General features: G+C 59.2%; 53 protein-coding genes and 2 pseudogenes (1 of these 55 only partly in view). 26 read left to right on the top strand and 29 right to left on the bottom strand.

The features are described 5' to 3' along the window. Positions 1-52: 52 nt before the first annotated feature. A complete protein-coding gene (locus KUF73_RS04200; protein WP_218436769.1) occupies positions 53-442 on the top strand; it encodes a tautomerase family protein in 390 nt (129 codons plus the stop codon). A 70-nt stretch (positions 443-512) separates the two neighbouring features. Here KUF73_RS04200 and KUF73_RS04195 read toward each other — a convergent pair whose 3' ends face one another. From KUF73_RS04195 to KUF73_RS04170, 6 genes are all read right to left on the bottom strand, one after another. Beyond that, positions 513-1,382 (bottom strand): enoyl-CoA hydratase, encoded by an 870-nt coding sequence (locus tag KUF73_RS04195; RefSeq protein WP_218436768.1) that lies wholly within the window; start codon positions 1,380-1,382, stop codon positions 513-515. 37 nt (positions 1,383-1,419) lie between these two features. After that, positions 1,420-2,673 (bottom strand): CaiB/BaiF CoA-transferase family protein, encoded by a 1,254-nt coding sequence (locus tag KUF73_RS04190; protein WP_218436767.1) that lies wholly within the window; start codon positions 2,671-2,673, stop codon positions 1,420-1,422. A 24-nt stretch (positions 2,674-2,697) separates the two neighbouring features. Then, complete coding sequence (locus tag KUF73_RS04185; RefSeq protein ID WP_218436766.1) at positions 2,698-4,365, bottom strand: GMC family oxidoreductase; 1,668 nt, start codon at positions 4,363-4,365, stop codon at positions 2,698-2,700. A gap of 83 nt (positions 4,366-4,448) precedes the next feature. Beyond that, positions 4,449-5,084: a TetR/AcrR family transcriptional regulator gene (locus KUF73_RS04180; RefSeq protein WP_218436765.1), complete on the bottom strand. Its 636-nt coding sequence runs from the start codon at positions 5,082-5,084 to the stop codon at positions 4,449-4,451. A gap of 78 nt (positions 5,085-5,162) precedes the next feature. Then, positions 5,163-6,686, bottom strand: coding sequence for a CoA-acylating methylmalonate-semialdehyde dehydrogenase (locus KUF73_RS04175; RefSeq protein ID WP_218436764.1), 1,524 nt, complete (start codon positions 6,684-6,686; stop codon positions 5,163-5,165). A gap of 232 nt (positions 6,687-6,918) precedes the next feature. Continuing rightward, on the bottom strand, positions 6,919-7,407 hold the full coding sequence (locus KUF73_RS04170) for an Lrp/AsnC family transcriptional regulator (protein WP_218436763.1): 489 nt from the start codon (positions 7,405-7,407) through the stop codon (positions 6,919-6,921). 130 nt (positions 7,408-7,537) lie between these two features. Between KUF73_RS04170 and KUF73_RS04165 the strand changes: the two genes are divergently transcribed. The 8 genes from KUF73_RS04165 (at position 7,538) to KUF73_RS04130 (ending at position 14,498) form a co-directional block, all read left to right on the top strand. Further along, positions 7,538-8,986 (top strand): L-lactate permease, encoded by a 1,449-nt coding sequence (locus KUF73_RS04165; RefSeq protein ID WP_218436762.1) that lies wholly within the window; start codon positions 7,538-7,540, stop codon positions 8,984-8,986. Between the two features lie 147 nt (positions 8,987-9,133). Then, on the top strand, positions 9,134-9,724 hold the full coding sequence (locus KUF73_RS04160; protein ID WP_218436761.1) for an amino acid synthesis family protein: 591 nt from the start codon (positions 9,134-9,136) through the stop codon (positions 9,722-9,724). A gap of 45 nt (positions 9,725-9,769) precedes the next feature. Next, positions 9,770-10,603 carry an alpha/beta fold hydrolase gene (locus KUF73_RS04155; RefSeq protein WP_218436760.1) on the top strand — a complete coding sequence of 278 codons (834 nt, stop codon included), beginning with the start codon at positions 9,770-9,772 and terminating at the stop codon, positions 10,601-10,603. Then, entirely contained in the window at positions 10,600-12,081 is a 1,482-nt protein-coding gene (locus KUF73_RS04150; protein WP_218436759.1) for an aldehyde dehydrogenase, read from the top strand. The genes KUF73_RS04155 and KUF73_RS04150 overlap by 4 nt, the downstream gene beginning before the upstream one ends. 12 nt (positions 12,082-12,093) lie before the next feature. Next, on the top strand, positions 12,094-12,579 hold the full coding sequence (locus KUF73_RS04145) for a flavin reductase family protein (RefSeq protein WP_218436758.1): 486 nt from the start codon (positions 12,094-12,096) through the stop codon (positions 12,577-12,579). Between the two features lie 136 nt (positions 12,580-12,715). Continuing rightward, a complete protein-coding gene (locus KUF73_RS04140) occupies positions 12,716-13,105 on the top strand; it encodes a carboxymuconolactone decarboxylase family protein (protein WP_218436757.1) in 390 nt (129 codons plus the stop codon). Positions 13,106-13,179: 74 nt separating this feature from the next. Further along, a complete protein-coding gene (locus KUF73_RS04135; protein WP_218436756.1) occupies positions 13,180-13,932 on the top strand; it encodes a GntR family transcriptional regulator in 753 nt (250 codons plus the stop codon). Positions 13,933-13,934: 2 nt separating this feature from the next. Then, positions 13,935-14,498 (top strand): NUDIX hydrolase, encoded by a 564-nt coding sequence (locus KUF73_RS04130; protein WP_218436755.1) that lies wholly within the window; start codon positions 13,935-13,937, stop codon positions 14,496-14,498. Positions 14,499-14,579: 81 nt separating this feature from the next. Here KUF73_RS04130 and KUF73_RS04125 read toward each other — a convergent pair whose 3' ends face one another. Continuing rightward, entirely contained in the window at positions 14,580-14,876 is a 297-nt protein-coding gene (locus tag KUF73_RS04125) for a DUF1330 domain-containing protein (protein ID WP_218436754.1), read from the bottom strand. Positions 14,877-14,947: 71 nt separating this feature from the next. Between KUF73_RS04125 and ribBA the strand changes: the two genes are divergently transcribed. The 5 genes from ribBA to KUF73_RS04100 all read left to right on the top strand — a co-directional run bounded on the left by ribBA (position 14,948) and on the right by KUF73_RS04100 (position 20,313). Then, positions 14,948-16,057, top strand: a complete 1,110-nt coding sequence (ribBA, locus tag KUF73_RS04120) for a bifunctional 3,4-dihydroxy-2-butanone-4-phosphate synthase/GTP cyclohydrolase II (protein WP_218436753.1) — start codon at positions 14,948-14,950, stop codon at positions 16,055-16,057. Positions 16,058-16,371: 314 nt separating this feature from the next. Continuing rightward, positions 16,372-17,397 carry an ABC transporter substrate-binding protein gene (locus KUF73_RS04115; protein ID WP_218436752.1) on the top strand — a complete coding sequence of 342 codons (1,026 nt, stop codon included), beginning with the start codon at positions 16,372-16,374 and terminating at the stop codon, positions 17,395-17,397. After that, positions 17,394-18,326, top strand: a complete 933-nt coding sequence (locus KUF73_RS04110) for an ABC transporter permease (protein ID WP_218436751.1) — start codon at positions 17,394-17,396, stop codon at positions 18,324-18,326. The genes KUF73_RS04115 and KUF73_RS04110 overlap by 4 nt, the downstream gene beginning before the upstream one ends. A 6-nt stretch (positions 18,327-18,332) precedes the next feature. Beyond that, on the top strand, positions 18,333-19,142 hold the full coding sequence (locus KUF73_RS04105) for an ABC transporter permease (protein WP_218436750.1): 810 nt from the start codon (positions 18,333-18,335) through the stop codon (positions 19,140-19,142). Positions 19,143-19,158: 16 nt separating this feature from the next. Continuing rightward, a complete protein-coding gene (locus tag KUF73_RS04100) occupies positions 19,159-20,313 on the top strand; it encodes an ABC transporter ATP-binding protein (RefSeq protein ID WP_218436749.1) in 1,155 nt (384 codons plus the stop codon). Positions 20,314-21,013: 700 nt separating this feature from the next. Here KUF73_RS04100 and KUF73_RS04095 read toward each other — a convergent pair. Then, on the bottom strand, positions 21,014-22,420 hold the full coding sequence (locus tag KUF73_RS04095; protein ID WP_218436748.1) for a cytosine permease: 1,407 nt from the start codon (positions 22,418-22,420) through the stop codon (positions 21,014-21,016). Between the two features lie 321 nt (positions 22,421-22,741). Between KUF73_RS04095 and KUF73_RS04090 the strand changes: the two genes are divergently transcribed. Then, a complete protein-coding gene (locus tag KUF73_RS04090; protein ID WP_218436747.1) occupies positions 22,742-23,227 on the top strand; it encodes a flavin reductase family protein in 486 nt (161 codons plus the stop codon). A gap of 89 nt (positions 23,228-23,316) precedes the next feature. Here KUF73_RS04090 and KUF73_RS31615 read toward each other — a convergent pair. Together KUF73_RS31615 and KUF73_RS31610 are read right to left on the bottom strand one after the other, a co-directional pair. Further along, positions 23,317-23,913 (bottom strand): annotated as a pseudogene (locus KUF73_RS31615) (methyl-accepting chemotaxis protein); the annotation flags it as partial. Positions 23,914-24,174: 261 nt separating this feature from the next. Then, positions 24,175-25,107 (bottom strand): annotated as a pseudogene (locus tag KUF73_RS31610) (sensor histidine kinase); the annotation flags it as partial. A gap of 369 nt (positions 25,108-25,476) precedes the next feature. Between KUF73_RS31610 and KUF73_RS04080 the strand changes: the two are divergent. From KUF73_RS04080 to KUF73_RS04055, 6 genes are all read left to right on the top strand, one after another. Further along, positions 25,477-26,520: an LLM class flavin-dependent oxidoreductase gene (locus KUF73_RS04080; protein ID WP_218436745.1), complete on the top strand. Its 1,044-nt coding sequence runs from the start codon at positions 25,477-25,479 to the stop codon at positions 26,518-26,520. 33 nt (positions 26,521-26,553) lie between these two features. After that, positions 26,554-26,835: a hypothetical protein gene (locus tag KUF73_RS04075; RefSeq protein WP_218436855.1), complete on the top strand. Its 282-nt coding sequence runs from the start codon at positions 26,554-26,556 to the stop codon at positions 26,833-26,835. Between the two features lie 90 nt (positions 26,836-26,925). Further along, the gene (locus KUF73_RS04070; RefSeq protein ID WP_218436744.1) at positions 26,926-27,603 is read left to right on the top strand and encodes an isochorismatase family cysteine hydrolase; all 678 of its coding nucleotides are present in this window, start codon (positions 26,926-26,928) and stop codon (positions 27,601-27,603) included. Positions 27,604-27,608: 5 nt separating this feature from the next. Then, the gene (locus tag KUF73_RS04065) at positions 27,609-28,964 is read left to right on the top strand and encodes a cytosine permease (RefSeq protein WP_218436743.1); all 1,356 of its coding nucleotides are present in this window, start codon (positions 27,609-27,611) and stop codon (positions 28,962-28,964) included. A gap of 190 nt (positions 28,965-29,154) precedes the next feature. Beyond that, the gene (locus tag KUF73_RS04060; RefSeq protein ID WP_218436742.1) at positions 29,155-30,342 is read left to right on the top strand and encodes a GGDEF domain-containing protein; all 1,188 of its coding nucleotides are present in this window, start codon (positions 29,155-29,157) and stop codon (positions 30,340-30,342) included. 153 nt (positions 30,343-30,495) lie between these two features. Continuing rightward, a complete protein-coding gene (locus KUF73_RS04055; RefSeq protein ID WP_218436847.1) occupies positions 30,496-30,735 on the top strand; it encodes a hypothetical protein in 240 nt (79 codons plus the stop codon). Between the two features lie 124 nt (positions 30,736-30,859). On the opposite strand, the gene KUF73_RS04050 is transcribed toward KUF73_RS04055, so the two are convergent. After that, positions 30,860-32,599 carry a thiamine pyrophosphate-requiring protein gene (locus KUF73_RS04050; RefSeq protein WP_256345385.1) on the bottom strand — a complete coding sequence of 580 codons (1,740 nt, stop codon included), beginning with the start codon at positions 32,597-32,599 and terminating at the stop codon, positions 30,860-30,862. On the opposite strand from KUF73_RS04050, the gene KUF73_RS31295 reads away from it, so the two are divergent. Next, on the top strand, positions 32,501-32,869 hold the full coding sequence (locus KUF73_RS31295) for a hypothetical protein (RefSeq protein WP_256345386.1): 369 nt from the start codon (positions 32,501-32,503) through the stop codon (positions 32,867-32,869). The genes KUF73_RS04050 and KUF73_RS31295 overlap by 99 nt on opposite strands. 144 nt (positions 32,870-33,013) lie before the next feature. Further along, on the top strand, positions 33,014-33,286 hold the full coding sequence (locus KUF73_RS04045; protein ID WP_218436740.1) for a hypothetical protein: 273 nt from the start codon (positions 33,014-33,016) through the stop codon (positions 33,284-33,286). Here KUF73_RS04045 and KUF73_RS04040 read toward each other — a convergent pair. Then, positions 33,222-34,052 (bottom strand): DUF72 domain-containing protein, encoded by an 831-nt coding sequence (locus KUF73_RS04040; RefSeq protein WP_218436846.1) that lies wholly within the window; start codon positions 34,050-34,052, stop codon positions 33,222-33,224. The two genes, KUF73_RS04045 and KUF73_RS04040, sit on opposite strands and share 65 nt — an antisense overlap. A 242-nt stretch (positions 34,053-34,294) precedes the next feature. On the opposite strand from KUF73_RS04040, the gene KUF73_RS04035 reads away from it, so the two are divergent. Continuing rightward, a complete protein-coding gene (locus KUF73_RS04035) occupies positions 34,295-34,945 on the top strand; it encodes a glycosyltransferase family 2 protein (RefSeq protein ID WP_218436739.1) in 651 nt (216 codons plus the stop codon). Here the strand turns inward: KUF73_RS04035 and KUF73_RS04030 are convergent. Genes KUF73_RS04030 through KUF73_RS04020 form a run of 3 tightly spaced genes read right to left on the bottom strand, consistent with a single transcriptional unit; the run spans position 34,934 to position 37,337 of the window. Then, positions 34,934-35,542 carry a class I SAM-dependent methyltransferase gene (locus KUF73_RS04030; protein WP_218436738.1) on the bottom strand — a complete coding sequence of 203 codons (609 nt, stop codon included), beginning with the start codon at positions 35,540-35,542 and terminating at the stop codon, positions 34,934-34,936. The genes KUF73_RS04035 and KUF73_RS04030 overlap by 12 nt on opposite strands. Beyond that, the gene (locus tag KUF73_RS04025; protein WP_218436737.1) at positions 35,539-36,312 is read right to left on the bottom strand and encodes a PIG-L deacetylase family protein; all 774 of its coding nucleotides are present in this window, start codon (positions 36,310-36,312) and stop codon (positions 35,539-35,541) included. The genes KUF73_RS04030 and KUF73_RS04025 overlap by 4 nt, the downstream gene beginning before the upstream one ends. Continuing rightward, positions 36,309-37,337 carry an acyl-CoA dehydrogenase gene (locus KUF73_RS04020; RefSeq protein WP_218436736.1) on the bottom strand — a complete coding sequence of 343 codons (1,029 nt, stop codon included), beginning with the start codon at positions 37,335-37,337 and terminating at the stop codon, positions 36,309-36,311. The genes KUF73_RS04025 and KUF73_RS04020 overlap by 4 nt, the downstream gene beginning before the upstream one ends. Positions 37,338-37,566: 229 nt before the next feature. On the opposite strand from KUF73_RS04020, the gene KUF73_RS04015 reads away from it, so the two are divergent. Then, a complete protein-coding gene (locus KUF73_RS04015) occupies positions 37,567-38,088 on the top strand; it encodes a cupin (RefSeq protein ID WP_218436735.1) in 522 nt (173 codons plus the stop codon). A gap of 37 nt (positions 38,089-38,125) precedes the next feature. On the opposite strand, the gene KUF73_RS04010 is transcribed toward KUF73_RS04015, so the two are convergent. From KUF73_RS04010 to KUF73_RS03985, 6 genes are all read right to left on the bottom strand, one after another. Then, on the bottom strand, positions 38,126-38,998 hold the full coding sequence (locus KUF73_RS04010) for a DNA/RNA non-specific endonuclease (protein ID WP_218436734.1): 873 nt from the start codon (positions 38,996-38,998) through the stop codon (positions 38,126-38,128). A 396-nt stretch (positions 38,999-39,394) separates the two neighbouring features. Continuing rightward, positions 39,395-39,862 (bottom strand): peptide-methionine (S)-S-oxide reductase MsrA, encoded by a 468-nt coding sequence (gene msrA / locus KUF73_RS04005; RefSeq protein ID WP_218436733.1) that lies wholly within the window; start codon positions 39,860-39,862, stop codon positions 39,395-39,397. Then, positions 39,859-40,779 carry a homocysteine S-methyltransferase family protein gene (locus KUF73_RS04000; protein WP_218436732.1) on the bottom strand — a complete coding sequence of 307 codons (921 nt, stop codon included), beginning with the start codon at positions 40,777-40,779 and terminating at the stop codon, positions 39,859-39,861. The genes msrA and KUF73_RS04000 overlap by 4 nt, the downstream gene beginning before the upstream one ends. Beyond that, positions 40,776-41,825 (bottom strand): glycine betaine ABC transporter substrate-binding protein, encoded by a 1,050-nt coding sequence (locus tag KUF73_RS03995; RefSeq protein WP_218436731.1) that lies wholly within the window; start codon positions 41,823-41,825, stop codon positions 40,776-40,778. The genes KUF73_RS04000 and KUF73_RS03995 overlap by 4 nt, the downstream gene beginning before the upstream one ends. 8 nt (positions 41,826-41,833) lie before the next feature. Next, positions 41,834-43,903: an ATP-binding cassette domain-containing protein gene (locus KUF73_RS03990; RefSeq protein ID WP_256345384.1), complete on the bottom strand. Its 2,070-nt coding sequence runs from the start codon at positions 43,901-43,903 to the stop codon at positions 41,834-41,836. A gap of 341 nt (positions 43,904-44,244) precedes the next feature. Next, positions 44,245-45,180 (bottom strand): LysR substrate-binding domain-containing protein, encoded by a 936-nt coding sequence (locus KUF73_RS03985; protein ID WP_218436729.1) that lies wholly within the window; start codon positions 45,178-45,180, stop codon positions 44,245-44,247. 91 nt (positions 45,181-45,271) lie between these two features. Between KUF73_RS03985 and KUF73_RS03980 the strand changes: the two genes are divergently transcribed. Continuing rightward, positions 45,272-46,216 carry a DMT family transporter gene (locus tag KUF73_RS03980; RefSeq protein ID WP_218436728.1) on the top strand — a complete coding sequence of 315 codons (945 nt, stop codon included), beginning with the start codon at positions 45,272-45,274 and terminating at the stop codon, positions 46,214-46,216. A 50-nt stretch (positions 46,217-46,266) separates the two neighbouring features. Here the strand turns inward: KUF73_RS03980 and KUF73_RS03975 are convergent, their stop codons facing one another. From KUF73_RS03975 to KUF73_RS03940, 8 genes are all read right to left on the bottom strand, one after another. Then, on the bottom strand, positions 46,267-46,746 hold the full coding sequence (locus tag KUF73_RS03975) for an SDR family oxidoreductase (RefSeq protein ID WP_256345383.1): 480 nt from the start codon (positions 46,744-46,746) through the stop codon (positions 46,267-46,269). 273 nt (positions 46,747-47,019) lie between these two features. Next, positions 47,020-48,162 (bottom strand): acyl-CoA dehydrogenase family protein, encoded by a 1,143-nt coding sequence (locus tag KUF73_RS03970; RefSeq protein WP_218436727.1) that lies wholly within the window; start codon positions 48,160-48,162, stop codon positions 47,020-47,022. Positions 48,163-48,172: 10 nt separating this feature from the next. Next, positions 48,173-49,366, bottom strand: a complete 1,194-nt coding sequence (locus tag KUF73_RS03965; protein ID WP_218436726.1) for an acyl-CoA dehydrogenase family protein — start codon at positions 49,364-49,366, stop codon at positions 48,173-48,175. Between the two features lie 170 nt (positions 49,367-49,536). Beyond that, entirely contained in the window at positions 49,537-50,622 is a 1,086-nt protein-coding gene (locus tag KUF73_RS03960; RefSeq protein WP_218436725.1) for a Zn-dependent alcohol dehydrogenase, read from the bottom strand. A 29-nt stretch (positions 50,623-50,651) separates the two neighbouring features. Continuing rightward, positions 50,652-52,004: a coniferyl aldehyde dehydrogenase gene (locus tag KUF73_RS03955; protein WP_218436724.1), complete on the bottom strand. Its 1,353-nt coding sequence runs from the start codon at positions 52,002-52,004 to the stop codon at positions 50,652-50,654. Between the two features lie 132 nt (positions 52,005-52,136). Next, complete coding sequence (locus KUF73_RS31535; RefSeq protein WP_218436723.1) at positions 52,137-54,335, bottom strand: LuxR C-terminal-related transcriptional regulator; 2,199 nt, start codon at positions 54,333-54,335, stop codon at positions 52,137-52,139. 135 nt (positions 54,336-54,470) lie between these two features. After that, positions 54,471-55,838 (bottom strand): DUF1329 domain-containing protein, encoded by a 1,368-nt coding sequence (locus KUF73_RS03945; RefSeq protein WP_218436722.1) that lies wholly within the window; start codon positions 55,836-55,838, stop codon positions 54,471-54,473. Between the two features lie 26 nt (positions 55,839-55,864). After that, positions 55,865-56,531, bottom strand: partial view of a DUF1302 domain-containing protein gene (locus tag KUF73_RS03940; protein WP_218436721.1) — the final stretch only. Its footprint extends 1,166 nt past the window's final position; 667 of the gene's 1,833 nt are visible here — the last part of the coding sequence; its start codon lies beyond the right edge, outside the window; the stop codon is at positions 55,865-55,867.

Below are 56,531 nucleotides of genomic sequence, written 5' to 3'. Positions count from 1 at the left end.
GGGCACCAGGACCTGCGAAGCAGGCATTCCATCCAGAACCGAGATTACCCACATGCCTCTGATGAAATTCGATGTTGTAGAAGGTCGTGATGACGCGCAGCTCAAAGCATTACTGGATGCTGCGCATCGTGCGATGGTTGCAGCTTTTGAAGTGCCCGAACGCGATCGCTATCAGATCGTCAATGAACACCGCGCCAGCCGTATGATCGTCGAAGATACCGGGCTGGATATCCCGAGAACGAACGACGTGATCATTGTCAGCGTCACCAGCAGGCCGCGCAGTGAAGCCTCGAAGATCAAATTCTACGAACTGCTCACCCATGAGCTGCAGACCCATTGCAATATCCAGCCGAGCGACGTGATGGTTTCCATTGTGATCAACAACGATGCCGACTGGAGTTTCGGCAACGGACGGGCACAGTTTCTGACGGGCGAGCTCTAACCCTCACACAGGCGTTACAGGGGAGCAGATTCAATCATTGCTCCCCTGCCCTACCTCGAAAATCCCTTCATTAACGATGCCGAAAAACCGGCGCTCGCTTGGCCAGAAACGCCTGCATGCCTTCCTTCTGTCCATCAGTCGCAAATGCGGCCTGGAACAATCTGCGCTCGTGCAGCATGCCTTCGCTCAGGCTAACTTCCAGTGCGCGATTGACCGCTTCTTTGGCCATTCGGACGGCGGGCGCATTGTAGCCGGCGATGGTGTGTGCGGCTTCCAGCGCGGTTTGCAGCAGATCAGCCGAAGGCACGACTCGCGCAACCAGCCCGGCAGCTTTGGCTTCGGTGGCATTGATGGTGCGACCGGTGAGGATCATGTCCATCGCCAGCGCCTTGCCAACCGATCGGGTCAGGCGCTGCGAGCCGCCGATTCCGGGCAGGATACCCAGCTTGATTTCCGGCTGGCCGAACTGCGCGTCTTCCGAGGCAATAATAAAGTCGCACATCATCGCCAGTTCGCAACCGCCACCCAGTGCATAGCCGCTGACGGCCGCGATGATCGGTTTGCTGACCGTGTGCACTTGCGACCAGGCAGCAAAGACGTCGTGTTGCTGCAGTTCGACGAAGGTCTTCTCGGCCATTTCTTCAATGTCCGCACCGGCGGCAAATGCCCGGGGGCTGCCGGCGATGACGATGGCGCCGATGTTGTCGTCGGCATCGAAGCTGTGCAGCGCCGCGACCACTTCGCGGGACATGGCCACGCTCAGTGCATTGAGGCTCTTGGGTCTGTGCAACGTGATCAGCCCGACGCGTTCGCGTCGTTCGACCAGGATCGATTCGTAGCGAGGCAACGATGCGCCTGGGCTCTGTGTCTCGTTGCTGGACTTGATGTTGGTGGTCGTGGCTTTTTTGTCTGGAGTAACTGGAGCGGTTGCGGCTGTCATGGAGGATTCTCCTGGGGAAGTAAGTAGGCTGGAAAAGTCAGGCGATGGTCTGGATAGCGTCGTGCAGCAGCGATTCGTCGAAGGCACCCGTGGCCGGTGCATAGTCTCCGGTGGGTGACATCAGCTGCGAGAGGATGCGTTCGCGATGCTCATCCAGGCCTGGGGCACGCACCGGCGTGGTGACATCGATGTCGGCGTAGGCATTGAGCTTGATCGGGTTGCCGGCAGTGCGGAAAGCGCGCCCACCCTCGCCCTGCACCTGGATGATCATGTTGCGTGCCGCCAGTTGCGGATGCTCGAACAGTTTGTCGATGGTGTTGATCGGCGAGCACGGCACACCGGCTTCGTTGAGCCGGTCGATCCAGTGCGCTATCGGGGCGGTCAACGTGATCGCCTGGATCGCCTGGATCAACGCCGGGCGATTGCGGCAACGCTGGGCATTGCTGAGGAACTGCGGCTCCAGCGCCATTTGCGGGCTGCCCAGCGCGTCGGCCATCAGCATGAACAACTGGTCATTACCTGCCGCGATGATGAAGCGTCCGTCTTGTGCGTCATACGCTTCAAACGGCGAGAGCGAGGGATGGGCGTCGCCGGTGCGTGTTGGCACCTTCCCTTCTACGTCGTACGTCGCCAACGCGGTTTCCATGAGTGCCGCCTGGCAGTCCAGCATCGCGATATCCACCCGCGAGCCCTGCGCGTCCCGAGTTCGCTTGTACAGCGACGAGAGGATGCCGATCACTGCAAACAGCCCGGCACTGAGATCACCAAAACTGGTGCCGACGCGCGCCGGCGGTGCATCGGGCCAGCCGGTCAGGCTCATGATGCCGCCCATGGCCTGGACCACCATGTCGTAGCCCGGCAGATCACTCATGGGGCCGGTCTGGCCGAACCCTGAAATGGAGGCATAAACCAGGTGCGGATGAGTCTGCGCAAGCCGCTCGGCACCGTAGCCCAGGCGGTCCATCACGCCCGGCCGGAAGTTTTCTACGAGGACGTCGGCCTCGGCGAGCATACGTTCGACCAGCTCACGGTCTCGCGGGCTTTTGAGGTCCAGCGCAATGCTTTCCTTGCCTCGGTTGAAACAGGTGAAGTACGCGGAATCATCCTCGACGAAAGGGCCAAAGGCACGTGTATCGTCGCCGGTGGCCAGTCGTTCAACCTTAATCACGCGGGCGCCGAGGTCGGCAAGCACCATCGTGCAATACGGACCTGACAAAACACGCGAAAAATCCAGGACAGTGATGCCGTCCAAAGGCCCCTTCTTGGCAGGCTGGCCTTGCGAGAAATCCATGGTTTTATTTCCTCTTTAGATGGATTAGTGACCGGCGATGATCCAGCGTGCGGCTTTCTCCGCGATCATCAGCGTCGGGCTGTTGGTGTTGCCGCCGGTGATGGTCGGCATGATGCTCGCATCGACAACCCGCAAACCCTGGATGCCGTGTACACGCAAATGGCTGTCGACGACGGCCATGGGATCAGAGGCCTTGCCCATTTTCGCCGTGCCCACCGGATGGAAAATCGTCGAGCCAATGTCGCCTGCCAGGCGCGCCAGTTGCTCGTCGGTCTGGTACTGAATGCCCGGTTTGTATTCCTCGGGGACAAAGTGCGCCATCGCCGGCTGTGACGCGATGCGACGGGTCACGCGCAACGAATCAGCGGCCACGCGACGGTCTTCGTCAGTGCTCAAGTACTCGGGTGCAATGATCGGCGCATCACGGAAATCCGCGCTGCGAATCGATACCGTGCCGCGACTGGTCGGGTGGATGTTGCAGACGCTGGCGGTGATGGCGGGGAACGTGTGTAGCGGTTGGCCAAACGCTTCCAGGCTCAAGGGTTGTACGTGGTACTGGAGATTGGGTTGGGTATAAGACTCATCACTGCTGGTGAAGATGCCCAGTTGCGAGGGCGCCATGCTCATCGGCCCACTGCGTTTGAGCGCGTATTCAAGGGCGATGGCGGCCTTGCCCAGGAGCGTGGTCGCCTGGGTGTTCAAGGTCGGCGCACCATGCACCTTGTACACCGAGCGGATCTGCAAATGGTCCTGCAGGTTTGCACCCACGCCGGGCAAATGCCGCACCACCGGAATCTGGTGGTCATTGAGCAAAGCGGCGTCGCCAATACCTGAGAGCTGCAGCAATTGAGGACTGCCGATAGCACCGGCGCTGAGGATCACTTCACGGCTGACCCGGACTTTGCGCTGTTGGCTTTCGTGAATCAGTTCGACCCCACAACAGACTTGATGCCCGTCCTCACGCTGTTCAAACCGCAGGCGCGAGACTTGCGCGCCAGTCCAGACACTGAGGTTCGGGCGTTGCTTGAGGATCGGCCGCAGAAACGCCTTGGAAGCGTTCCAGCGCCAACCGCTGCGCTGATTGACATCAAAGTAACCGACACCGCGGTTGTCACCGCCATTGAAGTCATCGGTTGCTGCAATACCGGCCTGCTCTGCCGCTTTGGCGAAAGCATCAAGAATGTCCCAGCGCAGGCGTTGTTTTTCAACGCGCCATTCGCCGCCGTTGCTGTGCAAGGTTCTGAAGCGTGCGGCCTGGCTGCTTTCGCCCTCGGTTATCGCAGCATCAAGGCGATAGTGGTCCTCGTGGGCACGGAAGTCTTTCAGGCAGGTATCCCAATTCCACTCGTCATCGCCGGTGACGCTGGCCCAGTGATCGTAATCCTGAGACTGACCGCGCATGTAGATCATGCCGTTGATGCTTGAACTTCCGCCCAGTGTCTTGCCCCGTGGATAGAGCAATTCACGGCCGTTGAGACCGGCCGATGGTGCCGTTCGGAAACGCCAGTCGGTACGCGGGTTATCGATGCAATACAGGTAACCCACGGGGATGTGAATCCACGGATAGTTGTCCGGGCCGCCAGCTTCGAGCAGCAATACCCGATGCTTTGGATAGGCGCTGAGCCGGTTGGCCAGCAAGCAGCCGGCCGTGCCGGCGCCGATGATGATGTAGTCGAAAGTTGGCTCACTCATTGGGACGCCTCACTTCTAACGAACGATTCAAAGGCTTCCATATTAATTAGACCGATCGTATATAAAGGGTGAAAAAAAAGAGCCTAAGACCTCAGGCTCATCAAAAACAGGTCTGCAAATAACCGCAACGGCTCGCCGTTGCGTTCAAGCTTGGCGCGCAGAACAGCGCCTTCCCAGCCGATCCAGAAAAACGCCGCCAAACGCGCGCTATCGACATTCGTGGAGACTTCGCCGGCGGCCTTGGCCTCGTCCAGGCAGCGCTCGAACCTGGCCTGCCAGTCCAGCAGGACATCGGTCAGTTGTGCGCGAAAGGATTCCGGCAGCGCGCCCATTTCCTGTCCCAGGTTGCCGACAAGGCAACCCCGGCGGAAATCGAAGCGCTGCATGCCACGCTCTGCTTCTTCGCAAAAGGCTTCGATGCGCTGGAGCGGTGTCAGGCTCTCGTCGAGCAGGAACCGATCCAGCTTGCGCACGAAGTAACGGGCGTAAAGCGTGATCAGCTCACTGCCGTACGCTTCCTTGCTCGCGAAGAAGTGGTAGAAGGAGCCTTTGGGCACGCCGACTGACTTGAGTATTTCGTCAATGCCGGTGGCCGAAAACCCCTTCTCCGTCAAGGCGGCGACACCCGCACGACACAGGGTTTCACGGGTCTCTCGGAAGTCGCCAGCGGCTTTCGCCGGGCGACCACGCTTGCGAGGGATAGCAATAATGTTGATCATGGGCCGAGTATTAGACTGATCGTCTTGGTAAATCAACCGATTTCTCACGCAAGCATCCCCGTCACACAAACAGCGACTTTATTTCGCCGTCGGCATCGCAAACTCGGCACCTTTGCCAATGCTTTCGGGCCAGCGCTGCATGATGGATTTTTGCTTGGTATAGAACCGCACACCTTCTTCTCCGTAAGCATGCATGTCACCAAACAGGCTCTTCTTCCAGCCACCAAAGCCCTGCCAGGCCATGGGTACCGGGATCGGTACGTTGATGCCGACCATGCCGACCTGAATGCGACGGCTGAATTCACGTGCCACGTTGCCATCGCGGGTGAAGCAGGCCACGCCGTTGCCGAATTCGTGATCGTTGACCAATTTCACGGCGGTGGCGAAATCCGCCACGCGCATGCAGGCAAGCACCGGGCCGAAGATTTCTTCCTTGTAGATGCGCATGTCTGGAGTGACGTGGTCAAACAGTGTGCCGCCCATCCAGAAGCCTTCCTCGCAACCTTCGCCGGCGTCCGCGCCATTGAAGTTGCGGCCGTCGACCAGCAATTTCGCACCTTCATTGATGCCTTGCTCGATGTAGCCGGTAATACGGGCATGGGCAGCCGGAGTGACGATCGGGCCCATTTCAGCGGCCAGGTTGCTGCCGTTGAGGACCTTCAGGGCTTTGGTACGCTCCAGCAGTTTTGGCATGACTTTGTCAGCCACGTCGCCGACCAGCACTGCAACCGAGATCGCCATGCAGCGTTCGCCCGCCGAGCCATAGCCCGCGCCGATCAGTGCGTCGACCACTTGATCGACATCAGCGTCAGGCATGACCACCATATGATTTTTCGCGCCGCCCAGGGCTTGAACGCGCTTGCCGTGGCGAGCGCCGGTTTCGTAGATGTAATTGGCGATTGGCGTGGAGCCGACGAAGGACACCGCCTTCACATCCGGGTGGACCAGCAGCGCATCAACGGCCTCTTTGTCGCCCTGCACCACGTTGAATACGCCGTCAGGCAAACCGGCCTTTTTCAGCAGATCAGCCATAAACAGACTGGCGCTAGGATCGGTCGGACTTGGCTTGAGAATGAAGGTATTGCCCGCCGCGATCGCCACCGGGAACATCCACATCGGTACCATCACCGGAAAGTTGAACGGCGTGATGCCGGCGACGACACCCAGTGGTTGACGCAGCGTCCAGTTGTCCATGTTGGTGGACACCTGATCGGAGAAGTCGCCCTTGAGCAATTGCGGAATGCCACAAGAGAACTCGACGATGTCGATACCACGGGCCACTTCGCCCTGGGCATCGGTGAAGACCTTGCCATGCTCGGCAGTGATCAGGTGCGCCAGTTCGTCTTTGTTTTGGTTCAACAGTTCCAGAAATTTGAACAATACCCGCGCCCGGCGAATCGGCGGCGTGTTCGACCAGGCGGGAAAGGCCGCTTCGGCGGAGGCGACTGCCGCGTCTACGTCTTGCGAGTTGCCCAGGCGCACATGCTTACTGACGGCGCCGGTGGCGGGATTGTAGATAGGTTGAGTGCGGACACCGCTGCCGGCGACGTGTGCGCCGTGGATGTACTGGGCAATTTCTTGGTTGTCGCTAACATGAGTCATGACGGGGCTCGCTGCGGTGGATGAACTAAAATTTCAACCCCAGAGTAGGCAGCGGTTATCGCCCTGACTACGGCAATAACCTGAATTGATTGTTCGCTGTAGCGAACAATCAATTAGTCGAATTCCTGCACATCAGCCCTTCAGATACCCTCGCAAGCCCGACCGTCGACGAAAGCCAAATCACTGGAAAGAAGCACAGAAGTAGCAGCGCAAAAACCTTCTGAACCTCCAATCAACCCGGCATGCTCGGCACCGCCAGCCCAACCTTCACCCGGTCCAGCGCCACGATGGTCTTGAACCAGGTGACGTTGGTGTTTTCGGCAAACAGTCGCCTCGCCAATGCCTGGTATTCCTGCATGCTGGCGACGGTCAACACCAGGACAAAATCCACTTCGCCAGTGACGTAGTAGCACTGCTGCACTTCGGGCACCGCGAAATGCGCCTTCATCGCCTCCAGTGCTTCGAGGCTGGTGCGCTCGGCCATGACTTCGACAATGATGGTGATCGGCCGCCCTATGGCGGTGGGATCAACGATGGCGACGTTACCGGTGATGACGCCGCCCTCCTCCATTCGCTTCAGGCGTCGCTGAACGGCGGCCGTGGAAAGATTGACCTGTTCGGCAATCAGGCGCAGCGCCATGGTGTTGTCACGCTGTACAAGGTCAAGGATGGCCAGGTCGAATTTATCCAGCGATTGGGAGACAGCGGTGTTTTTTATCATGGTAGGCCGGCGATAAATTTTCTCGAAAACTACCAGAAAACTGCGAACCTTTATCCAGTCATGCGAAATATTATCTTGCCCAGAGCCTGCATCCGCAGCTGCTCGGGAGCGCTTACAGGATACTTTTGGCATGGACGCACTGTTTCATCTTTCCCCGATTCTGCTGGTCACCGCCATGCTCGTCGTGCTGCGTCGCCCGCCTGTTCAAGCCGCCATCGCAGGCACTTTACTGGTCGTGATGCTGTGGCTCGCGGGTGCTGCCGATGCCTGGCACCTTGGCAGTATGGTGGCCGCCACTGAGGATACGGCGGTGCTGTTTGCGAGCACCGCTTTCGTGATCGTGCCGGGGCTGGCTTTCGTGATTTTGATCGAACGCCTGGGCGTCAACCTGGCGCTGAGCCAATGGGTGCGTTCGCTGGGGTTGGGCCGCGGCGATCAAGTCGTGTTCATCGTACTTGGACTGGCGCCATTGCTGGAGGCGATGACCGGCTTCGGCGTGTCACTGATCGCAACGGTGCCGCTGTTGCTGAGCCTCTTCGAGCGCAGGGTCGCGTTACGCATAGCGCTGGTCGGCATGGCAATCATGCCTTGGGGGACGCTCGGGCTGGCATCGGTCATTGGCGCCTCGCTGGCTCACCTGGACGCCTCTGCGCTGGCTTCGACCTCAGCACTGGCCAGCGCGCCGGTTTTTCTCGCCCTCAGTGCGATAGCGCTCTACCTGGCAGGTGTTCGAGAACCGCGCGCATGGGGTGCACTGGGCGCTTTCTGGCTGTTGTTCATGGCTGTGCTTTACGGTGCCAGTCGCTGGTTCGGGCCGGAAGTAGCCGGCGTTTGTGCAGGTATGGCGACAGCAGTGACGGTGCTGGCAGTGGGGCTATGGCGACTGCGCCGCAGTGATAGCGAGCACCGTGCGGTGCAATGGCCGCGTCAGGCATGGCCGTATCTGGTGCTGATTGTTTGCATTGTCGGTTTGAAGATGGTCTGGACGATCACCTCCTGGCAGGACCATTGGGTCGTGGCGGGCGCCCAGGTTAACTGGAAGCCATTGGCCTCGCCCGGGCTGGCGCTGCTTCTGGTGCTGGGGGGCATGTGGCTTCGCGCACGCGCCACACCGCGCCAGTCATCACTTGATATCAGCCTCCCCCAGGCGTTGGCGGCGCGAGCGAAACGGCCACTGCTGACCATTTTTTTCTTTCTGGCCATGTCGCAAATGATGGTAAAGGCAGGCTTTCTGGCTGGATTGATGCAGCTGCTGGCTGGTCTTCCGCCCACCGCCGCGACGCCACTGGTTGCCCTGTTCGGTGCGCTGTCAGGCTACATGACCGGCTCTAACGTTGGCGGCAACGCGATCTTCATGCCGGCCATTGCACTGCTGCCCGAACCGGCTCGCCTGTTGCTGGCAGCGGTCCAGAACAGCGCGGCAGGTCATGCGGCACTGGGCTCGATGTCGATCGTCATGCTGATCGTGGGATTGGCAAAAACCGACGCCGAGGAAGAAAGCGAGTTGATCCGGTTTGGCTTCGCACTGGTTTGTCTCAATACGGCGCTGGTCGCGATGGTCGCGGGTTTCCTGAGTTGATTCCTGTGATGGGTTAATAGCCGCCGCCCCCTCATCTCTCCTTTTCATCGCCTTCCGACCAGAAACCCATTTCAGGGTCTTGCGCATCCGGTATTATGGTATACCATCATACGCACAGACACTTTCCACCCTGAAATGGAGCAGCTCATGAGTTTCGAAATCCGCAAGATCGTCAGCTATGTCGAAGAAACCTTTATTGAAGGCGGCAAGGCCACCGATACGCCTGTGACCATGGTCGGCCTGGCCGTGGTAATGAAGAACCCGTGGCTGGGCAACGGTTTCGTTGAAGACCTGAAGCCGCAGATCCGCGCTAACTGCTCCGATCTCGGCGCGCTGATGGTTGAACGTCTGGTGGGCATCATCGGCGGAGCCGAGAAGATTGAAGCTTATGGCAAAGCCGCCGTGGTCGGTGCCGATGGCGAAATCGAACACGCTTCAGCCGTCATCCATACCCTGCGCTTTGGTAACCACTACCGCGAAGCCGTGAAAGCCAAGAGCTACCTGAGCTTCACTAACAAGCGCGGCGGCCCGGGCACTTCCATTCAGATCCCGATGATGCACAAGGACGATGAAGGCCTGCGTTCGCACTACATCACCCTGGAAATGCAGATCGAAGACGCCCCGCGTGCCGACGAAATCGTCGTGGTACTCGGTTGCGCCGACGGCGGCCGCCTGCACCCGCGCATCGGTAACCGTTACATCGATCTGGAAGAGCTGGCGGCCGAGAAAGCCCAATAAGCCCGGCCGGGATAACGACAACAAAAAGGTATGCAGGAGCGCTCCATGATTCGGCTCACCGCTGAACGCACCCCGGCTGGAACCAGTTACCTGGCGACCGGCCAAGGCCAGCCCGTGGTCTTGATCCACGGCGTGGGCCTGAATAAAGAAATGTGGGGCGGCCAGATTGTTGGCCTGGCCACTCAATACCGCGTCATCGCCTATGACATGCTCGGGCATGGCGCCAGTCCGCGCCCCAAAAGCGGTACGCCGCTGCTCGGTTATGCCGACCAATTGCTGGAGTTGCTCGATCATCTGCAATTGCCTAAAGCGGCGGTGATCGGCTTTTCCATGGGCGGGTTGGTGGCGCGGGCCTTTGCCCTGCATTACCCGCAACGCTTGCAAAGCCTGGTGGTGCTCAACAGCGTGTTCAATCGCAGCGCCGAACAACGCGCCGGGGTCATCGCCCGCACCGCACAAGCGGCGGAGCACGGGCCGGACGCCAACGCCGAAGCCGCGTTGTCGCGCTGGTTCAGCCGTGAATACCAGGCAGCCAATCCGGCACAGATTGCCGCGATTCGCCAAACGTTGGCCGGCAATGATCCCCAGGGTTATTTGACCACCTATGAACTGTTTGCGACCCAAGACATGTACCGCGCAGACGATCTGGCCAGCATTCAGGTGCCGGCGCTGATCGCCACCGGCGAACTGGACCCGGGCTCGACCCCGGAAATGGCACAGCAACTGGCCGAGCGCATTCCCGGCGCGACGGTTGCCGTACTCGCCGAGCAGCGGCATATGATGCCCGTAGAATCGCCGCGCCTGGTCAACCAGCTGTTGCTGGAATTTCTCGCCAAAGCGCACTCCCGACAAAACCAAATAAAGGGGATCGTTGCATGACACTCGCACGCTTCCAGATGTGCATCGGCGGTGAATGGGTTGATGCCCTCTCCGGCAAGACCTTTGAAAGCCTGAACCCGGCCCTGGCCGAACCTTGGGCTGAACTGCCTGATGCCGACGAAGCCGACGTCGAGCGCGCCGTACAGGCTGCGCAGAGCGCTTTTGACAGCCCGGCCTGGCGTGGCCTGACCGCCACCGCTCGCGGCAAATTGCTGCGGCGTCTGGGCGATCTGATCGCCGAAAACAAGGAACAACTGGCCCAGCTGGAAAGCCGCGACAACGGCAAGCTGATCCGAGAAACCCGTGGTCAGGTCGGTTATCTGCCAGAGTTCTTCCACTACACCGCAGGCCTGGCCGACAAGCTCGAAGGCGGCACCCTGCCCCTCGACAAGCCGGACCTGTTTGCCTACACCGTGCACGAAGCCATGGGCGTGGTCGCGGCGATCATCCCTTGGAACAGCCCGCTGTACCTGACCGCAATCAAGCTTGCGCCGGCGTTGGCGGCGGGCAACACCATCGTGATCAAGCCCTCCGAGCATGCCTCGGCGACCATTCTCGAACTGGCACGACTGGCGCTGGAAGCCGGGATTCCGCCGGGAGTGGTCAACGTCGTGACCGGTTACGGCCCGAGCACCGGCGCGGCCCTGACCCGTCATCCGCTAATCCGCAAAATCGCCTTCACGGGCGGTGCAGCGACGGCGCGGCATGTGGTGCGCAGCAGCGCCGAGAACTTCGCCAAATTGTCGCTGGAACTGGGCGGCAAGTCGCCGAACATCATCTTCGCCGACGCCGACCTCGACAGCGCGATCAACGGCGCCATTGCCGGGATCTACGCCGCCTCCGGTCAGAGCTGTGTGTCCGGTTCACGCCTCTTGGTGCAGGACGAAATCTACGACGAGTTCGTAGATCGCCTGGTGGAACGCGCCCAGCGCATCCGCATAGGCAACCCCCAGGAAGACAGCAGTGAAATGGGCCCGATGGCCACGGCGCAGCAACTGGCAGTGGTTGAAGGTCTGGTCGCTGATGCGATTGCCGAAGGCGCGCGCCTGCGCCTGGGTGGCAAGCGTCCGCAGAACTTGGGCGACGGCTGGTTCTACGAACCGACGCTGTTCGAGTGCGACCGCAACTCGATGAAGATCATGCAAGAAGAAGTGTTCGGCCCGGTGGCTTCGGTCATCCGTTTCAAGGACGAAGCCGAAGCGCTGGCGATCGCCAACGACTCGCAGTTCGGCCTCGCCGCCGGCATCTGGACCCGGGATCTGGGCCGCGCCCATCGTCTGGCCCGCGACGTGCGATCCGGAATCATCTGGGTCAACACCTACCGTGCGGTTTCGGCCATGGCGCCGATCGGCGGGTTCAAGAACAGCGGCTATGGACGCGAAAGCGGCATCGATTCGGTGCTGGCCTACACCGAGCTGAAAACGGTGTGGATCAACCTTTCCCAGGCACCGATGCCTGATCCGTTTGTGATGCGCTAGGAGTCCTGAGAAATGATCGAACCCGGCATTTACAAAGACGTCATGAGCTCGTTCCCGTCCGGCGTCACGATTGTGACAACGCTGGACCCGAGCGGCGGCATCGTCGGCATCACCGCCAGCGCCTTCAGTGCACTGTCGATTGATCCGGCACTGGTGCTGTTCTGCCCCAACTATGCCTCTGACACCTACCCGGTGCTGCGCGACAGCAAGCAGTTCGCGATTCATTTGCTGTCCGCCGACCAGACTGCCGAAGCTTATGCCTTTGCCGGTAAGGGCAAGGACAAGGCCAACGGCATCGACTGGCACCTGAGTGAACTCGGCAACCCGCTGCTGGCCAAGGCCACGGCGATCATCGAATGCGAACTGTGGCGCGAATACGACGGCGGCGATCACGCCATCATCGTCGGCGCGGTGAAGAACCTGATTCTCCCCGCGCAGCCCGTCACGCCAATGATCTACCACAAAGGCAAATTGGGCCCGTTGCCCACTTTGGCCTGACAGGCCTCCTGCAGGAGCTGCCGCAGGCTGCGATCTTTTGATGTTGCCCTTTTTAGAATCAAAAGATCGCAGCCTCGTTGCACTCGACAGCTCCTACACAGTTCCTACAGGGGTTTCGGTGAGTGAGAGGAAGATGATGAGCAATGAGAAATACGAAAAAGGCTTGAAGATCCGCACCCAAGTACTGGGCGAAGCCTATGTGAATCGCTCGATGGAAAACGCCGACGAATTCACCCGCCCCCTGCAGGAAATGGTCACCGAATATTGCTGGGGTCACGTCTGGGGCCGCGAGGGCTTGTCGCTCAAAGAGCGCAGCATGATCAACCTGGCGATGATCTCGGCCCTCAACCGGCCGCACGAACTCAAGCTGCATGTACGCGGTGCCTTGCGTAACGGCCTGAGTCGTGAGCAAATACGCGAAATTCTGCTTCAGGTCGGCATATATTGCGGTGTTCCCGCTGCCGTGGACAGTTTCCGGCTTGCCCGTGAAGCCTTCGCCGAAGCCGATGCCGAGGCCTCCAGTTAACCCTCGGCTGTTTGATCTCAACGGGCACGCACGATGCCCGTTCTGCATGGACAGCCACATTAAGAGCGGACCCCATGAAACGCCTGCCACTCGACGACAGCTTCAAGGTCAATCGCAACCCCGTTACCCTGCGCGAAATCGTGCTGGATAAACTGCGAAGCGCCATCATGAATTTCCAACTGATGCCGGGCGACCGTCTGGTGGAACGCGATCTATGCGATCGCCTGGGCGTCAGCCGTACCTCCGTGCGCGAAGCGTTGCGCCATCTGGAATCCGAAGGCCTGGTGGAATTCGCCGACGCCAAGGGCCCACGGGTGGCGATTATCACCCTGGCCGATGCCGTCGATATCTATGAACTGCGGTGCGTGCTCGAAGGCCTGATCGTCCAGCTGTTCACCTTGCGTGCCAAGGCCAAGGACATCAAGGCCCTGGAAAAAGCGCTGGAAGAAAACCGCCAAGCCTTGAAAGAAGGCGAACTGCAACAAGTCATCGACTCCGTGCAAGGCTTCTACGACGTATTGCTCATAGGCTCCGGCAACCATGTCGCCGCCACCCAATTGCGCCAGTTGCAGGCGCGCATCAGCTACTTGCGTGCGACTTCGGTGTCCCAGGAAAACCGTCGCGGTGCCAGTAACCAGGAAATGGAACGCATGGTCGAGGCGATCAAGAGCGGTGATCCCCTGGCCGCTCACCAGGCTTGCGTCGACCACGTCCGCGCTGCCGCCGCCGTTGCCCTCGATTACCTCAAGCGCAAGCAGGAAGAGACCGGAACAATCCCCGAGATCACCCAGCCCATCGCACTGAAAGAACCACGCATAGGACGTTGATCATGTTCAGCCCGAGCTTTTGTCCAAAGTGTGGCAGCAATGATCTCAAGTCACAGCTGCCGCCGGGCGATACGCACGAGCGCCTGATGTGCCGCGGCTGCGGCTACATCCACTACATCAATCCGAAAATCATTGCCGGCTGCATCATCGAGCAGGACGGCAAGTACCTGTTGTGCCAACGCGCAATCCCGCCACGTCCCGGCACCTGGACGCTGCCGGCAGGTTTCATGGAAGCTGGCGAAACCACCGAGCAGGCAGCGTTGCGCGAAGTCTGGGAAGAAAGCGGCGTACGCGCGGAAATTCTCTCGCCCTACTCGATCTTCAGCGTGCCGAAGATCAGCGAGGTGTACATCATCTTCCGAGCCATTGCGCTGGAGATCACCGGGCAGTTCGGCCCGGAAACCCTCGACTACAAGTTCTTCGCACCCGAGGACATTCCCTGGGACAGCATCTATTACCCGGCAATCCGGCAAATCCTCGAACGCTACATCGAGGAACGCCAGGCCGGGGTCTACGGCATCTACATCGGCAACGATGATAGGGGCAAGATTCACTTCATCCGCTGACGGCCCCAACACAATTCATGTAGGAGCTGCCGAAGGCTGCGCCTACATTCGTCCGTCTGTAGAACGTTGTAGGAACGTTTGTCAGACCGGTGCCACGCCTTCGACGATGATCACCTCGGCCCGGGCCACGCCTTCTCGATGCCCCCTCGCCTCCTGATAAAGATCTGACCGATAACAGGCCAGCGCCTGTTCGTAGGAATCGAATTCAATCACCACGCTGCGTTGCGGTGTCACGCGCCCTTCCAGTGCTTCGGTGCGCCCGCCACGCGCCAGAATCCGCCCGCCGTATTGAGCAAACGCCTTCGGCGCCCGCTGGGTGTATTGGCTGTATTGATCGGGGTCGGTGATGTCCACGTGTGCAATCCAGTACGCCTTCATAGTGACCTCTTTGCTTATTTTGTATTATGGTATACCACAATATAAATCCATCAAACACCGAGACTCCTTACATGGCCTTCAACAGCATCGAAGAAATTATCGAAGACTACCGCCAAGGCAAGATGGTGCTCCTGGTTGACGACGAAGACCGGGAAAACGAAGGCGACCTGTTGCTGGCCGCCGACCGCTGCACGGCCCAGGACATCAGCTTCATGGCCCGGGAAGCGCGTGGGTTGATCTGCCTGACTTTGACCGATGACCACTGCCAGCGCCTGGGCCTTGAGCAAATGGTGCCGAGTAATGGCAGTGTATTCAGTACCGCGTTCACTGTGTCGATCGAAGCGGCCATCGGCGTGACCACCGGTATCTCCGCCGCCGACCGGGCCCGCACCGTGGCAGCCGCCGTCGCCCCTGATGCTGGCCCCGCCGACATCGTGCAACCCGGCCACATCTTCCCCTTGCGTGCCCGCGAAGGCGGCGTGCTGACCCGCGCCGGCCATACCGAGGCCGGTTGCGACCTGGCACGCCTGGCCGGTTTCACCCCGGCCTCGGTGATCGTCGAAGTCATGAATGATGACGGCACCATGGCCCGTCGCCCGGACCTGGAAGTGTTTGCGCGCAGGCACGGAATCAAGATCGGCACCATCGCCGACCTGATTCACTATCGACTGAGCACGGAACATACCGTGGTGCGCATCGGCGAACGTGAACTGCCGACCGTGCATGGCACCTTTCGTCTGATCACCTTTGAGGATCGCATCGAAGGCGGTGTCCACATGGCAATGGTCATGGGCGAATTGCGCCGCGAAGAAGCGACGCTGGTGCGCGTGCATGTGATCGACCCGTTGCGCGATCTGGTTGGCGCCGAATACAGCGGTCCGTCCAATTGGACATTGTGGGCAGCGTTGCAACGAGTGGCCGAAGAAGGACGCGGCGTGGTTGTGGTGCTGGCCAATCACGAATCTTCTCAGGCGCTGCTTGAGCGGGTACCGCAATTGACCCAGCCGCCACGGCAGTTCAGCCGTTCGCAATCGCGGATCTATTCGGAAGTCGGCACCGGTGCGCAGATCCTGCAAAACCTTGGCGTTGGCAAGTTGCGGCATTTGGGTCCGCCGCTGAAATACGCGGGGTTGACCGGGTACGACCTGGAGGTGGTGGAAAGTATTCCATTCACAGGATGATCTTGAGCCTCCTTCAAATTCGGGGCTTGCCTGTGGCGAGGGAGCTTGCTCCCGTTGGGCTGCGTAGCAGCCCTTTTTAGGGCCGCTCCGCGACCCAGCGGGAGCAAGCTCCCTCGTCACTGTCATGCTCCCTTGAGCAGCAAAATATTCGTTTTCGGCAGATAGCCGGTAAGGCAAAGTGCTTGCACAATGTTTGGAATACCATAATATGATATTCCATAGACCGGACAGTCACAGCGACTCGATGGACCTGTTGCTCCCGATAGGCGGGCACTGAAAGCCCCGCTCATAAACACAACAATGAGGGCGTGAAAATGGTGTTGAACAAACGTGCAACCGCGGTTCTTTTTGCGGGACTGCTGAGTGTGACCAGCCAGGCGTTGATGGCGGCCGAAAGCGTCAACTTCGTTAGTTGGGGCGGTAGCACTCAGGATGCGCAGAAGCAGGCCTGGGCCGACCCGTTCAGCAAGGCCAGCGGCATCACCGTGGTCCAGGATGGCCCTACCGACTACGGCAAACTCAAGGCCATGGTCGAAAGCGGCAACGTGCAGTGGGACGTGGTCGACGTAGAAGCCGATTTCGCCTTGCGCGCCGCCTCCGAAGGTCTGCTAGAACCCCTCGATTTCAAAGTGATTGAGCGCGACAAGATCGACCCGCGCTTCGTCTCCGATCACGGCGTCGGCTCGTTCTTCTTCTCCTTCGTCCTCGGCTATAACGAAGGCAAGCTAGGCGCCGCCAAGCCACAGGACTGGTCGGCACTGTTCGACACCAAGACCTACCCCGGCAAACGCGCGCTCTACAAATGGCCAAGCCCTGGCGTGCTGGAACTGGCGTTGCTGGCCGATGGCGTAGCCGCCGACAAGCTCTATCCGCTGGACCTGGATCGCGCCTTCAAGAAACTCGACACCATCAAGAAAGACATCGTCTGGTGGGGCGGCGGCGCGCAATCGCAACAGTTGCTGGCCTCTGGCGAAGTGAGCATGGGTCAGTTCTGGAACGGCCGGATTCACGCGCTGCAAGAAGACGGCGCTCCCGTCGGCGTAAGCTGGAAACAGAACCTGGTCATGGCCGACATCCTGGTCATTCCAAAGGGCTCGAAAAACAAGGACGCGGCGATGAAGTTCCTGGCCAACGCCAGCAGCGCCAAAGGACAGGCCGACTTCTCCAACCTGACCGCCTACGCCCCGGTCAACGTCGACAGCGTGGCGCGCCTGGACTCGGTGCTCGCCCCTAATTTGCCGACTGCTTACGCTAAGGATCAGATCACTCTTGATTTCGCGTACTGGGCCAAGAACGGTCCGGCCATCGCGACACGGTGGAACGAATGGCTGGTCAAATGAAAATGATGGCAACCGCGTCTCGCCCATCCACGCCAGTCGGGGGCGCCACTGGCGCTGCCGGCAAGGCGGCTGCGATGACCCAATCACCGACCCTGGCGCAACGCTGGCGCGGATCGAGCAACCTGATCCCCGCCCTGTTGTTCCTCGGCCTGTTCTTTCTGGCGCCGTTGATTGGCCTGCTGTTGCGCGGCGTGCTTGAACCCGTGCCGGGCCTGGGCAACTACGAGCAGTTGTTCGCCAACTCGGCGTATGCACGTGTCTTGCTTAACACCTTTTCAGTGGCGGGCCTGGTGACGATATTCAGCCTGCTACTGGGCTTTCCATTGGCTTGGGCGATCACCCTGGTGCCGCGTGGCTGGGGTCGCTGGATTCTCAGCATCGTGCTGTTGTCGATGTGGACCAGCCTCCTGGCGCGCACTTATTCATGGCTGGTGCTGCTGCAAGCCTCGGGGGTGATCAACAAGGCACTGATGGCGATGGGCATCATCGATCAACCGCTGGAGATGGTGCACAACCTGACCGGCGTGGTGATCGGCATGAGCTACATCATGATCCCGTTCATTGTGCTGCCGTTGCAGGCGACCATGCAGGCGATCGACCCGATGATCCTGCAGGCCGGTTCGATCTGCGGTGCCAGCCCGTGGACTAACTTCTTCCGGGTGTTCCTGCCGCTGTGCCGGCCGGGGCTGTTTTCCGGTGGCTTGATGGTGTTCGTGATGTCCCTCGGTTACTACGTCACCCCGGCCCTGCTGGGCGGCGCGCAGAACATGATGCTGCCCGAATTCATCATTCAGCAGGTGCAGTCGTTCCTCAACTGGGGCCTGGCCAGCGCCGGTGCCGCGTTGCTGATCGTGATTACGCTGGTGCTGTTCTACTTCTACCTGAAGCTTCAGCCGGAATCCCCGGTTGGCGCCAGCAACGCGAGGTAAGCCGTCATGCTCCTGACCCCCAATGCCATGAGCCGCCGGATGCGCTTTGGCCTTTACACAACCACCGGATTGATCGGGCTGTTTCTGCTGCTGCCGATTGTGTTCATCGTGCTGCTGTCGTTCGGATCGTCGCAATGGCTGGTGTTCCCGCCACCGGGCTGGACGCTGAAATGGTACGTGCAGTTTTTCTCCAACGCCGACTGGATGAACGCGGCCATGGCCAGCCTCAAGGTCGCGGTGCTGACCACGTTCTTCGCCGTGGCGCTGGGCCTGCCGACTGCTTTCGCCCTGGTACGTGGCCGCTTTCCCGGCCGGGAGATGCTCTACGGCCTGTTCACCCTGCCGATGATCGTGCCGCTGGTGATCATTGCCGTAGCGGTGTACGCGCTGTTTCTCAAACTGGGCTACACCGGGACGATGTTCGCGTTCGTGGTCAGCCACGTCATCGTTGCGCTGCCATTCACCATCATCTCGATCATCAACTCACTGAAGCTGTTCGACCAGTCGATTGAGGATGCGGCGGTGATCTGCGGGGCCTCGCGCCTGCAGGCGGTGTTCAAGGTGACTTTTCCAGCGATTCGTCCGGGCATGGTGGCCGGCGCCCTCTTCGCTTTCCTTGTCTCGTGGGATGAGGTGGTACTGAGCGTGATGATGGCCAGCCCGACCCTGCAAACCCTTCCCGTGAAAATGTGGACCACCCTGCGCCAGGACCTGACGCCTGTGATCGCCGTCGCTTCGACGCTGCTGATCGGCCTCTCGGTATTGGTCATGGTGATCGCCGCCGCGCTGCGCCGGCGCAACGAAATCAGCGCTTGAGCGCCAGGAGTACGACATGAGTGCAGTGATCAAAGATTCCGCGCAGCAAAATGACCAACCACTGGTAAGCCTGCGCAACCTGAACAAGTACTACGGCGACTTTGCCGCCGTGGACAACATCTCGCTGGACATCAAGGACGGTGAATTCCTCACGTTCCTCGGCTCCAGCGGCTCCGGAAAAAGCACCACCCTGTCGATGCTCGCCGGCTTCGAAACCCCGAGCAGCGGCGAGATCCTGGTCAACGGTCAGTCGCTGGTCAACGTGCCGCCGCACAAACGCGACATCGGCATGGTGTTCCAGCGTTACTCGCTGTTCCCGCATCTGTCGGTGCGCGACAACATCGCCTTCCCCTTGGCGATTCGCAAACTGGCTACCGCCGAACGCGAGCGCCGGGTCGATGCGATGCTCAAACTGGTGCAACTCGAACAATTCGCCCATCGCCGCCCTTCGCAACTCTCCGGCGGCCAGCAACAGCGTGTTGCCATCGCACGGGCGTTGGTCTACGAGCCACGCATTCTGCTGATGGACGAACCGCTCGGCGCACTGGACAAAAAACTGCGTGAAGATTTGCAGGACGAACTGCGTCAACTGCATCGGCGCCTGGGCATCACCATTGTCTACGTGACCCACGATCAGGAAGAAGCCATGCGCCTGTCCCAGCGCATTGCGATCTTCAGCCACGGCAAGATTGTTGGCCTGGGCAGTGGCTATGACCTGTATCAGAACCCGCCGAATGCCTTTGTCGCGTCGTTCCTCGGTAACTCGAATTTCCTCAAGCTGAAGGCCCAGGGCAATGCGGTGGCTACGTTTGAAGGGCAGTCGTTGTCGATTCGCCTGACCGCCGGCCTGCAAACCAATCAGGATGTGCTGCTGATGGTACGGCCGGAAAAGGCTGTGGCCCTGAGTGTTCAACAGGCCGTGGAACAACCGCTGGCTGCGGGCTGGAACGAAGTCTCGGCCAAGGTAGTGGAGGTGTTGTTCCTGGGTGAAAGCCAGACTTGCAGCGTGGTGACTTCGGGCGGGACGTCGATGACGGTCAAGGCGTTGTCTGCGGCCGGTATGCCGCTGAAGGCGGGTGATCCGGTGCAGGTTCGCTGGGCTACTGCAGATGCCTGTGTTTATACCGAATGGGCGGAGAGCGATTTGAACAAGGCTGCTGGGGCGCATTGATTTTTTAGAGGCCCATTCCAGTGGACTGATCGTTAAGTGTCACCCTCGGGTCGCCGCAACGTCGGGTTGCGGTGGCCCTTTTTTTTGCTCCTCATTTGTGTGAGTGATCACGGACATTGTGGGAGTGGAGTGACTGAAAAAGCCAAGGCACAGCAACGGCAAGATCAAAAGATCGCAGCCTTCGGCAGGCTCCTACATGGGCCCGTGCAAAAATCCATGTACCAGCTGCCGACAAAGCCAAGGCATAGCAACAGCAAGATCAAAAGATCGCAGCCTTCGGCAGGCTCCTACATGGGCCCGTGCAAAAATCCATGTAGGAGCTGCCGACAAAGCCAAGGCATAGCAACAGCAAGATCAAAAGATCGCAGCCTTCGGCAGGCTCCTACATGGGCCCGTGCAAAAATCCATGTAGGAGCTGCCGAAAAAGCCAAGGCATAGCAACAGCAAGATCAAAAGATCGCAGCCTTCGGCAGGCTCCTACATGGGCCCGTGCAAAAATCCATGTAGGAGCTGCCGAAGGCTGCGATCTTTTGATCTTGATCTTCTTGCCTATGTACCCCTTCAAAAAATACGTCGCCTGACACAAGCCTTCGCGAGAAAGCTCGCTTGTATGTGCAAGGCAAACATTCCCAGCTCTACCTCAAAAACAACAATGCCCGGCAAAAGCCGGGCATTCCAGACAAACAACGCCAGCCTCAAATCAGTCGGCATACCCCAACCGCGAAGCCTTGCTCAATCGAGCCTGACCGCGCGTCGCCAGGCAGTAATAAAGTGGACACGTCACCACCAGCCCTACCAGCCACGACAGGTCCGCACCCTCAACCAGATTGGCATAAGGCCCGACATACAACGAGGTATTGGCAAACGGCATCTGCACAAGAATCCCGATGAAATACGCCACGATCGCATGCAGATTAAACCGCCCATAAATCCCGCCATCCGCCCGAAAGATCGAAGCAATGTCGTAATGACCACGCTTGATCACATAGAAATCGATCAGGTTGATCGAAGCCCACGGCACCAGCACCAACAGCAGTGCCAGAATCAGCCCGATGAACTGCGAAATGAAGTTGGCCGAAGCGCCCAGCGCCACGACGCAGCAACCCGCCAGCACCACGCTCGATAACACCACGCGCACCTTGATGCTCGGCGTCCACTGACTGGCAAAGGTCTGGATCGAGGTGATGATCGACAGCACCGCACCATACAGATTCAAGGCGTTGTGACTGATGATATTGAGCAGAAACAGCACCATCAGAATCGGTCCCAGCCAACCGGTGGACTGCTTGACCGCTGCCATGGCTTCGGTGCCTTCAGGGGTTGCCAAAACGGCTACCGCGCCGAAAGTGAATGACAGGATCGTGCCCAGGGTTGCGCCCAGATAGGTCGCGAAGAACGGCCGGGTAATGCCGATATCCGCCGGCAGGTAGCGCGAGTAGTCCGACACGTAGGGCGAGAAACTGATCTGCCAGATGATCCCCAACGACACAGTGGCCAGCCAACCGGACAGGTTGAACCCACCACGGGTGAAGAAGTCCGCCGGCAGGTCATGGGCAAAGATGTAGAGAAAACCGGCGAGCAAGGCACTGCCCATGACCCACGTACCGATTCGATTGAGCGCATGGATAAAGCGGTAACCGATCACCCCGATGGCGGTGGCGCTAAGGGCACCGATCAGGATGCTCGCTGGCACCGGCACCGAAGGCGCAATGCCGACAATCGACTTGCCCGCCAGAACGATGTTGGAGATGAAAAAGCCGACGTAGATCAGCGCCGCGAAAAACACGATCAACAGCGCGCCATAGCGACCGAACTGACCACGGCTCTGGACCATTTGCGGAATTCCCATGCGCGGGCCCTGGGCCGACGCGAGGGCAATCACCAACCCGCCAACCATGTGCCCGAGCGCAATCGCCAGCAGCCCCCAGAACAGGTCGAGATGGAACACCTGAACCAACATCGCGCCGGTAACGATCGGCAGCGGCGCAATGTTGGTACTGAACCATAAGGTGAAAAGATCGCGGGCCTTCCCGTGGCGCTCTGCGAGGGGAACGTAGTCGACCGTGTGATTCTCGATCAACGGGTCTTGCCGGGACATCTGGGACATATGCATGAACTCGAGTTTGTCTGTTCTTATCTTTGTATGAAGCCAAACCGGGGGTGCTCTCTGGCAACCCCTCAGATGCGAACCATATTATGGTATTCCAACATTTTCACAAGACTGATCCGGTCTTGTATGCCCACCTGATCCGCAATCCTGCGGCATAACGGCACCTTCTGCCTAGCTGAAAGCCCCGTATTTGCTGACTTCAAGACCAAAGGTGTGCGTTTATCGGGTCGCAGAAAAAGCCCTTGCAAACGATGTATTACGGTATACCATCAGACCTACAAACTCATAAAAACACGTTCCATTCCCGAGGACAGTCCAATGATCGATGCCGCCATCTACAAACAAGTCATGGGCTCGTTCCCGTCCGGCGTAACCGTTATCACCACGCTCGATGACGACGGGCAAATCGTCGGCCTGACCGCCAGCGCGTTCAGTTCACTGTCCATGGACCCGGCCCTGGTGCTGTTCTGCCCCAACTACAGCTCCGACTCCTACCCGGTTTTGATCAAGAACAAACGCTTTGCCATTCACCTGCTTTCCGCAGGTCAGCAGAGCGAAGCCTATGCCTTCGCGCGCAAGGGCAAAGACAAGGCACAGGGCATCGAATGGACCTTGAGCGAATTGGGTAACCCGATCCTGGCCAATGCCACGGCAGTGATCGAATGCGAGCTGTGGCGTGAATATGAAGGCGGCGACCACGCGATCATGGTCGGCGCGGTGAAGAACCTGATAGTGCCCCAACAGAACGCCGGACCACTGGTGTATTGCCACGGCAAGATGGGTGCCCTGCCCGTTCTGGCCTGATCGCGCTGCCCTGTAGGAGCCAGGCTTGCCGGCGAAGATGTCCTTGAGATCGCTTTCGCTGGCAAGCCTGGCTCCTACAAATCATGTGCTCATGTGCGGAATCGACTGACCAACTGCTTCAACGTCTCGGACAACGCCGTCAGGTTCTTCGCATCCTGGCGTGTGGCATCCGCCAGGCTGGCAACCAACTGCGCATCCCCGTGGATCTGGCTGATGTGCCGATTGATATCCTCGGCCACCTGATGCTGCTCCTCCGCCGCGGTCGCGATCTGCGTGTTCATGTCGCGGATCACATCCACCGACTCACGGATCAAGCCGAAACTCTCCCGCGCCTCATTGATCGACAGCACCGTCTCCTGCGACACCTCCAGGCTGGCATGCATTTGCTTGCCCATTTGGTGGGTACGTCGCGCCAGGTTGCCGAGCAAGCCATCGATTTCGCTGGTGGAGTCCGACGTGCGTTTGGCCAGCGCCCGCACCTCATCGGCCACCACCGCAAAACCACGCCCCTGCTCACCCGCGCGTGCGGCCTCGATGGCAGCGTTCAGCGCCAGCAGGTTGGTCTGCTCGGCAATCGAGCGGATGGTGCCCAGGATCGATTGGATGTCATTGCTGTCCTGCTCCAGCTGCTGCATCGCTTCGGCGGAATGGCTGATTTCCTCACTCAAGCGTCCGACATTGGTCACTGCCGCGTCGATCTGCTGCTGCCCGGTATGAGCCTGGCGCTGACCGTTATCGGCCGAGTCGGCGGCCTGACTGCAAGAGCGCGCCACTTCATTGGAGGTGGCGACCATTTCGTGAAACGCCGTGGAGACCATGTCCACCGCCTCACGCTGGCGGGCGGCGACTTCAGCCATTTCCGCCGAGACTTCAGTGGCACTGCCAGAGCTGCTGTGGATCTGCCCCGACGCCTGACCGATGCGTTGAATCAAGGTGCGGATCGCCTCAAGAAATTGGTTGAACCAGCCCGCCAGTTGCGCGGTTTCATCCTGGCCGCGCACAGTCAGACGCGCGGTCAGGTCACCCTCGCCCTGCGCAATGCCTTGCAGACCACTGGCGACACCACGAATGGGCTTGACGATCAGCCCGGCAAACCAGGCGCCGGCCATGGCAAACAGTGCCGCGCAGACCAGCGCAATGATCGCGATGATCCAGGTCAGGCGCGTGGCACCGGCCATGACTTCACTTTCCGGGACCACGCCAACAAAGCGCCAACCCAACGACTCGGATGGCCAGACGAAAGCCATGTAGCGCACACCTGCCAACTCGACCTCGACCAGCCCTTTGCCAGCCTCGCCCAACTGACGATAACCGTTGCCCAGATCGCTAAGCTTCTTGAAGTTGTGGGCCGGGTCATGCGGGTCGACCAGCACCGTGTTATTGCCTTCCATCAGCATCAGGTAACCGCTCTCGCCCAGCTTGATCTGCTTGACCAGATCTGTCAGTTGCTTGAGCGACACGTCAATGTTCACCACACCGCCATTGTTGCCCAGGCGATTGCTGAAGCTGCGCACGGTACTGACCAGCACCACGTCGTCTGCCGCCCAGTAATAGGCATCGGTGCGCAGGGTTTTGCCTGGTTGGGCCATTGCAGTTTTGTACCAGGGACGGGTACGCGGATCGTAACTCGCGAGTTTCGGATCACCCGGCCAGAACACATAACCGCCCTCTTGCGTGCCCAGCGACAGATAGGCGTATGCCGCATGACTCTTGGCCAGACCGGCGAACAGTTGAAACAGTTGCTGATCCTGTTCCCCCATCGTCACCTGCGCCGCATCACTGCTCAGGTAGCGCTTGAGCTGGGCATCAATGTTCTGCAACTGCGGGTGGTCAGCCAGATAGGCGACGTTTTGGCTGATGCCTTCGAAAAACAGCTGCATGGCGTTCTCGACCTGGCGGATCTCCCGCCCGCTGCTATCGACAAACGTCGCGCGCGCTTCGTTGCGCACATTGAGGATGATCAAGACTGCCACCAGTAGCACCGGCAGGCTGGCAATCACTGCGAATGCCAGGGTTAATTTTTGTTTTATGTTCATCGAGCTCGCCTTCCTTGTGAGGTGAGTGTGTGACCGTCTGAGAGAAATATTTTGCGGATATTCCGTATTATGGTATACCAATAATCAATCAGCCGAACAGCCGTACTCAGGAACGCGCTTTAAACTGGCGAGAACACCCGGGAGCCCCACGCTCATTCCAGGCAACAGGCCCGCAGTCGACAGGCCGACAACAAAAGATCCGAGGTAAGCGTCATGAAATTTTCCCTGTTCGTACACATGGAACGTTGGGACGAAAGCGTCAGCCACCGTCAGCTGTTCGAAGACTTGTGCGAGCTGACCCTGATGGCCGAGGCCGGCGGTTTCAGTACCGTGTGGATCGGTGAACACCACTCGATGGAATACACCATCTCGCCAAGCCCGATGCCGCTGCTGGCCTATCTCGCCGCCAAGACCACCACCATTCACCTGGGCGCCGGCACCATCATTGCGCCGTTCTGGCACCCGCTGCGGGTGGCCGGTGAATGCGCGCTGCTGGACGTGATCAGCAACGGACGCATGGAAGTCGGTCTGGCCCGAGGTGCTTACCAGGTTGAATTCGACCGCATGGCCGGCGGCATGCCTGCATCAAGCGGCGGCCAGGCCTTGCGCGAAATGGTCCCGGTGGTGCGCGCCCTGTGGCAAGGCGATTACGCCCATGACGGCGACATCTGGAAATTCCCTACTTCCACCAGCGTGCCAAAGCCGATCCAGCAGCCGACCCCGCCGATGTGGATTGCCGCCCGTGACCCGGATTCGCACAATTTCGCGGTGGCCAACGGCTGTAACGTCATGGTCACGCCGCTGATGAAGGGCGATGAAGAAGTCCTCGACCTGAAGAACAAATTCCAGACCGCGCTGGACAACAACCCGGACGTGCCGCGCCCGCAACTGATGGTGTTGCGTCACACTCACGTGCACTCGGTCGACAACCCTGAAGGCTGGAAAGTCGGGGCCAAGGCGATTGCCAAGTTCTACCGCACCTTCGATGCCTGGTTCGGCAACAAGGCCGTACCGGTCAATGGTTTCCTGGCGCCGAGCCCGGAAGAGAAATTCGCCGGTCGGCCCGAGTTCGAACTGGAAAGCCTGCACAAGACCGCCATGATCGGTACCCCGGAAGAAATCATTCCGCGCATCAAGTACTACCAGGAACTGGGCGTTGACGAGTTCAGCTTCTGGTGCGACAACAGCCTGCCGCACGCCGAGAAGAAAAAGTCTCTGGAGCTGTTTATCAAACATGTAGTGCCAGCGTTCCGCTGAATACTCTGCGCTGTGGGAGCGAGCCTGCTCGCGATGGTCGTCAACGATAACGTGCTCTGCCTGAATAACCGCGTTGTTCGGGCGTTCTTCGCGAGCAAGCTCGCTCCTACAGGTCAGCATTTGTCCTGTGAGAGCAAGCTCGCTCCTACAGGGTTGATTTCCATGTTCAATGGTCGTCTCCAATCACTCACCCTTCCCTCCGGCGCTGCGCAGGCTTACCTGCGCGGTGAATGGACCGCTTCGCACCTGCATTTCAAGCGCTTGCGCGCCAGTGTTTCCGCCAAACAGAACGGCTTCTGGCAGTTAGTTCACTGAGCACCCGAACTGAACATCACGCACCCCACGCCTGCTCATCGCACGGCGTGTAACGGTGCATCGTGTTTCGCCTTTGATCAGGTTTGCTCAATGAACAATAAAAACGCGCTGTTGATCATCGACATGCAGCAGGAGGACGGCTTCGTCCTCGAACACTTCGACACGGTGGTCGCCAACACGACCGCACTGCTCGAAACCGCCCGCCATTGGCGGGTGCCTGTCCTCTACACCCGCCATATCAACCAGGCCGACGGCAGTGACATGCCACGCGGCGAACCTCGCGCGGGCGATGGCGGCCCAAGCAGCTATCGCGCCGGCACCCGGCAGGTGGAAATCCTCGAAAGCCTCACCCCACGCTTTGACGAACTGGTGATCGACAAGGGCCGTTACAGCGCCTTCCACCAGACTGACCTCGATGCCCGACTCAAGGCGCTGCAGGTCGACACGCTGATCATCTGCGGCGTATTGACCGATGTCTGCGTACTCAGCAGCGTGTTCGATGCCTTCGCCCTCGGTTATCACATTCGCCTGGTCAGCGATGCCTGCACCACAACCACGATGGCCGGGCACTACTCGGCGTTGTTGATCATGACTAACTGGGTGTATGCCCTGGAACTCCTCACCAGCGCCGAATGCCGGCGAGCGCTGGAGAACCGCGACTACGTGAGCCTCAATCCCGATCAGCCGGACCTGTTCGCCCACCAGCCCCATGAACTGGAAAGCACCATCGCCCGCCTGCACTCTCACCTCGTCCGGACCCAGGAGTAATCGCCATGCAAGTCGAAAAAAGAAGCATCGATTTCATCCCCGAAGGCGAACGTCATGGTCGGCCGGGTTCACTGTTTTACATCTGGTTCGGCGCCAACATGAACATCACCACAATTGCCTCCGGCGTGTTGCCGGTGGTGATGGGGCTCAACCTGTTCTGGAGCGCGCTGGCGATTATCATCGGCTCAATGGTGGGGGCGATTTTCATGGCGTCCCATTCCGCCCAAGGGCCGAAACTGGGTATCCCGCAGATGATCCAGAGCCGCGCGCAGTTCGGCGTGCTCGGCGCGGTGTTGCCGCTGCTGTTCGTGATGCTGATTTACCTGGGGTTCTTCGTCAGCAACACCCTGCTCGCCGCCCAGGCGCTGGCGTCGGTCAGCCCGTTGCCGGCCAGCGGCAACATCTACCTGATCGGCGCTTTGTGTTTCGTCGTCGCGCTGTACGGGTACCGGCTGATTCACCGCTTGCAGAAGTGGCTGTCGATCCTTTCGCTGCTGGTATTCGCCGCCGCGACATTGTTTGCCCTACAGCTGTCGATCCCGGCCGAGCAATGGCTGCCGACAGGGTTCTCGTTGTCGAAGTTTCTGGTGGCGGTGAGTATTGCCGTGACCTGGCAATTGTCCTATGCGCCGTATGTCGCCGATTATTCGCGCTACCTGCCGAGCCGAACGCCAACGGCTCAAGTGTTCTGGTACAGCTACGCCGGCACGGTCACGGGCGGTGCGTGGATGATGATACTCGGGGCGATCCTCAGCGTTGGCATCGGCGACTTTTCGAGCAACGTCGGCGGCCATGTGGCCGGGTTGTTCGGCAGCGGCGCAATCCTGCTGTTCGCCTTCATCGTTTACGGCCAGGTGTCGATTAACGTCTTCAACCTGTACGGCGCTTTCATGTCGACCATCACAGTGATTGAACCCTTCGCCCGGCTAAAAGTGACGCCCCGGGTGCGCGGTCTGTTCATGCTGGTAATCAGTTTGGTGGCGACGGCGCTGTGCACCATCAGTCAGGACGATTTCATCACCTTCTTCCTCAACTTCATTTTCTTCATGAGCTACTTCCTGATCCCGTGGACGGCGATCAATCTGGTGGACTACTACTGCCTGCGCAAAGGGCAGTACCGCATCGATGACATCTTCGACCTCAACGGGGTATATGGCCGGATCAACTGGATCGCCTGCGGCAGTTTCGTGCTCGCCATTGCCCTGGAAGTTCCGTTCATGAACACCACGTTGTATGTCGGCCCGGTGGCCACGGCGCTGGACGGTGTCGACCTCGCCTGGCTGGTCGGGTTGCTGGTGCCGGCCTTGAGTTACTACTGGCTGATGAAGCTTGGCAAACAGAGCCTGATCCCCATCAGTTGATACACGACAACCTGTAGGAGCGAGCTTGCTCGCGATGAGGGCAAACCTTTCAACAAAGATGTTGAACGTAAGTCCGCTATCGCGAGCAGGCTCACTCCCACAGGATTGCGATCCTTAAGCACTCTGCGAAAATCCCCCTTAAACGCTTACAATCGAGCCCCGACACCGCAATCAAACAGGCAACACGGTTATGCAACTCGACCCTCCAACGATGTTGACACTCTCGATTGCCCTCGCAGCGGCCGCCGCGCTGTACCTGGCGGTCGAGTGGCGCAGCATTCGTGAATCCTCGCTACTGTTCTGGAGTGCGGGCTTTGCAACCATCACGGTGGGTTCGACCCTCGCTTTGCTGCGCGGCAGCGGGTTTTTGCTGATCGGTATCTGGTTTGCCAACGGCCTGCTGGTAACGGCCCACTGGTTTTTCCTGCTGGGCGTGGCGCGTTTTACCCAGGTGCGCCTGTCGCGTGCGTGGTACCTGCTCTTCCTCGCCTGGCTCGCCATGCTTTTACTGCCCGAAGAGCCGTCATGGTCGAAGGTCATGTTGCTAGTCAATTCGTTGCTGGTCGCCGTACTGACGCTCAGAGCCAGCTTCCTTCTGCGACCCCACGGCAGATCGTTGAGTGTGGGCGCGGTTCAGCTGCGTTATGTGCTGCTGGTGCACGGGCTTTTCTACGTCGTCAAGGCGATGACTGCCGTGGTGCCGAACACACTGATCGACCTCGCCGCTTTCCGTGGCGAGATCATTCAGATTTCATTGGTCGAGGGCGCGATGGCGATCATGCTGATCGCCTTGTCGATGACCGGCACCGAGCGCTACCGGCGTGAGAAACAGATAGCACGGCTGGCCGCACGCGACCCGTTGACGGCGATGTACAACCGCCGCGCACTCGAAGTGCGAGCACCACGGTTGTTTGCACAGGTCTCGACTGCTCGACCGGGTGCCCTGCTGCTGATCGATATCGATAATTTCAAACTGGTCAACGACCTGTACGGCCATACGGCCGGCGACCGCCTGCTCGTGACGCTGAGCGAGATGATTCGCTCGGCGCTGCCCGAAGGCGCGCTGGCGGCCCGGCTGGGCGGGGACGAGTTCGTCATCTTGCTCCGCGAGGCATCGAGTGAGCGCGTCGTGGCGTTGGGTAGCGCACTACGTGACCAGTTTCACAAGACTGCCTCACAGACATTCACCACACCTGAACCGGTAACGCTGAGTATCGGTGCCAATCTGTTCGACCATCCGCCAGCCAGTTTGGCGGCATTGATCGAGCAAGGCGATGCCGCGCTCTACGAATCCAAACGGAGTGGACGCGACAGTATTCGCCTGGTCGATCGGACGCTTGCGAGCGATGAGCCGCTGCGCAAAACGCCAGTCAATTAAGAAACAGCCATCACGAATGTATCCAACAAGCAGGCGTTATCGTTGGCGTCCATCGCGAGCAAGCTCGCTCCTGCAGGGCATCTGGTGGTTGTCAGGTGAACGAATCTTTCCAAGCGGCGTCATCAGCAAAAGAAAACAATGGAAACGCCCTTGATGGACTACCTGAACTGGCTGCAATGGCCGGCCATGCTCGTGACGGTGCTGGCCGCCTGGATGATTGGCTCGCGCCGCCCACACCGGCGCGTGCTGGGCTTCAGCTGTTTCATTGTCAGCAATGTGCTGTGGTCAATCTGGGGCTTTCACAGCCAGGCGTACGCGTTGATCGTCCTGCAATTCTGTCTATTCGTCATGAACCTGCGTGGTTTCCACAAAAACACCGAGACTCACGATTGAGTCCATGCCCGACCTGCAAACAACACCCCCTGTAGGAGCTGCCGAAGGCTGCGGTCCTTTGATCTTGATCTTTAGCTGACTCAATACCGCCAAGGATCAAAAAATCACAGCCCTGCGGCAGCGCCTACTTCGAACCACGGGGCAGCACCGCTCCCAGCACCTGCTTGGCGGTTTGCACGATCACCCCCGCTTCATTCGGATCCCCTTTGAGCAAGGTCGAAGCAAATTTCTTCGCCTGCTCCAGCTTGATGTGGGGCGGAAGTGGCGGAACATTGGGGTCGGTCTTGAATTCGATCAATACGGGAACCTCCGATGCCAAAGCCTTCTCCCAGGCATCGGCAACGTCTTCCTCGCGATCAACGAAAATGCCCTTGAGCCCGATTGAGAGGGCGAACAGGTGATAGGGAACGTCGGGAATGCTCTGCGAAGCTTCGAATTTAGGATCACCCTCCATCACCCTCTGCTCCCAAGTGACTTGATTGAGGTCTTCGTTGTTGAAGACCGCACAAATCCATTTCGGGCTTTGCCACTGCCGCCAGTATTTGGCGACGGTAATCAGTTCAGCCATGTTGCTCATCTGCATCGCCCCATCGCCGACCAAGGCAATCACGGTGCGTTGCGGATGAGCGAATTTCGCGGCAATCGCATAAGGCACGGCAGCGCCCATGGACGCCAGCCCGCCGGAGAGTGAACACTTCATGCCCCGGCGAATTTTCAGATCGCGTGCGTACCAATTGGCGCAGGACCCGGAGTCGCTGGTAATGATGGCAAGTTCAGGGAGACGGGGCGACAGTTCATACACCACCCGTTGCGGATTGATCGGGTCAGCTTTTACCAACGCTCGTTTTTGCAGAGTTTTCTCCCAGGCACTGCGCCAGCCCTCGACTTTTTTGCGCCATTTGCGCTGCGTCTTGTGTTCCAGCAACGGTGCAAGCGCCGCGAGTGTTTCGCGGGCATCGCCGACCAGATTGACTTCCATTGGATAGCGCAAACTGAGCATGTCGGGTTGCAAATCGATTTGCACCCCACGCGCCTGCCCCTCCTTGGGCAGAAACTCCGAATACGGAAAACCCGAACCGATCATCAATAAGGTGTCGCACTCGGTCATCAGCTTATAACTGGGTTCGGTGCCCAGCAGGCCGATGCTGCCAGTGACCCACGGCAATTCGTCTGGCACCACGGCCTTGCCCAACAGCGCCTTGGCCACGCCGGCACCCAGTTTTTCCGCTACCGCGATGACCTGATCGGTCGCCTCCAATGCGCCGGCGCCAACCAGAATGGCCACCTTTTCACCGGCATTGAGGACATCGGCCGCTCGCTGCAAGTCGGTGTCATACGGCAGCACTTTCGGTTTGCTGTAGCCGACACCGGAATGAACCGTCCCGTGCGCCCTGCCCGGCGCCTGGTACTCAACGTCTTGCAGGTCGTTCGGCAGAATCAGTGCCGTGACACGTCGTTCACCGATTGCCGTTCGCACCGCACGGTCGACCAGATGTCGCACTTGTGCGGGTACCGACGCCTGTTGCACGAAGGCGCCCGCTACATCCTTGAACATCGACACCAGGTCCAGCTCCTGCTGATAGTGGCCGCCGAGGGCCGCGCGTGCTTGCTGTCCCACTATCGCCAACACCGGCATGTGGTCCATTCGGGCATCGTAAAGTCCGGTGATCAAGTGCGAAGCGCCAGGGCCGGACGTGGCGATGCACACGCCCAGCTCACCGGTGAACTTGGCGTGGGCACAGGCCATGAAGGCAGCCATTTCCTCATGCCTGGCCTGAATGAATTCAATCTTGTCGCGGCTACGGCTCAAGGCACCGAAAACACCATTGATGCCGTCTCCCGGATAGCCAAAAATTCGCGTCACGCCCCATTGGCTGAGTCGCTCAACCAGGAAATCACCCACGGTCATTGTCATATCGCATCCCGTCCTTCACTTATTCGCCCAGCATTCCCAACGGTGCTCAACCGCAACATCGCATTGAGGTGTAAGGGTCTGGACAATCGGGCTTATGTCGAAGTTTCGATTTTGTTGTTCGACGGCTTCAGCCCTGGAGGCGACGGAAAAAGTGATGAAATCATCAAAATTCGAGATTTCTTTCTGGCTGGTTTCTGCAAAAAACAATCGATTTTTTGAACAGAATTTCTTTGATATTGGTTTGTAACGCAGCGGTCACACCACTATCGGCACACAAATATATTGGCCGAAAGCGGTATCAGGTTCGGCTCCCCTGCGGCATCGCCTGTTGAAAGGAGCTACTGATTAATAAAGGAGTGTTGCATGTCTTCCCGTTATACGACTGCCCAACTCATCGCCTGCCGCAGCCTGGCAATGGAGCAGAATAAAAAGATGTTCGCGGACGCCAACGCGCTGAGTCGCGCGGCATTCGATGTGCTGGATCACCCGGACTTCGATAGCGATCAATTTCATTACTACCTGCACCTTCGAGGCAAGGCTGAAGCGTTGTTTCGCGAGGCGCTGGATCATTTCACTTTATTGAATGAACATTTTCCGCCGCTGCCTGCCCAGGCGCTGCTGGACCCTGCCGACTGAGCAACCGCGACTTCTGCGCTGGCCTGTTTTGTAGCGCCATCATCCTCAGGGCGTCCCGTAGCGCGGCGCCGCTGGCCGTGTTATCGAACATGCACCAGACCGCTCTCGTAGTGGCGGCGGCATTCTGAATCTCGATGGCCAGTTCCTCCAGCCAGCGCAATGCATAAGCACTGTAATAGATGCGTGGCGATCCATGCAGCCGCCAATATTTAAGTCCTGACCAACCTCGCGGGGTCGAATCGTAGCGGGTTCGCGGCGGGTCTACCGCAGCCTGAGCGATGCAGTAGCGCACCAACAGCGGCTCGGCGTCTGTCCACGATTCATGGCGAGGCTCCAACACCACATCCCCGGAAAAGCGCTGCCTGAGGGCGGAAAAAAATGCCTCGGCCACCGACGCTTCAAACGTCAACGACGGCGGCAACTGAACCAGCAGACAACCCAGCCGATCCTCCAGCCCGGAGCATTGCGACAGGAACTCATCGAGTTCCCGATCACAGCGTTGCAAGCGCCGAACATGGGATATTTCCTTCGGCACCTTTACACAAAAACGAAAACCCAAGGGCACGGAGGCAGCCCACCGCACGTAGGTTTGTCGACGGTGCGGTCGATAAAACGAGCTGTTGATTTCAACGCCGCTCAGTTGCGTTGCGTAGCGTTGCAAGTGCGTGCCGTTCATTGGGAACGCAGCCAAATGCTCCCGACTCAAACTCCAACCCGCGCAGCCGATGAAAAGTTGGTCGTTCAATACAACATCCTCATGCCCCATAAATGGATCGCCTGTGCAAAGGAGTGAGCCCACGATCGGCAACCGAAAAAAACGAGATGAATGCCTTTCCAGTAAGGGCCTATCCGCGACACGACGGTTCCTTTTTTCCGGTCGGACAACCGATCAATGGCAGCCATAACCGCACTCGCACAGCGCCCGTAAAAATAGTTGCAACCAACCTTCATTCGCCAAGGTCGACATCGAAAACCATGACATCGGTGCGTGCACCAGGAGAGCGGCGAATGATTGGAGTCATTGTCCCGGTGCACAACGAAGAGCAACTGCTTGATGAGTGCATCGAATCACTGCTGGCGGCGGCTTTTCATCACGACCTGGGCAATGAAGAAGTCAAGATACTGATCGTGCTGGATGACTGTACGGACACGTCCCTGAGCATCGCCCGAGCCTATGACGTGATGACGCTGACCTGCACTCACCGCAACGTCGGTAAAACCCGGGCGCACGGCGCCGATCATCTGCTGGCGATCGACGCACGCTGGCTGGCGTTCACCGACGCCGACACGGTCGTTCCCCACACCTGGCTGGCCGATCAAATCAGATTCAATGTGGATGCGGTCTGCGGCTTGGTGGAAGTCAGCGACTGGTCCGAACATTCGATCAGGGTACGCGAGCAGTATCACGCCAATTACTTTCCCGTGGAAGGCCACCGACATATCCACGGTGCCAATCTCGGGGTGTCTTCGGCAGCCTATCGAAAAGCCGGCGGGTTCCAGCCGTTGCCCGCCCATGAAGACGTGCAGCTGATCGCTGATCTCGAACGCAGCGGCGCAAACATCATGTGGACGGCTGTTAACCGAGTGACGACCAGTGCACGCAAACATTGCCGATGCCGAGAAGGTTTTGGCGACTATCTGAAGTCGTTAGCCGAGTGAGTCGCTGGTCTCGGCGAGATCAATCGAAGTGGGCTGGCGGCTCCAGTACTCCAGTAAAAAATCCGCGTCTTCATGGCGCAGCAAACGATGCAGTTGCAGACGGTCTGCAAGCGCTGCATGTACTTCGCGCCCATCCTGAGAGCACCCTTCGATCGGATGCAGCCAGTGGCAGGCCAATACAGCGCCGTTCGGACTCAGGCTGCTCCTCGTCTTTTCGATGACCTGCAGCCATTCGCCAGGATCAAGAAAGTACCCGACCTCGCTGAGGACGATGAGGTCGAAGTGGCCTTCGGGCCAATCGCCCGGAATCCGTGCCTGCTCAACGCGGACATTGGCATGATCACGCAATCGAACACGCGCCAGGCTGACGGCTGTCTCGTTGATGTCCTGACACAGCAGTGCCTCGCTGCGCCCGGCCAGCAACGCACTGAGTTCACCGTTGGCGCAGGCAGGCTCGAACACCCGTTGATACCGCTGCCGTGGCAGGCTGGCCAGCGTCAACTCACGTTTGCGCTTTTCATACCAGCGGGTACGGAAGGACCAAGGGTCATCGCTGGCACTGAACATATCCTCGAAATACTCGGGCGACAGGCTCATAAAAACACCAGTTCAAAAGGCTGCAAAAGTCGTTCTAGAGTGTCTGGGCTCAATACCGCAGCGTGCTGACCGTCTGCGCTGACCTGGGAGATGTGAGCGGCGATGGCGTAGCGTTTGCTCGCCAGCACCTGACTGTCCAGCAAGAGTTTGTGGGCGCTGGCCCATGGCACCCGCGGGTCGTCCGGTCGCGCCCAATGCCACGCCCACACCGGCACTTCAATCAGGCAAGCGTTGTTTGTCGATGCTGCTCGGGCGGTTGCCCGGCCTGTCGCTTCGTGGTCGCAATGACCGTCTGATTGCCACGTGCAGACCACACGATCATTTGGCCGAAGCAATGCCAGCAGCCGTTCGAACAACGCCGCCTCCTGCGCCTCTACACCGCTGTCGGGCAACCTTAATCTCTGCCAGTTCAGCGCACTCACATCAAGGCCCAGGCGTTCCAGCGCAAGCGCGCTTTCCGAAGGCCGCTGACGACGCAGGCGGGACGCCGTCCACTGCCGCGACCCGGGATGGCTGCCTTCTCCATCGGTTACTGCAATCATCAGAACGTCGGCTTCCCTGCCTTTCATCCCTGCGAGCAATCCTGCGCAACCGAGGACTTCATCGTCAGGATGAGGGGCGACAACCACCAGCCGTTGCCCCTCGGGCACCAGTTGTCGATGAGTGATAGTCGGCACACCTGCCAGCGAACGACTGGACTGCCATTCAGCCAGGGTAGTCCCCGGCCCTTGAATGAGATTTTGCGCCCGGTGCGCCAACTCAAGCGTCACAACAACCACCCGTCAATCGGTTCTGCCGCTATGCGCTTGCCCAACTCCGCGAGGTCCTTTTCCGCGTGGCTCTGACGCACAAATACCGGCAGGTCTGCAGCGAGCCTGGCGAAGTGACTGTCGCGGCAGAACGGTGTGGCACCCAGTGCGCGGCCCACGTGCTCAAGTACCAGAATCGCGGTCGTTTCAACTTGCGCACGCAAGCGCCGGACGGGAATTTCGGCCGAGTCTCTAGGATGGCTGTCGATCCACGACGCCGTTTCTCTCAAGGCCGCGGCAGCTGCGCAAAGCGCTGCATCGACAGCCCCCAGATGAGCCTCGGCATGCACATCGTGATGGGGCTTTGTACAGTGCTTGCGAAGGTAACCGCCAAGTGCACACGCAGCGCCGTACCAACAGGCCGCGATACCGCCGCCGCCCTGCCAGAAACCGGGTCGATCCAGATACTGCCCCGGCGAACCCACGCATTGGGCCAGCGCATACTCAAATTCCACATCAATGCTGGCGGTACTGCTCATGCCCACCGCTTGCCAGCCATCGTCGATCATCCTGATGGTCGGTTGCTTCAATTGAACCGCGACCAATTGCGGTCGCTGCTGCTCATCCCATGCTGTCATCAGCGCCCAATCAAGCATGGATGCGCCCGAACACCAGGCTTTGCGGCCCTGCAAGTGAACCTGTTCACCTTGACGGTCGACGATCGAAACCCGGGCAAAGGGCGGCTCAGCGGCCCAGACACCGCCGCTACCAAGGGCCGGACTCGTACAAGGTTCAAGCTCTGCCAGGATGGCGAGCGCGTCGGTATGGCCCTCGAACAACTTGGTCAACGCCAGATCACTCCCGGCGACTGCGGCAAGGGCCCGCCATCGGTCCAGTGTGCGGCCTTGTCCGGGCATCGGCAGACGGGCATATCCGCCACTGATGAGTGCATGCATCAACGATTGCAGCGCCCCTTGCGCTGTCCGGTCCGCAGGCCGGGAGGCGAATGCCTCCAACAGGGTTTCGAAAGTTGCCGAACTATTCATTGCCCCGTCGTCCTGGTAGCGAAAGTGAATGGGTGGAAAACCCGTCGCACACAGGAAATGGAGAATCGATTGCCGCCAAGGTTTCACTCAACGCTGGCAGCACCGGACAAACGGTACAGCCACGGCATGCCTCATTTCTTGAACGACCGTAGAACTTCCAATGTCACTCTTCAGGGGTGAGTCTAATAAGTTCGCCTTGAAGGCAATGCTCATTAGCGGAGGATCTCTGATGGTCAGGTCGCAAGCGGTAGATGCTCCCGTGCAAATCCTGATGCTCGAACGTAACGGCTGGGTGCCCAATAACCCGCGCCTGCCGGTGCTGATTTACATCAAGGCCATTGCCGTTGAAAGCGCCGACCCGGCGGCATTGTTCGAAAAAACCTTCAGCGCCAACGGCTGGCCACCGCAATGGCGGTACGGGGTTTATGCCTATCACCACTACCATACCGAGGGTCATGAAGTACTCGGCATCGCCAGCGGCTACGCACGCTTGATGCTCGGAGGCCCGGAAGGTCGGGTGCTGGAAGTCAGCTCAGGCGATGTTTTGCTGTTACCCGCCGGCACCGGTCACTGCAACGTAGAGTCCAGCGATGACTTTCTGGTGGTCGGTGCTTACCCGCCAGGCCAGCGTGCGGATATCTGTCGCCAGGCTCCCAGTCAGGAGCAACTGGCGAACATTGAGCAGCTGCCGTTTCCGGATCAGGACCCGGTGCAGGGTGTACATGGTGCCGTAAGTCGATATTGGACTTGAGCGTCTGGCGCGGGCCGGCTTACAGTTCATCCCACCATCAAGTGCGCCCCACGGACCCCGTGACCGGCAGATTGCCCAGCAATTTCAGCCCGGTGCTTTTTACGAAAGTCTCGTAGTCCATCGGTTTCTCGATACGGGTTTCCGCGTTGGGCAGTACGTAGGCCCAGGCACGCTTGGACGATGCGTCGTAAACCAGTTTGAACAGGCGGGTCGGCACCCAGACCTTGTTGTCGCCGATGGTGCTGTGGCCTGAGTCAAAGAGTGGGCCGGTAAAGACGAACACATTGCCATCGGCGCGCTTGGCAAACTTCCTGACGTCAGACTCGACCTTGCTCCAAATCTTGCGGTTGTTGGTGGGGTCCTGCGGCACCATGTTCGACAGTGCAAAGGATTGGGCCATCGCATTGGGGTTTGGCGCATCGGCTGCCGGGGATTGATGGCCACGATCCACCGCCGGATGCTGGCTACGGTAGTCGCTCAACTCTGCGCGTCCATCCTTGGGGATGCGCGGGTCCGGGTAGAACTGGTTGGTGCGCTCTTCGCCTTTGGCATCCTGCAACTGGGCTGCATTCAGCCGTTCGACCACCACCAGCGGCGTCTTGCTGGTTTGCGAGTACAGCACCGCGAAATTGTCGGAGCACAGCGCCAGGGGTTTCATGGTGGCAGGCACGGTGGCGGTGTTGATCGGATTGGCCGCCGGAAACAGATCTGCACAACCCTCGAACGATGCCTGTTTCTGTTTGTTCGAATAGAGATCCAGTGCCGCGTTCTGGCTGATCGAACCCGAGCGGGACGATTGTTCCTGATGCTGAGCGGGTGGCTTGAGGAGGTCCAGCAGACTGCGGGCTTCTGCCCCGGTCGAGAGCAAAACAAGGGCCGACAGCCCAACTGCAATTTTGCGTAGGTGCATGGGTTAAATCTTCGAATGGGATTGAAGGACAAACGTGGGGCGAGTCCCGATTTTGATGGGACCCGGTGGAGGCGGTTGCAGATTATAGGGTGGCGAGCATGCTTTCACTGTCCTTGATCAAAATACCGATGCGGATCCGGTCGGCTCCGAGCAGTACGACCGCTGATGGTCGTGCGGGATTTATTGACCATTGCAAGGCACATAAGTGCCGAGCGGCGTTCGTTTTGTATTCGTCAAATCACGGCAAAACAGCAGTCGGCGTAGCCCACCCAACGTTGACACTGGTTCACCTACATCGACAATGCGCACCCGGTCGATAGCTCGTTAAAAAAAAGCGCCTCAGGTCGTACCTGTGGCGCTTTGATTTTCGAGTCAATTTGGCGTCATCGCGTGCTGTCAAATCGAACAGCTGCTGCCTCCGTGTTTTTCCACATAACGCTGGTGTTCTTCATCTGCCAACTGAAACTCACCCAGCGGCACAATCACCGTGGCCAGCGGTTTGCCCAGGTGCCCTGCAGCGTCCAGTTGCTGCTTCGCCGCTCGCGCATCGTCGGCCTGCCGCCCCGAATTGAAAAACAAGGCCGAACGGTACTTCACGCCGACATCCGCACCCTGACGATCCACCGAGGTGGGATCGTGCAGCGTCCAGAAATGCTCAATCAGCCGGCTGTAAGTGATCGCACGGGCATCGAAGTCGACTTGCACGACTTCAATTGATACCGCGTCGTCACCACGGGGGCTGGCAAAGCCGACTCGACTATCGAGCACACCGGGTAGCGCCCTGAAAGAGGCTTCAGCCCCCCAGAAACAACCAGCACCAAAAGTCGCCTGCTCGACATCCACTTCCTCTTGAAAATCAGTCATGCACCGGCCTCCTCTTCTTGCGGCAACAAATGTTTATGCAACTGCGCAATGTGCTCCGGCCCGATGCCACAGCATCCACCCACGATGCTGGCACCTGCGGCCACCCATGACCGTGACCAGCGCAGATAGGATTCGGGGTCCAGGTCAGCGCGAATCTCGAGCAAGGTGCTGTTGGCTTTGGCCTGGGTGCTGACCGGAGGAAAAGCATTGGCGTACACCCCTAACTCCAGGGTTTGACCCAAGTGTTGATCGACCCGTTGAGCCTCAGCCAGTGCCGCTGCCATGACTTCCGGCTGGCTGCAGTTAAACAGCACCGTCTTGGCTCCCAATTCGATGGCCACGCGCACTGCATCGGCCACTGACTCGCCGGAGCGCAAACGCGGCGGGGCACCCGTTTCATCCAGCAGCGTAAAGGACAACCAGAGTGGTTTGGGGTCCGCGCCCAAGGCTTCGACAACCGCGCGAACTTCAGCGATTGAGCTTTGCGTTTCCGCAAGCCAGACATCGACCTGCCCCTGCAGTCCGGCAATCAGCTCTCGATGGATTTCCACGCTGCGTTGATGATCGAACAGGTCCGGACGATAGGAACCCAGGGCCGGCGGTAATGACCCGGCCACCGTCACCGGCTCGACGCTTTCGGATGCAGCCTGCCGCGCCAGGTGCCCAGACCGCTCGGCCAGCGAGCGGCCTTGTGCGGCAAAACGTTCCTCGCCGATATGAAATGGCACCACTGCGTAGCTGTTGGTGGTGACGATCCGGGCACCGGCAGCAATGAACGCGCGATGCGCTTGCAATACGAACTCAGGCGCTTCGATCAGCGCCAGCGCCGACCATTCCGGTTGACGAAATGGCGCACCGATACGTTGCAGCTCGCGCCCCATTCCGCCGTCAAGCAAACGCAGATTCGCTTCGGTCATGGGTTCACGCTCACTTTCTGCGTCGGTCCAGCCAGCCACTGGTCAACGGTGGCGCTGTTCGCTTTGACCCATGCCTTCGCCGCCACATCAGCCGGCTGCTTTTCTTTTTCGATTTTCAGGATCAGCTCATTGAGCTGCGCCGGATCGATGGCGACGTTTTGCAGAAACTCGGCGATCTTCGGTGCGCGCTTTTGCAATGCAGCGGAGGCCAGAATGTGAACTTTGGCGTCCGGGAACGCGCAAGTGATCCGACTCTTGTTCAGCCAGTCCGGGTCAACTGTCGGGCTGACGAACTTCCAGCAGCCGTCGGCCTTGTAGAGCGGGTCATCTTTTTTGTTGTCCTGGGCGTAACCGTCGAATGCCGGCTCCTCCAGACGACGCAGGTCAAAGGCCGAGAAGATCCAGTCCGGGGTGTAGGCATAAAACACCACACCACGTTCTGCCTTATACGCTGCGGACAACTTGGCGTACGTCACCGATGCCTCGGTGGATACTGCCTCGAATTTATCGGCGAACTCATAATCCTTGGCCTTGATCTGACCGATGTACGTCGACTCCCAGCCTGCCGGCCCCACCAGCAACTGTGCCTTGCCGCCGCCCAGCGGTTCGAAGAGCTTGGCCACTTCGGGTTTTTTCAGGTCGTAAACCGATTTGACCCCGTATTTGTCCTGCAGGTATCCGGGGATATAGAAGCCTTGTTCACCCGCATAAGGATGGGTGTTCGGCACCAGTGAATGCGTACCGCCCGTGACATATTTCGCCCAGGCAGCGGATTGATTGGGCAGCCAAATATCGGTCAACACATCAACCGAGCCGTCCCCTTTTGATGCAGCACTGAACAACACCGGGACGTCTCCCGCCAGGTAGGAAACGTCTGCGCCCAGACGGGTTTCGAGCACCTCGCCAAGGATGTGCTGGATGGCAATCGCCCCCGTCCAGTTTTGCTCCCCAATGACGATTTTGTCCTTGGCCTGCACGACAGCAGGAACAATCAAAGAAGCCAGCAAGGCGGCCGTACCCAGGGTGCGCGATAGGTGTGTCTTCACGATAAGTCTCACTTTTGGTCGTAGAGGTGGTCTTGCTTGCGCAAGCTCGATTGGATGATTCGATCGGGGATCAGCGCACACAGGACGATGGCGACGCCGGCCAGCATGCCCTCGCCGCCCTTAATGTTGCGCAGCGCCGTCATGACGTCATATCCCAGGCCACCGGCGCCAATCAGGGCGGCGACGACGACCATCGACAGGCTCATGACGATGGTCTGGTTGATGCCCAGCAGCAGCGAACGGCGCGCCAGCGGGAGTTGCACTTTGATCAAGGTTTGCCACGTACTGGCACCGTGCGCGACGGCAGCCTCGACGGCATCCTTCGGCACTTCCTGAATGCCCAGGGATGTCAGGCGAATCATTGGGGCCAACGCGAAAATGACGGTCGCGATTACAGCTGGCGTCTTGCCGACCGAGAAAAACGCCACAGCCGGAATCAGGTACACGAAGGTCGGCAACGTCTGCATGACGTCCAGCAACGGGGTGACCAGCCGACGCACCAGCGGCCGTTTTGCCAGCACAATACCGGTGGGGACCCCAATGACTAAGGCAATCAGCACTGACGAACCCACCAGCGCCAAAGTGGCGATGGTGCGCTCCCAGAACCCGAACAGGCCGATGTACAACAATGCAGCGCTGCTGGTCAGCGCCAACGCCAAACCCGCCGAACGCCAGGCTAGAAATACCAAAGCCAGCGCCGATACCGGCCAGGGCAACCAGCCCAGTACGTTTTCGACTCCCTCGATCACCGTGCGAACGGCAACGATCACACCGACAAACGCGCCTTCAAAGGTGACTTGTGACCAACCAATAAAATCGTCGATGCTTTGCGCCGTCACCAGCAGCGCTTGCCGGTTGGCCGGGAACTGCAACAACACGTGACTGGTGTCGGGAGTGACGACGCGCCATAGAACCAGCACCTGGGACAACAGCAAAACAGCCACGGGCAAGCCCCATCCGGAACCACTTCGACGCAACGCATGACCACTCAGGGAGACCGCAGTGAAACGGCTGGCGGCCAACACCAGCAACGCCGCAAGGATCGCCAACCACGACGAACCGCTAATGCCCTGCCCCACACCTGCCACGGCAGCGAGTTCGGCGGCGAAGGTGATCCAGAAAAGACCGCCTTTGCCCCGGGAAGCCAGCGCCGCCGGCCCCAGCAACAGCGCTTGCCACCACGGCAAGCCGGGAGAAGAAGGTGGCTCGCGACGTTCGCGCTGGGGGGATTGAAGGTCCGCCGTGCTCGCGTTGTGTGGCGCAGATGAGCTTGGCGTGCAGTCGCGGAAAAAATCCGCGACTTCAGCATCGGCTGGTTGCTCAAGCAGCTGTTGCGGTGTACCCAACTGCACCAGACGACCCTGGCGCAACACAGCAATGCGGTCTGCCAGCCGTATGGCTTCAGCCGGATCATGAGTGACCAGCAACGTGCTGATACCGCGTTCACGTGCCAGGGCGAGAAAGTGATTTTGCAGATCTCGTCGAATAGTCGGATCGAGCGCACTGAACGGCTCGTCCATCAGCAAAATGTCCGGCTCCGTCACCAAAGCCCTGGCCAACCCGACGCGTTGTTGCATACCACCGGAAAGCTCGTGGGGATAGTGCTCGCCCCACCCTTCGAGCCCCACGGCCTTTAGCTGTTTGGCAGCCGCCGCGTGCCGAACGGCTTCCGGTTCACCGCATAGTTCCAAGGGCAATGCGACGTTGTCCAGCACCGTACGATGGGGCAACAGGCCAAAATGCTGAAACACCATGCCGATGCGTCGGGACCGCAGTTCGCGCAGGGCGCGGTGACTCAACCCGCTGATCGCCTGGCCTTCGATCAGCACTTCACCGCTGGTGGGCTCAATCAGACGATTGATATGCCGCAGCAACGTCGACTTGCCGCTGCCCGACGTCCCCATCAGACATAGCACCTCACCGCGCCGCACTTTCAAGCTGACATTGCTGACGGCGGGTAACGCAGGCGTACCTTTTTTACGAAAATAGGTCTTGGTGACCTCCCGCAATTCAAGCACCACATCGCCTTCACTGGCGTGATCGTCGGACGGCTGAAGCCGCCTGTGTGAAGACGCGATCCGGTCCGCCGGCAAAGGGGTTTGAATGACTGTCACAGGAGCTCCCGGCATACGACCCCTGGAGACGAGCAAGCGACTCGTCCATGGGCTGAAAAAATTGGGCGTCGGACCCTGACCTGAAAGCGGCTAGCCCTAAGCAAAAAAAGCGCCTGCTTGAAGCACGGCGCTCTCCGAATGCATAAAGCTAATCGATCTTAAAAATTTAATATAAATACTTTTTTGGAATTAGCTTAGGCTTCTGCGACGGGAATGAGTCGCCAGACCGGTCGACTGAGGGAGGGCAAAAAATAACGTTAGCGGTGCTGCCTTTGCATCCGGCGAGGAGCATTTTTGACATCCCGTCAGTCGCTCATCGACCCCAGGAGCCACTGGCGAAAAATCTCCGCACACGCAGAGCGCTTGCGGTGCTTGGCCGACACCAGGAACTCGCCATTGCCGGTCACGCATTCGAATGGCGTAACTCGCTGCAACTCTCCCTTCTCCAGCGCTTCATCAGCCATGAACGTCCAGGCCAGGCCGATGCCCATGCCTTGCTGAACGGCCCGATACGCCAATGTCAGCTGGTTGAAAACCGGGGCTTTGTCCCGCGCGACGAAGTCGATGCCAAAGTGGCCAAACCATTGATGCCAGTCCAGGCACTGCCAGGCGCAGGTGTCGATTTGCACCAGATTGGCCTGCGCCAGTTGTTCCAGCGTATTGATCCCCGATACATCCAGTGAAGGATGAGCCACGGCGTAGACGATTTCCGGCAGCAGGAAATCGCTGTCCAGCGAGGGCCACTCGCCAGAACCGTAGAGAATGCCCACGTCGAAATCGTTGAGGCTGGCCTCATCGAACTCGTTGATCGCGTGAACGTGCACGGCGATGTCGGGGTATGCCTTGTTGAATTCGATGAGTTTGGGAAACAGCCAGAACTGGGCCAGGGCGTGGGTCGCCAGTACCGAGACTGCGTTGGACTGGTGGACATTACGAATTCGCGTGACGCTTTGGTACATCGTGGCAAGGAGTACGTTGACCGTCATCAGCAACTCATCCCCTGCACTGGTCAGCTTGACGCCCCGTGGCTTGCGCTCGAAAAGCGGAACGCCGATGCAGTCTTCGAGCTGGCGCATCTGTTTGCTCACGGCGCTCTGGGTAAGAAACAGTTCGCCAGCAGCGCCCGTGAAGCTGGCGTGTCGCCCCACAGCCTCAAACGTGATCAGAGTCTCCAACGGGGGCAAGGTACGCAGGTAACGATTGATGAGGTTTCTCCCGGACAGGCGATTGAGGGACGACATTCCACACTGGAATGGGTGACCCACTTTTAATCGCAGGTAAGCGCTTATATAGCATGGCTAGAATGCCCCTAAATAGCCTGTCAGAGTCGAGATGATGAACAGTGGGGTTGTATTTGCGATATTGGCGGGTGCCATTTGGGGTGGCGTGATTATTGGCCCTTCGCTGCTGCCGGAATTCAATGCCGTGTTGATCAGCAGTGTACGGTTTGCTTTATACGGGTTGTTCTCGCTACTCGTGGCATTACCGATCGCGTCCCGCTTACTCTCACGATTGACCCGCCGCGATGCCTTGATGCTGCTGCGTCTGTCATTGACCGGAAATGTCCTGAACTATGCGCTGTTAGGCGCTTCCGTGCAGTTGAGCGGGGTCACCGCGGCGGCTCTTATTAACGGCATGATGCCAATCGCCATTACCTTTCTGGGGCGTAGCGATACAGGATCGCTGCCCCTGACAAAGCTCAAGTTGCCATTGTTGTTGGTATTCCTGGGCATCGTATCGGTCAGTCTGGAACACTCAGGTGCGCGAGCGGTAAACACCTCGCTATCTTCCCAGTTGCTGGGCCTGGCTTGCGGGTTCAGCGGTGTGGTCTGCTGGTCGTGGTACGCCACGCACAATGCCCGCTATCTCAAACAAAGCCATTTCAACAGCAGCGAGTGGTCGACGCTGTTGGGCATCGTGACGGGTATCGTGGCGATCGTGTTCGGCATCGCTGCCTTGATACTGTTCCCGAACCTGGTGCCCGCTCAAGTTGAAAGCAACCGCTGGATGGTTTTCCTGTGGGTCTGCCTGTTCCTGGCGCTCTGCGGTTCGTGGGTTGCCAACGGGCTGTGGAATGCCTGCTCGCGCCGAATGGCCACGTCTCTGAGTGGCCAGATGATCGTGTTCGAAACGCTGTTTGCCTGTGTATACGGTTTTCTGTTCAGCCAGCGAGTGCCTGGTTTGATGGAAGTGGTGTCGATCGTGTTGCTGGTGGGCGGGGTCGTCTGGGCGGCGAAGCGTCATCGGGTGGTGCCAGTTAAGCATGCTGGGCCGTAGCTGCTATAGGCCCGTTTCTGCCGGTGTTGACCGGCAGCGGTGGGTTTCACTCAGACCAGACGAGCGCCGCCGTCGATGTTTAGCGTGGCGCCGTTCATAAAGGTGTTGGCCATCAGGAAAACAGTAGCGGCGCCCGCTTCGGCGGCGCTACCGATGCGATGCAACGGTAGCACTTGCTCCCACGCGCGCACGTACGCATCGCGGCCTTCACCCAGGGCTTTGCTAAAAATGGGGGTGTCGATCGGGCCTGGGGACAGGGTGTTCACACGGATGGGCGCCAACTCCAGGGCCAGGCCACGTGCCAACGCTTCCATTGCCGCCGATGCAGCCGCGATCACGGCAGTGCCATGAGCGTTGGGCCGGTCGGCCAAACAGCCAGATATAAAGACGATGGAGCCGTCCTTGGACAACCGATTTCCCAACGCCCGGATGGCGTGCAACGAAGCCCATAGACGCTCTTCGAACGCTCGCCGCAGGTAGTCGATATCAGCGTCCAGCACCTTGCCCGCTACAAACGTGCCGGCGAGCAGAACCCCTCCATCAAGGCATTGTGGCCAGAGAGCCGCCGAGGCAGCCCGAATGTGAAGGCGTTTGTGGGTTTCCTGAACGAGCTATTTCCCAGCCCTACCGCATGGGACGAGATCGTAGCGAAGGCTTAGCGCCAGGTTTTTTTCTGAAGTGGATTCAACCGATCGATGCAACTGGGAGAAAAAGGAGCGCTTTGGATTGTCCGGACCTTGCTGCATTCGTATACGCCAGCAAGGTCCGTTCTATCAGCGACAATACTCAATAGCCAGGTCAGCTCATGCGACTTGCATGAGCTTCGCATAAGTCTGCAGATGGTGATCGTCATCCCCAAACTGTCGCGCCACCATCAGCAGATGCTTGGCGTGGTGCGACAGCATGTATTCCCATGTCAGGCCGATGCCGCCGTGCAACTGGATGCCTTGATCGGCAATGAATCGACTGGCGCGGCTGACGATAAACTTGGCCGCCGCGAGGATACGACTGCGTTCTTCACTGTCCTGCTGATCAGCCACACAAGCCGCGAGCAACGTCATGGAGGTGGCCTGGTCGAGTTCGATGCGCATGTCGACCATACGATGCTGCAATGCCTGGAACTTGCCGATTGGCTGGCCAAATTGCTGACGTGTTTTCAGGTAGTCGAGCGTCAGTGCGCACGCCGTTTCCATGCTGCCAACGGCTTCGGAGCATTGTGCGGCGATGCACCGGCCCTGCTGGTAACGCAGCGCCGGCAAGGCGCGACCCACGTCACCCAGCACCGCGCTGCTTTTGACGAAGACATCATCGAGATACAGCTCGCAGGCCTTGCGTCCGTCTATCGTTGCAAATGAACGGCGACGTACTCCGCTGTCTTGCGCATCGACCAGGAACAGGCTGATGCCCTGCTCGTCTCGAACCCCATTGCTGGTACGCGCAGAAACCAGTATCAGCCCGGCGCTTTGGCCGCCTACGACGACAGACTTGCGACCGTTGAGTTTCCAGCCACCGTTCACCGGCTCAGCCGTGGTTTGTACATCGTGCAGTTGGTAGTGACTATGCGGTTCATCCAGCGCTACCGCCATCTGCAAACCCGCGTTGCCCAGTTGCGTCAGCAGCGTTTCTTTCTGCGACTCTGTGCCCGATTGTGCGACCAGTCCACCGGCGAAAATCACTGAATGCAGATAGGGTTCCAGGCACAGTCCCCGGCCCAACTCGGTCATGATCAGCATGTTTTCCACGCCACTGCCGCCGAATCCACCGTACGCTTCGGCGAACGGTACGGCGCATAACCCGAGGTCACCCAGTTGTTGCCAGAACGCGCGACTGAAGCCGTGCCCGGTGCGGCTGAATTGTTCGCGCTGCTCGAAACCGTAGGTGTCACGCACCAGTCGCGCGGCCGTGTCTTGCAGCATCAGCTGCTCTTCTGTCAGTTTGAAATCCATGGTCGGCCCCTTACAGTTCGAGAATCATTTTGGCGATGATGTTCTTCTGGATCTCGTTGGCCCCGCCATAAATCGAAGCCTTGCGTGAATCCAGATACTGATAGGTGGCCGCACTGCTGTAGTCGGTGTACAGCAACGGTTCACTGCCATAACCCAGCTCGTCTTCAATGAACGGCATGGCGTAAGGGCCAACGGCTTTGCTGATCAGGTAAGTGATCGCCTGCCGAATTTCGGTACCCTTGATTTTCAGGAACGAGCTTTCCGCACCGGGTACGCCGCCGTCACGCACCGCAGCCAGCGTGCGGAGACTGCTCATTTCGGCGGCCATCAACTGCATCTCGACCTCGGCGATTTGCGTACGAAACAGCGGGTCCTCAATCAACGGACGACCATCGCGTTCTTCCTGACTGGCAATGTGCTTGAGGCGGCTAAGCAGTGCCTTGTTTTGCGCGATGCCGCCAATGCTGGTGCGCTCGTGGGTGAGCAGGTACTTGGCGCAGGTCCAGCCCTGATTTTCCTCCCCCACCAGGTTCGTCACCGGCACCCGCACGTTGTCGAAAAACACTTCGTTGACTTCATGCTCACCGTCGAGGGTGATGATCGGCCGCACGGTGATGCCCGGCGTCTGCATGTCGATCAGCAGAAAAGAAATACCCCGCTGCTGTCGCGCCTCAGGATCGGTACGCACCAGGCAAAACATCCAGTCGGCATAGTGCGCCAGGGTGGTCCAGGTCTTCTGACCATTGACCACATAGTGATCGCCTTCACGAACGGCGCGAGTCTTCAATGAAGAAAGATCAGAGCCGGCACCCGGCTCGGAATAGCCCTGACACCACCAGTCTTCACTCGTGAGAATACGTGGCAGAAAATGCGATTTCTGCTCGGACGTACCGAACTTGATGATCACCGGGGCAACCATTTTCAGCCCGAAGGACGACACTTTAGGGGCACCGGCAGCAAAGCATTCCTCGTCGAAAATGTGCTTTTGCACATCGCTCCAGCCCGTACCGCCAAACTCGACCGGCCAGCCTGGTGCCAGCCAGCCTTGTCGGTTGAGTGTCTGCATCCATTGCACTTGATGCTCTTTGCTCAGGCGCTTGCCCTGTGAAATGCGCGCGGCCATCTCGACCGGCAAATGGTTGCGCAGCCAGGCTCGAACCTCATCGCGAAAGGCGCGTTCGTCCGGCGTGAAATTTATGTCCATCAATCAACTCCAAAAGCGCTTGGGTGTGCCCTGATCCGAATACCCCAAAATCCTTCTGTAGGCGCTGTCGAGTGAAACGAGGCTGCGATCTTTTGATCTTTAAAAGCAAAGATCGCAGCCTCGTTTCACTCGACAGCGCCTACAGGGATATCGGATCGGTACGCAGGGGGTTATTCGTCGAAGATGATCACCGAGCGCGCCAGTTCGCCACGGCGCAGTTCATCGAAGGCTTCGTTGATCTGGTCCAGACGAATACGCTGGGAAATCATTTCATCCAGCTTGAGCTTGCCGGCCATGTAGAAGTCCACCAGGCGTGGCATGTCCACCGGGAAGCGGTTCGACCCCATCAGCGAACCCTGGACACGACGCTCATGCAGCAATTGGAAAGGGTCCAGTTCGATTTTCAGGCCGGGTTTGAGCATCCCGATAATGGTGGCGGTGCCGCCGCGCGCAAGCATGGCGAAGGCCTGCTCGGCCGTCTGCTTAAGGCCGATGCATTCAAACGAGTGGTGCACGCCGCCACGGGTCAGTTCCATCACCTGCTTGGCCGCATCGCCGTCCCTGCCGTTGATCACATCAGTGGCGCCGAACTGGCGAGCCAGTTCCAGTTTGGAATCGAGCATGTCGATGGCGATGATCCGCCCTGCCCCGGCCAGCGCTGCGCCGTTGATTGCGGCCAGACCAATGCCGCCGCAACCGATCACGGCCACGGTCTCGCCCGGGCGCACTTTGGCGGTGTTGAATACTGCGCCGGTGCCAGTGGTGACGGCGCAACCGAGCAACGCGGCCCGGTCCAGCGGCATGTCGCGACGGATCGCCACGCAAGCGTTTTCGTGCACCAGCATCTGCTCGGCGAAACCGGAGAGGTTGACGAACTGCGGCATCGGTTTTTGCACGTAGGTCAGGCGTGATTCCTCGTCCTTGTCGCGCTTGGTTTCCGGGGAAACGCAGCGTGCCAGATGGCCAGTCACGCAGTGCTCGCAGTGACCGCAGAACACAGTGAGGCACGTAACCACATGATCACCCGGCTTGACCGAACGCACTTCAGAGCCGACCTGCTCGACCACGCCGGCCGCCTCGTGGCCCAACACCAACGGGCCTGGATACGGAAACGAGCCGTCAATGACATGCAAATCCGAATGGCAGACGCCCACGGCCTTGGTGCGAATCAGCACTTCACGCGAGCCCGGTTTGCTGATGCCCACTTCTTCGATGACCAGCGGAGCTCCAACCTGATGGAAAACGGCAGCTTTCATAAGTTTTTCTCGACAATGAAGTTAGACATTCAGGCCGGTTTTACCGGCGAGCGGAACACAGCCTTGGCGTGGCTGAAGGTGCGGAAGCCGTCGATGCCGTGATAGGCACCCATGCCGCTCTGGCCGACGCCGCCGAACGGCAGGCTCTCGCAGCTGGCATGGCTCATGACGCCGTTGAGGGTCACGCCACCGGAGCAAGTGCGGTTGAGCACTGACGCCTCTTCGGCGGGATCATTGCCGAGGTAATACAGCGCCAATGGCCGTGGCCGCGCGTTGATGAAGGCAATCACCTCGGCGAGGTTTTCATACGGTTTGATCGGCAACAGCGGCCCGAAGATTTCGTCCTGCATCACCTGCAAATCGTCCCCGGGGTTGCGCAGCAGGGTCGGCACCATCTTGTTGTGTGGCGCTTCGCTGAAATCCTCATCGGCCGGGTTCAGCTCGATCAACTCGACACCGGCGGCGCGCGCTTGACTCAGATAACCCTGTAAACGTTCAAGATGACGTGCATTGATGATCGAGGTGTACTCGGGATTGTCCTTGAGCGTCGGCAGAAAACCGCCGACCACCGCTTTGGCGACCGCGATGAACATGTCCACCGATTCCTGCGGCACGAATACATAATCCGGTGCCACGCAGAGCTGGCCAGCGTTGAGCAGCTTGCCGACGACCACCTTGGTCACCGCCATCTTGAAATCGGCCGTGCGGGAAATGATGGCCGGGGACTTGCCACCCAATTCCAGCGTCACCGGCACCAGGTTCTCCGCCGCTGCACGCAGCACGTGTTTGCCGATACTGGTAGCGCCGGTGAACAGCAAATGGTCGAACGGTTGGCCGCAAAACGCCTGGCCGACGTCGGGCCCGCCAAGCACCACCGCCACTTCTTCTTCGGCGTAGACCGAGCGGATCAGCCGCGCAATCAATGCCGAGGTGTGCGGGTTGAATTCCGACGGTTTGATCATCACTCGGTTGCCGGCCGCCAAGGCACCCGCCAGTCCGCTGAACACCATGTAGCCGGGCACGTTCCAGGCCGTCACGATGCCGATCACGCCCAGTGGCTGGTACTGAACCCAGGCTTCGCCCTGCTCGGTATGCCGCGCTTCGGGTTCCATCCATTCGGCCAGTTTGGCCCTGGTGTGCTTGAGCGTTGCCAACGGCGACAGCACTTCGCTGCCTTTGGAGAATCCCGGACTGCGGTGGCCGAAATCAGCCGTCAGGGCCGCAATGATTTCCTGCTCATGGTTGACCAGCAGGCTGATCGCCCGATCGATCAATTCGCAGCGTTGTTCGACGGTGTAGGGTTCACTGGCCAGGAACGCTGCCCTTTGCTTTTCCAGGATCGTGCGGATATCGGTGCTCGGCGAATGCTCGATGGCGCTCATCACTACCTCTCTTGTTTTTGTCTGGACGCCACCGCGGTTGCGCAGCAAAGCGTCGGGCCTGGCTGCATGGTTGACCATCATTCATTCGGTGCCGCCACCCGGATCAGGTGGGTGGTGCCAAGCGCACGGTTTTCAAGCCAGGATTCCCATCGCTTTCGCGCTGTTGATGGCTTGGGTACGACGGCAGGCACCGAGTTTGACGTTGATGTTCTTGGCGTGGGTTTTGACGGTATTGACGGAAATGAACAGGCGATGACCGACCTCGCGCACCGACATGCCTTCGGCCAGCAACTTGAGCACTGACACCTCGCGGGTCGTCAGACCGTCCTGGTAATCCGGCACGCTGGTGACACACGCCACAGAAGGCTTGTCGCTGTCTGCACCCCGTTCACGGTCGAGAATCCGGGCTTTCTGCAGGGCGATCGGACGCTGGTAGCACACGCTGTCGATCTTGCCCCAGTGCATTCGGCGCTCGGCTTCGTAGAGCAGCAAATGGGCCTGTTCAATGTCATCGTTGCGCGAGGCAATCTCGGACAACAACAAATAGGCATCCAGCACGAACGGTGCGCAGCAATCTCGCACTTGTAAAAGTCCACCCTGCACGACCTGTTCGGCTTCAACCGTGTGACCTTGCTGCAACAGCAACTCGCCTTGCAGGAACATCAGTCGACCGAGCAGCGGATAAGGCTGGGTTCGGCTGCCCGTGAGTTGCGCAAGCTCCGAGCGCAACAGCGATTGCGCCATTCCCAGGTGCCCCTGAAGCATCAACAAACGCACCCGGTCTGTATTCACCAACGCTTCAGCGTCACGACTGCCCTGGCGCCGGGCCAGCTCCAGCGAATGCTCCAGCAGCACCTGGGCCTCGGTCAGCTCACCGGTTTTCATGGCGATGCGTGCCAGGGTGCAATGGCACAACAGCACTGAAAGCCAATCCTGGGCCGTCAGATGACGAAGGGAAGCATGGCAATGCAGGCGCGCCTGTTCGGTGTTCCCGCGCAACGCCTGCAACGTTCCATACAACCCCTGCCAGTTCGCCAGTAACCGCCGACTGCGTTGCGGATCAGGCAGCGGCAGGAAGTGCCCGAGGCGGTGCAGGCATTCTTCGGCTTCGCTCAATCGGCCACTGAACAACAACGCCCTGCCGCTCAAATAGATCAAGCGTGGGCTGCTCTGTAAGAGCTGCGGTTCGATGCGTTCGCGCCAGTCCATGAAGCGGCCTAGATGGCGTTCGCTCAAAATCCAGCTCAGCCATAACCGCTCCATGTAAGTGGCGGCCATTTCTGGTTGATCGGCACTCAACGCCTGCTCGACCGCATCATCGACTTTCCCCAGCACGCTCAGCAACTGACAGGCCCGCAGGCGCAGCCGATTCAATGGCGCGCCGCTGAGCCGGCTTTGCAGCGCTTGCGCCACTGCGGGCAACAAGCGAAACCAACCGGGTTGGTTGTCTATCGGGAACAGGAAAGCCTGACTGTCCAGCAAGCTCTGGAACACGTGGGCGCCCTGCTGTCCTTCCCAGAGTTGATCGCAAAGATCGACGCTGGCCTTGGATAAATGGGCCAGTCCGTTGAGCATTTCCTGCTGTCCGTCGCTCAGGCGCGACAGCCATTCACGTTCGAGGTATGGGTCGAGCAACGCGCAGGGCAGCAACCGCACTCCGGCGCACCAGCCGCCTGTTTGATGCCACAACTTTTCGCGTGAGACTGTGTCAATTTCGGGCACCTGCAAACTGACCAGCGATTCGAATTCATCCGGACGCAAGGCCAATTGTCGGGCATCCAGTTCCAGCAGTTCGCCTGTGAGCACCAGGTGTGGCAGGTTCCAGTCGGGACGCTGACGACAGGTGACCAGTACTTGCAGATTCGGGTTTTGCAGCGCGAGGAGCTGGTCGAACCATTGGTTCAGGTCTGCCGGCATTGCGGCGGGCAGGTCGTCGAAGACCACACGAATAGTCAGATTTTCACTGCCTGCGAGGGCCTCATCGCTGGCAAGCCAGCTCCCACATTCGATCGCATTCCCCTGTGGGAGCTGGCTTGCCTGCGATGGCGACAGATCAGTCACCCCATCCCGGGAACTGAAATAGCCCAGCAGGGCATCCGCCGCCGTATCGAGGGCTAGATCAAGTTCGCCAGCCAGCATCCCGGTCAAGCTATCAAGCGTCTGCAACCGCCCACCGAGGCTCAACCAAACCACCCGCCCAGGCGTCGCCACGCCCTTCAAATACTCGCGTAGCAACGCCGTCTTGCCGAAACCTGCAGGTGCGCAAAGGAGATGCAAGCGGCGCTGCTCGCGCTTGAGTACGTCGCACAAATGCGGCCGTGGCACAAACATGGCGGACCTCGCTGATGGTGTGTGGATGCCATCATTGAACGCACCAATGGTTTATGCGCCACCCGCATCAGGTGGTAGCAAACTGTAAGCACAACGCCCTGCGAACAGGGCGTTGCTTGGGGCAAGGTCGAACGGTCAGCGAATGCCGGCGTTACGCAGCGCAGATGGCGTGAAATCGGTCATCTTTGCCGTCATGCCGTAGGTCGTTGCATGTTTTGACTGGTTGGTCATCGCCAGCACATTGTAGCGACCGGCGATCAGGTCATAGATCGCGAGCATGGCGAAGTTAGGTGCCCCACGCTCGTAATCATTGACCGCATAGCCTTCCGCCACACGCCAGAGCTGACCACGACCGTCATAGTGGTCAACCTCGGCGAGTTGCCAGGTGTCTTCGTCGAAATACATGTCACGCTTGGCATACACATGACGTTGACCCGGCTTGAGTGTGGCCTCGACATGCCACACGCGATGCAGCTCGTAACGGGTCAGGTCCTGATTGATGTGCCCCGGTTTGATGATGTCGTCGTATTTGACCTTCGGCGACTGCAACCGGTAATTGTTGTACGGAATGTACAGCTCTTTTTTGCCAATCAATTTCCAGTCATAACGATCCGGCGCGCCGTTCATCATGTCGGTGTTGTCGGCGGTGCGCATGCCGTCAGAACCGTTGCCGGGCCCATCGTAGGCGACCTGCGGCGCGCGGCGCACGCGGCGTTGGCCGGCGTTGTAGACCCACGCCAGGCGCGGCTCCTTGACCTGGTCGATGGTCTCGTGAATCAGGATCACAGAACCTGCCATGCGCGATGGTGCGGTGATTTCCTGTTTGTAGTAGTACAGAACGTTGTCGCCTTGCCCGCCTTCGACGCCTTCCATCAGTTGCGGGAAAGCCAGCTTGTCGTCGTACTCGACGATGGAATACGAGCCGTTGGTTTGCGGCGCGGCCTGAGCCGCCTGGCGCTCCATGTTGCCACCGCGATAACGGTTGGTATGGTTCCAGTAAACCTCCACACCGTTCTTCGGAATCGGGAACGGGTAATAGCGGGTCTGCGTGAAATTCAGCAAGCCGTTGCCATCGGGTGTCAGGTCGGTGGTTACCGCACTCTTCTTGGCAATGTCATAGATGTTCTGTGGCGACGCCGCCGTACGCTGGGTCTTGTACACCGGGATTGTGTAGCTGTCCGGATAACGCTTGAACATCGCCAGTTGGCCCGGTGTCAGCTTGTCCTTGTACTGTTCGGCATTGGCCGCAGTGATCACCAGTTGCGGCTTTTCGCCAGCGAACGGATCACCGAGGAAACCGTTATCGAGCACCGCCGCTCCGGGCTTCAAACCACCGGTCCAGGCGGGAATGCTGCCGTTGCCATTGCCCTCTTTCTGAGCGCCCAAAGGCGTCAGCGTGGTGCCCAACTGCGCGGCCTCCTGGGGCGTGACGGCGGCCATTACACCGCTGGCCAGCAGCGACAGGCTCAGTGCGCCAGCGCGCAGAATAAAACGTGCGTTCATGTTCAATTACCTCTGGCAGGGTTGCATCAGAAATTCACGCCGAAGCTGAGCGCAACGTAGTCGCGGTCGACGTTGGTGTTGAAATCGCCACCGAAGTAGTTGGTGTAACTCAGGCTGGCGGTATAGGTGTTCAGGTAGTCGGCATCCACACCGAGGCTGACGGCTTTGGAACCTTCGTCGAAGTTCGGGCCATAACCTTCAACGTCATGGGACCAGGCGATGTTGGGCGACAGGTTGATACCGGCAATCACGTTCTGGTAATCCAGCTTGCCGCGCAGCCGATAGCCCCAGCTGTTGCTGGTGTAGAAGCCATCGTCGTTGCACTCCTGCGCCGGGTTGCTCGCCGTCGCCGCGCCCGCTGCGGTGCCGCGACAGGTGGCCGCGCCCGCTGCGCCCGGCAACTCGCCGGAGCCGAAGGCCGGGCTACGACCGAAACGCAGGTCAGAGCCATCGGCCTTGCCCAGGCCGTTGATGTGGTTGTAACCCACTTCACCGATCAAGGTCAGACGACTCGCTCCCAGCACCTGCTCAAAGAACTGGGTTGCAGTTACCTGCGCCTGCGTCACCGGCATGCGCTTGTAGCCATTGACCTCGGCACCCAGCGTGCGACCGGCGAAACCGGTGGTGATCAGTGGCGAAGTCGCGCCGAAGGTGGCGGCGGACAGCAAGTCGGCGGTGTTCAGTTGCAGCGGC

The sequence above is a fragment of the Pseudomonas sp. PD9R genome (genome assembly GCF_019200975.1).
Lineage (GTDB): Bacteria > Pseudomonadota > Gammaproteobacteria > Pseudomonadales > Pseudomonadaceae > Aquipseudomonas.
This window is presented reverse-complemented; position numbering and strand designations above follow the sequence as displayed.

What these genes read in the sequence shown, in the direction of transcription:
- KUF73_RS04200 (WP_218436769.1), top strand. Translation starts at nt 53, where the DNA reads ATGCCTCTGATGAAATTCGATGTTGTAGAAGGTCGTGATGACGCGCAG.
- KUF73_RS04195 (WP_218436768.1), bottom strand. Translation starts at nt 1,382, where the DNA reads ATGACAGCCGCAACCGCTCCAGTTACTCCAGACAAAAAAGCCACGACC.
- KUF73_RS04190 (WP_218436767.1), bottom strand. Translation starts at nt 2,673, where the DNA reads ATGGATTTCTCGCAAGGCCAGCCTGCCAAGAAGGGGCCTTTGGACGGC.
- KUF73_RS04185 (WP_218436766.1), bottom strand. Translation starts at nt 4,365, where the DNA reads ATGAGTGAGCCAACTTTCGACTACATCATCATCGGCGCCGGCACGGCC.
- KUF73_RS04180 (WP_218436765.1), bottom strand. Translation starts at nt 5,084, where the DNA reads ATGATCAACATTATTGCTATCCCTCGCAAGCGTGGTCGCCCGGCGAAA.
- KUF73_RS04175 (WP_218436764.1), bottom strand. Translation starts at nt 6,686, where the DNA reads ATGACTCATGTTAGCGACAACCAAGAAATTGCCCAGTACATCCACGGC.
- KUF73_RS04170 (WP_218436763.1), bottom strand. Translation starts at nt 7,407, where the DNA reads ATGATAAAAAACACCGCTGTCTCCCAATCGCTGGATAAATTCGACCTG.
- KUF73_RS04165 (WP_218436762.1), top strand. Translation starts at nt 7,538, where the DNA reads ATGGACGCACTGTTTCATCTTTCCCCGATTCTGCTGGTCACCGCCATG.
- KUF73_RS04160 (WP_218436761.1), top strand. Translation starts at nt 9,134, where the DNA reads ATGAGTTTCGAAATCCGCAAGATCGTCAGCTATGTCGAAGAAACCTTT.
- KUF73_RS04155 (WP_218436760.1), top strand. Translation starts at nt 9,770, where the DNA reads ATGATTCGGCTCACCGCTGAACGCACCCCGGCTGGAACCAGTTACCTG.
- KUF73_RS04150 (WP_218436759.1), top strand. Translation starts at nt 10,600, where the DNA reads ATGACACTCGCACGCTTCCAGATGTGCATCGGCGGTGAATGGGTTGAT.
- KUF73_RS04145 (WP_218436758.1), top strand. Translation starts at nt 12,094, where the DNA reads ATGATCGAACCCGGCATTTACAAAGACGTCATGAGCTCGTTCCCGTCC.
- KUF73_RS04140 (WP_218436757.1), top strand. Translation starts at nt 12,716, where the DNA reads ATGAGCAATGAGAAATACGAAAAAGGCTTGAAGATCCGCACCCAAGTA.
- KUF73_RS04135 (WP_218436756.1), top strand. Translation starts at nt 13,180, where the DNA reads ATGAAACGCCTGCCACTCGACGACAGCTTCAAGGTCAATCGCAACCCC.
- KUF73_RS04130 (WP_218436755.1), top strand. Translation starts at nt 13,935, where the DNA reads ATGTTCAGCCCGAGCTTTTGTCCAAAGTGTGGCAGCAATGATCTCAAG.
- KUF73_RS04125 (WP_218436754.1), bottom strand. Translation starts at nt 14,876, where the DNA reads ATGAAGGCGTACTGGATTGCACACGTGGACATCACCGACCCCGATCAA.
- ribBA (WP_218436753.1), top strand. Translation starts at nt 14,948, where the DNA reads ATGGCCTTCAACAGCATCGAAGAAATTATCGAAGACTACCGCCAAGGC.
- KUF73_RS04115 (WP_218436752.1), top strand. Translation starts at nt 16,372, where the DNA reads ATGGTGTTGAACAAACGTGCAACCGCGGTTCTTTTTGCGGGACTGCTG.
- KUF73_RS04110 (WP_218436751.1), top strand. Translation starts at nt 17,394, where the DNA reads ATGAAAATGATGGCAACCGCGTCTCGCCCATCCACGCCAGTCGGGGGC.
- KUF73_RS04105 (WP_218436750.1), top strand. Translation starts at nt 18,333, where the DNA reads ATGCTCCTGACCCCCAATGCCATGAGCCGCCGGATGCGCTTTGGCCTT.
- KUF73_RS04100 (WP_218436749.1), top strand. Translation starts at nt 19,159, where the DNA reads ATGAGTGCAGTGATCAAAGATTCCGCGCAGCAAAATGACCAACCACTG.
- KUF73_RS04095 (WP_218436748.1), bottom strand. Translation starts at nt 22,420, where the DNA reads ATGTCCCAGATGTCCCGGCAAGACCCGTTGATCGAGAATCACACGGTC.
- KUF73_RS04090 (WP_218436747.1), top strand. Translation starts at nt 22,742, where the DNA reads ATGATCGATGCCGCCATCTACAAACAAGTCATGGGCTCGTTCCCGTCC.
- KUF73_RS04080 (WP_218436745.1), top strand. Translation starts at nt 25,477, where the DNA reads ATGAAATTTTCCCTGTTCGTACACATGGAACGTTGGGACGAAAGCGTC.
- KUF73_RS04075 (WP_218436855.1), top strand. Translation starts at nt 26,554, where the DNA reads ATGGTCGTCAACGATAACGTGCTCTGCCTGAATAACCGCGTTGTTCGG.
- KUF73_RS04070 (WP_218436744.1), top strand. Translation starts at nt 26,926, where the DNA reads ATGAACAATAAAAACGCGCTGTTGATCATCGACATGCAGCAGGAGGAC.
- KUF73_RS04065 (WP_218436743.1), top strand. Translation starts at nt 27,609, where the DNA reads ATGCAAGTCGAAAAAAGAAGCATCGATTTCATCCCCGAAGGCGAACGT.
- KUF73_RS04060 (WP_218436742.1), top strand. Translation starts at nt 29,155, where the DNA reads ATGCAACTCGACCCTCCAACGATGTTGACACTCTCGATTGCCCTCGCA.
- KUF73_RS04055 (WP_218436847.1), top strand. Translation starts at nt 30,496, where the DNA reads ATGGACTACCTGAACTGGCTGCAATGGCCGGCCATGCTCGTGACGGTG.
- KUF73_RS31295 (WP_256345386.1), top strand. Translation starts at nt 32,501, where the DNA reads ATGCCTGGCCTGAATGAATTCAATCTTGTCGCGGCTACGGCTCAAGGC.
- KUF73_RS04045 (WP_218436740.1), top strand. Translation starts at nt 33,014, where the DNA reads ATGTCTTCCCGTTATACGACTGCCCAACTCATCGCCTGCCGCAGCCTG.
- KUF73_RS04040 (WP_218436846.1), bottom strand. Translation starts at nt 34,052, where the DNA reads ATGGGGCATGAGGATGTTGTATTGAACGACCAACTTTTCATCGGCTGC.
- KUF73_RS04035 (WP_218436739.1), top strand. Translation starts at nt 34,295, where the DNA reads ATGATTGGAGTCATTGTCCCGGTGCACAACGAAGAGCAACTGCTTGAT.
- KUF73_RS04030 (WP_218436738.1), bottom strand. Translation starts at nt 35,542, where the DNA reads ATGAGCCTGTCGCCCGAGTATTTCGAGGATATGTTCAGTGCCAGCGAT.
- KUF73_RS04020 (WP_218436736.1), bottom strand. Translation starts at nt 37,337, where the DNA reads ATGAATAGTTCGGCAACTTTCGAAACCCTGTTGGAGGCATTCGCCTCC.
- KUF73_RS04015 (WP_218436735.1), top strand. Translation starts at nt 37,567, where the DNA reads ATGGTCAGGTCGCAAGCGGTAGATGCTCCCGTGCAAATCCTGATGCTC.
- KUF73_RS04010 (WP_218436734.1), bottom strand. Translation starts at nt 38,998, where the DNA reads ATGCACCTACGCAAAATTGCAGTTGGGCTGTCGGCCCTTGTTTTGCTC.
- msrA (WP_218436733.1), bottom strand. Translation starts at nt 39,862, where the DNA reads ATGACTGATTTTCAAGAGGAAGTGGATGTCGAGCAGGCGACTTTTGGT.
- KUF73_RS04000 (WP_218436732.1), bottom strand. Translation starts at nt 40,779, where the DNA reads ATGACCGAAGCGAATCTGCGTTTGCTTGACGGCGGAATGGGGCGCGAG.
- KUF73_RS03985 (WP_218436729.1), bottom strand. Translation starts at nt 45,180, where the DNA reads ATGTCGTCCCTCAATCGCCTGTCCGGGAGAAACCTCATCAATCGTTAC.
- KUF73_RS03980 (WP_218436728.1), top strand. Translation starts at nt 45,272, where the DNA reads ATGATGAACAGTGGGGTTGTATTTGCGATATTGGCGGGTGCCATTTGG.
- KUF73_RS03970 (WP_218436727.1), bottom strand. Translation starts at nt 48,162, where the DNA reads ATGGATTTCAAACTGACAGAAGAGCAGCTGATGCTGCAAGACACGGCC.
- KUF73_RS03965 (WP_218436726.1), bottom strand. Translation starts at nt 49,366, where the DNA reads ATGGACATAAATTTCACGCCGGACGAACGCGCCTTTCGCGATGAGGTT.
- KUF73_RS03960 (WP_218436725.1), bottom strand. Translation starts at nt 50,622, where the DNA reads ATGAAAGCTGCCGTTTTCCATCAGGTTGGAGCTCCGCTGGTCATCGAA.
- KUF73_RS03955 (WP_218436724.1), bottom strand. Translation starts at nt 52,004, where the DNA reads ATGAGCGCCATCGAGCATTCGCCGAGCACCGATATCCGCACGATCCTG.
- KUF73_RS31535 (WP_218436723.1), bottom strand. Translation starts at nt 54,335, where the DNA reads ATGTTTGTGCCACGGCCGCATTTGTGCGACGTACTCAAGCGCGAGCAG.
- KUF73_RS03945 (WP_218436722.1), bottom strand. Translation starts at nt 55,838, where the DNA reads ATGAACGCACGTTTTATTCTGCGCGCTGGCGCACTGAGCCTGTCGCTG.